The sequence below is a fragment of the Lentzea aerocolonigenes genome, from assembly GCF_000974445.1.
Classification (GTDB): Bacteria; Actinomycetota; Actinomycetes; order Mycobacteriales; family Pseudonocardiaceae; genus Lentzea; species Lentzea aerocolonigenes.
On sequence record NZ_BBOJ01000003.1, the window covers coordinates 170,321 to 227,991 of the forward strand.

The 57,671-nt window shown below is 69.3% G+C and carries 48 protein-coding genes and 3 pseudogenes (2 of these 51 running past the window's edge); 25 read left to right on the plus strand and 26 right to left on the minus strand.

Annotated elements, in window-relative coordinates; translation table 11 throughout:
- The 4 genes in view from AOM45_RS06880 to AOM45_RS06895 are tightly spaced (at most 22 nt apart) and all read right to left on the minus strand, a layout consistent with a single transcriptional unit that may run on beyond the window.
- Nucleotides 1–129: the 5' portion of a beta-xylosidase/alpha-l-arabinosidase gene (locus AOM45_RS06880; RefSeq protein WP_030466893.1), read on the minus strand. Its footprint begins 2,187 nt before the window's first position; 129 of the gene's 2,316 nt are visible here — the first part of the coding sequence; it begins with the start codon at nt 127–129; the stop codon falls past the left edge of the window.
- Between the two features lie 22 nt (nt 130–151).
- Nucleotides 152–979 (minus strand): carbohydrate ABC transporter permease, encoded by an 828-nt coding sequence (locus AOM45_RS06885; RefSeq protein WP_030466894.1) that lies wholly within the window; start codon nt 977–979, stop codon nt 152–154.
- On the minus strand, nt 976–1,860 hold the full coding sequence (locus AOM45_RS06890; protein WP_030466895.1) for a carbohydrate ABC transporter permease: 885 nt from the start codon (nt 1,858–1,860) through the stop codon (nt 976–978). The genes AOM45_RS06885 and AOM45_RS06890 overlap by 4 nt, the downstream gene beginning before the upstream one ends.
- Nucleotides 1,857–3,131 (minus strand): extracellular solute-binding protein, encoded by a 1,275-nt coding sequence (locus tag AOM45_RS06895; protein ID WP_439646818.1) that lies wholly within the window; start codon nt 3,129–3,131, stop codon nt 1,857–1,859. The genes AOM45_RS06890 and AOM45_RS06895 overlap by 4 nt, the downstream gene beginning before the upstream one ends.
- A gap of 165 nt (nt 3,132–3,296) precedes the next feature.
- Between AOM45_RS06895 and AOM45_RS06900 the strand changes: the two genes are divergently transcribed.
- Entirely contained in the window at nt 3,297–4,319 is a 1,023-nt protein-coding gene (locus AOM45_RS06900) for a LacI family DNA-binding transcriptional regulator (RefSeq protein WP_030466897.1), read from the plus strand.
- Here the strand turns inward: AOM45_RS06900 and AOM45_RS06905 are convergent, their stop codons facing one another.
- Both AOM45_RS06905 and AOM45_RS06910 read right to left on the minus strand, forming a co-directional pair.
- Nucleotides 4,320–4,976 (minus strand): response regulator transcription factor, encoded by a 657-nt coding sequence (locus AOM45_RS06905; protein WP_030466898.1) that lies wholly within the window; start codon nt 4,974–4,976, stop codon nt 4,320–4,322.
- Nucleotides 4,973–6,088: a sensor histidine kinase gene (locus tag AOM45_RS06910; RefSeq protein ID WP_030466899.1), complete on the minus strand. Its 1,116-nt coding sequence runs from the start codon at nt 6,086–6,088 to the stop codon at nt 4,973–4,975. The genes AOM45_RS06905 and AOM45_RS06910 overlap by 4 nt, the downstream gene beginning before the upstream one ends.
- An 86-nt stretch (nt 6,089–6,174) precedes the next feature.
- Here AOM45_RS06910 and AOM45_RS06915 point away from each other — a divergent pair, with 86 nt between their 5' ends.
- Genes AOM45_RS06915 through AOM45_RS06940 form a run of 6 tightly spaced genes read left to right on the plus strand, consistent with a single transcriptional unit; the run spans nt 6,175 to nt 12,694 of the window.
- Complete coding sequence (locus tag AOM45_RS06915; RefSeq protein WP_035909789.1) at nt 6,175–7,668, plus strand: DUF1349 domain-containing protein; 1,494 nt, start codon at nt 6,175–6,177, stop codon at nt 7,666–7,668.
- Nucleotides 7,669–7,714: 46 nt separating this feature from the next.
- The gene (locus tag AOM45_RS06920; protein WP_063757005.1) at nt 7,715–8,572 is read left to right on the plus strand and encodes a hypothetical protein; all 858 of its coding nucleotides are present in this window, start codon (nt 7,715–7,717) and stop codon (nt 8,570–8,572) included.
- Nucleotides 8,521–9,225, plus strand: coding sequence for a response regulator transcription factor (locus AOM45_RS06925; protein WP_030466902.1), 705 nt, complete (start codon nt 8,521–8,523; stop codon nt 9,223–9,225). The genes AOM45_RS06920 and AOM45_RS06925 overlap by 52 nt, the downstream gene beginning before the upstream one ends.
- On the plus strand, nt 9,215–10,939 hold the full coding sequence (locus AOM45_RS06930; RefSeq protein ID WP_030466903.1) for a sensor histidine kinase: 1,725 nt from the start codon (nt 9,215–9,217) through the stop codon (nt 10,937–10,939). The genes AOM45_RS06925 and AOM45_RS06930 overlap by 11 nt, the downstream gene beginning before the upstream one ends.
- Before the next feature lie 48 nt (nt 10,940–10,987).
- Nucleotides 10,988–11,674 carry a M23 family metallopeptidase gene (locus AOM45_RS06935; RefSeq protein WP_030466904.1) on the plus strand — a complete coding sequence of 229 codons (687 nt, stop codon included), beginning with the start codon at nt 10,988–10,990 and terminating at the stop codon, nt 11,672–11,674.
- The gene (locus AOM45_RS06940) at nt 11,675–12,694 is read left to right on the plus strand and encodes a C40 family peptidase (protein WP_236703191.1); all 1,020 of its coding nucleotides are present in this window, start codon (nt 11,675–11,677) and stop codon (nt 12,692–12,694) included. It begins immediately after the preceding gene.
- A 20-nt stretch (nt 12,695–12,714) separates the two neighbouring features.
- Here AOM45_RS06940 and AOM45_RS06945 read toward each other — a convergent pair whose 3' ends face one another.
- Entirely contained in the window at nt 12,715–13,380 is a 666-nt protein-coding gene (locus tag AOM45_RS06945) for a response regulator (RefSeq protein ID WP_030466906.1), read from the minus strand.
- Nucleotides 13,381–13,389: 9 nt separating this feature from the next.
- Nucleotides 13,390–14,649 carry a sensor histidine kinase gene (locus AOM45_RS06950; protein ID WP_156093744.1) on the minus strand — a complete coding sequence of 420 codons (1,260 nt, stop codon included), beginning with the start codon at nt 14,647–14,649 and terminating at the stop codon, nt 13,390–13,392.
- A 178-nt stretch (nt 14,650–14,827) separates the two neighbouring features.
- Here AOM45_RS06950 and AOM45_RS06955 point away from each other — a divergent pair, with 178 nt between their 5' ends.
- Nucleotides 14,828–15,256 (plus strand): hypothetical protein, encoded by a 429-nt coding sequence (locus tag AOM45_RS06955; RefSeq protein ID WP_156093745.1) that lies wholly within the window; start codon nt 14,828–14,830, stop codon nt 15,254–15,256.
- A 59-nt stretch (nt 15,257–15,315) separates the two neighbouring features.
- Here the strand turns inward: AOM45_RS06955 and AOM45_RS06960 are convergent, their stop codons facing one another.
- Nucleotides 15,316–16,215, minus strand: coding sequence for a DUF4082 domain-containing protein (locus AOM45_RS06960; RefSeq protein ID WP_030466909.1), 900 nt, complete (start codon nt 16,213–16,215; stop codon nt 15,316–15,318).
- A gap of 118 nt (nt 16,216–16,333) precedes the next feature.
- Nucleotides 16,334–16,768 carry a DUF6069 family protein gene (locus tag AOM45_RS06965; protein WP_051783057.1) on the minus strand — a complete coding sequence of 145 codons (435 nt, stop codon included), beginning with the start codon at nt 16,766–16,768 and terminating at the stop codon, nt 16,334–16,336.
- A gap of 108 nt (nt 16,769–16,876) precedes the next feature.
- Here AOM45_RS06965 and AOM45_RS06970 point away from each other — a divergent pair, with 108 nt between their 5' ends.
- From AOM45_RS06970 to AOM45_RS06985, 4 genes are all read left to right on the plus strand, one after another.
- Nucleotides 16,877–17,440, plus strand: a complete 564-nt coding sequence (locus AOM45_RS06970; protein ID WP_030466911.1) for a TetR/AcrR family transcriptional regulator — start codon at nt 16,877–16,879, stop codon at nt 17,438–17,440.
- A gap of 17 nt (nt 17,441–17,457) precedes the next feature.
- Nucleotides 17,458–17,874, plus strand: coding sequence for an MmcQ/YjbR family DNA-binding protein (locus AOM45_RS06975; protein ID WP_030466912.1), 417 nt, complete (start codon nt 17,458–17,460; stop codon nt 17,872–17,874).
- Nucleotides 17,875–17,959: 85 nt separating this feature from the next.
- Nucleotides 17,960–18,514, plus strand: a complete 555-nt coding sequence (locus AOM45_RS06980) for an RNA polymerase sigma factor (protein WP_030466913.1) — start codon at nt 17,960–17,962, stop codon at nt 18,512–18,514.
- An 11-nt stretch (nt 18,515–18,525) separates the two neighbouring features.
- A complete protein-coding gene (locus AOM45_RS06985) occupies nt 18,526–19,590 on the plus strand; it encodes a hypothetical protein (protein WP_236703192.1) in 1,065 nt (354 codons plus the stop codon).
- 48 nt (nt 19,591–19,638) lie between these two features.
- On the opposite strand, the gene AOM45_RS06990 is transcribed toward AOM45_RS06985, so the two are convergent.
- Entirely contained in the window at nt 19,639–22,374 is a 2,736-nt protein-coding gene (locus AOM45_RS06990) for a beta-L-arabinofuranosidase domain-containing protein (RefSeq protein ID WP_030466915.1), read from the minus strand.
- A 955-nt stretch (nt 22,375–23,329) separates the two neighbouring features.
- Between AOM45_RS06990 and AOM45_RS06995 the strand changes: the two genes are divergently transcribed.
- From AOM45_RS06995 to AOM45_RS07010, 4 genes are all read left to right on the plus strand, one after another.
- Entirely contained in the window at nt 23,330–24,724 is a 1,395-nt protein-coding gene (locus tag AOM45_RS06995; protein ID WP_051783058.1) for a family 43 glycosylhydrolase, read from the plus strand.
- A 20-nt stretch (nt 24,725–24,744) separates the two neighbouring features.
- Nucleotides 24,745–26,196: a glycoside hydrolase family 43 protein gene (locus tag AOM45_RS07000; RefSeq protein WP_030466917.1), complete on the plus strand. Its 1,452-nt coding sequence runs from the start codon at nt 24,745–24,747 to the stop codon at nt 26,194–26,196.
- A gap of 95 nt (nt 26,197–26,291) precedes the next feature.
- Nucleotides 26,292–27,716, plus strand: coding sequence for a glycoside hydrolase family 43 protein (locus AOM45_RS07005; RefSeq protein ID WP_030466918.1), 1,425 nt, complete (start codon nt 26,292–26,294; stop codon nt 27,714–27,716).
- 22 nt (nt 27,717–27,738) lie between these two features.
- A complete protein-coding gene (locus AOM45_RS07010) occupies nt 27,739–29,298 on the plus strand; it encodes an alpha-L-arabinofuranosidase B (protein WP_030466919.1) in 1,560 nt (519 codons plus the stop codon).
- 50 nt (nt 29,299–29,348) lie between these two features.
- On the opposite strand, the gene AOM45_RS07015 is transcribed toward AOM45_RS07010, so the two are convergent.
- Genes AOM45_RS07015 through AOM45_RS48805 form a run of 3 tightly spaced genes read right to left on the minus strand, consistent with a single transcriptional unit; the run spans nt 29,349 to nt 34,617 of the window.
- On the minus strand, nt 29,349–31,271 hold the full coding sequence (locus AOM45_RS07015) for an alpha-L-fucosidase (protein ID WP_030466920.1): 1,923 nt from the start codon (nt 31,269–31,271) through the stop codon (nt 29,349–29,351).
- A 22-nt stretch (nt 31,272–31,293) separates the two neighbouring features.
- Nucleotides 31,294–33,339: a family 43 glycosylhydrolase gene (locus AOM45_RS07020; protein WP_030466921.1), complete on the minus strand. Its 2,046-nt coding sequence runs from the start codon at nt 33,337–33,339 to the stop codon at nt 31,294–31,296.
- 9 nt (nt 33,340–33,348) lie between these two features.
- Nucleotides 33,349–34,617 carry a family 43 glycosylhydrolase gene (locus AOM45_RS48805; RefSeq protein ID WP_201779910.1) on the minus strand — a complete coding sequence of 423 codons (1,269 nt, stop codon included), beginning with the start codon at nt 34,615–34,617 and terminating at the stop codon, nt 33,349–33,351.
- 730 nt (nt 34,618–35,347) lie between these two features.
- Between AOM45_RS48805 and AOM45_RS53730 the strand changes: the two are divergent.
- Nucleotides 35,348–38,137, plus strand: a pseudogene (locus AOM45_RS53730) (right-handed parallel beta-helix repeat-containing protein); the annotation flags it as partial.
- Nucleotides 38,138–38,245: 108 nt separating this feature from the next.
- On the opposite strand, the pseudogene AOM45_RS52690 reads toward AOM45_RS53730, so the two are convergent.
- Nucleotides 38,246–38,473, minus strand: a pseudogene (locus AOM45_RS52690) (cellulose binding domain-containing protein); the annotation flags it as partial.
- A 576-nt stretch (nt 38,474–39,049) separates the two neighbouring features.
- Between AOM45_RS52690 and AOM45_RS07035 the strand changes: the two are divergent.
- From AOM45_RS07035 to AOM45_RS07045, 3 genes are all read left to right on the plus strand, one after another.
- Nucleotides 39,050–39,460, plus strand: coding sequence for a hypothetical protein (locus tag AOM45_RS07035; RefSeq protein WP_030466924.1), 411 nt, complete (start codon nt 39,050–39,052; stop codon nt 39,458–39,460).
- A 176-nt stretch (nt 39,461–39,636) separates the two neighbouring features.
- Nucleotides 39,637–39,987 carry a hypothetical protein gene (locus AOM45_RS07040; RefSeq protein WP_030466925.1) on the plus strand — a complete coding sequence of 117 codons (351 nt, stop codon included), beginning with the start codon at nt 39,637–39,639 and terminating at the stop codon, nt 39,985–39,987.
- Between the two features lie 47 nt (nt 39,988–40,034).
- A complete protein-coding gene (locus AOM45_RS07045) occupies nt 40,035–40,625 on the plus strand; it encodes a superoxide dismutase family protein (protein WP_030466926.1) in 591 nt (196 codons plus the stop codon).
- A 278-nt stretch (nt 40,626–40,903) separates the two neighbouring features.
- Here AOM45_RS07045 and AOM45_RS07050 read toward each other — a convergent pair whose 3' ends face one another.
- The 5 genes from AOM45_RS07050 to AOM45_RS07070 all read right to left on the minus strand — a co-directional run bounded on the left by AOM45_RS07050 (nt 40,904) and on the right by AOM45_RS07070 (nt 50,596).
- Entirely contained in the window at nt 40,904–41,779 is an 876-nt protein-coding gene (locus AOM45_RS07050; protein ID WP_162185637.1) for a PucR family transcriptional regulator, read from the minus strand.
- Between the two features lie 425 nt (nt 41,780–42,204).
- Nucleotides 42,205–45,003, minus strand: coding sequence for an ATP-binding protein (locus tag AOM45_RS07055; protein ID WP_156093746.1), 2,799 nt, complete (start codon nt 45,001–45,003; stop codon nt 42,205–42,207).
- The gene (locus AOM45_RS07060; RefSeq protein WP_030466929.1) at nt 45,000–47,414 is read right to left on the minus strand and encodes an ATP-binding protein; all 2,415 of its coding nucleotides are present in this window, start codon (nt 47,412–47,414) and stop codon (nt 45,000–45,002) included. Before AOM45_RS07060 ends, AOM45_RS07055 begins: the two co-directional genes overlap by 4 nt.
- 58 nt (nt 47,415–47,472) lie before the next feature.
- Nucleotides 47,473–50,130, minus strand: coding sequence for a helix-turn-helix transcriptional regulator (locus AOM45_RS07065; protein WP_030466930.1), 2,658 nt, complete (start codon nt 50,128–50,130; stop codon nt 47,473–47,475).
- Nucleotides 50,131–50,362: 232 nt separating this feature from the next.
- The gene (locus AOM45_RS07070) at nt 50,363–50,596 is read right to left on the minus strand and encodes an IclR family transcriptional regulator domain-containing protein (RefSeq protein WP_051783061.1); all 234 of its coding nucleotides are present in this window, start codon (nt 50,594–50,596) and stop codon (nt 50,363–50,365) included.
- A gap of 20 nt (nt 50,597–50,616) precedes the next feature.
- Between AOM45_RS07070 and AOM45_RS53430 the strand changes: the two genes are divergently transcribed.
- Nucleotides 50,617–50,769: a hypothetical protein gene (locus tag AOM45_RS53430; protein WP_253728178.1), complete on the plus strand. Its 153-nt coding sequence runs from the start codon at nt 50,617–50,619 to the stop codon at nt 50,767–50,769.
- Here the strand turns inward: AOM45_RS53430 and AOM45_RS54015 are convergent.
- Together AOM45_RS54015 and AOM45_RS07075 are read right to left on the minus strand one after the other, a co-directional pair.
- Nucleotides 50,697–51,065 (minus strand): annotated as a pseudogene (locus tag AOM45_RS54015) (IclR family transcriptional regulator domain-containing protein); the annotation flags it as partial. The gene AOM45_RS53430 and the pseudogene AOM45_RS54015 sit on opposite strands and share 73 nt — an antisense overlap.
- 99 nt (nt 51,066–51,164) lie before the next feature.
- Nucleotides 51,165–52,121 carry an SMP-30/gluconolactonase/LRE family protein gene (locus AOM45_RS07075; RefSeq protein ID WP_081902012.1) on the minus strand — a complete coding sequence of 319 codons (957 nt, stop codon included), beginning with the start codon at nt 52,119–52,121 and terminating at the stop codon, nt 51,165–51,167.
- Between the two features lie 135 nt (nt 52,122–52,256).
- Between AOM45_RS07075 and AOM45_RS50635 the strand changes: the two genes are divergently transcribed.
- Nucleotides 52,257–52,418 carry a hypothetical protein gene (locus AOM45_RS50635; protein WP_156093747.1) on the plus strand — a complete coding sequence of 54 codons (162 nt, stop codon included), beginning with the start codon at nt 52,257–52,259 and terminating at the stop codon, nt 52,416–52,418.
- 489 nt (nt 52,419–52,907) lie between these two features.
- Complete coding sequence (locus AOM45_RS07080; protein WP_156093748.1) at nt 52,908–53,222, plus strand: hypothetical protein; 315 nt, start codon at nt 52,908–52,910, stop codon at nt 53,220–53,222.
- 163 nt (nt 53,223–53,385) lie between these two features.
- Here the strand turns inward: AOM45_RS07080 and AOM45_RS07085 are convergent, their stop codons facing one another.
- Both AOM45_RS07085 and AOM45_RS07090 read right to left on the minus strand, forming a co-directional pair.
- Nucleotides 53,386–53,580 carry a hypothetical protein gene (locus tag AOM45_RS07085; RefSeq protein WP_156093749.1) on the minus strand — a complete coding sequence of 65 codons (195 nt, stop codon included), beginning with the start codon at nt 53,578–53,580 and terminating at the stop codon, nt 53,386–53,388.
- A 21-nt stretch (nt 53,581–53,601) separates the two neighbouring features.
- Nucleotides 53,602–53,952: a hypothetical protein gene (locus AOM45_RS07090; RefSeq protein ID WP_156093750.1), complete on the minus strand. Its 351-nt coding sequence runs from the start codon at nt 53,950–53,952 to the stop codon at nt 53,602–53,604.
- A gap of 246 nt (nt 53,953–54,198) precedes the next feature.
- Here AOM45_RS07090 and AOM45_RS07095 point away from each other — a divergent pair, with 246 nt between their 5' ends.
- Nucleotides 54,199–54,636: a nuclear transport factor 2 family protein gene (locus tag AOM45_RS07095; protein WP_030466935.1), complete on the plus strand. Its 438-nt coding sequence runs from the start codon at nt 54,199–54,201 to the stop codon at nt 54,634–54,636.
- Nucleotides 54,633–55,187: a TetR/AcrR family transcriptional regulator gene (locus AOM45_RS07100; RefSeq protein WP_081902013.1), complete on the plus strand. Its 555-nt coding sequence runs from the start codon at nt 54,633–54,635 to the stop codon at nt 55,185–55,187. Before AOM45_RS07095 ends, AOM45_RS07100 begins: the two co-directional genes overlap by 4 nt.
- 69 nt (nt 55,188–55,256) lie before the next feature.
- Here the strand turns inward: AOM45_RS07100 and AOM45_RS07105 are convergent, their stop codons facing one another.
- Nucleotides 55,257–56,597 (minus strand): glycoside hydrolase family 43 protein, encoded by a 1,341-nt coding sequence (locus tag AOM45_RS07105; protein ID WP_030466937.1) that lies wholly within the window; start codon nt 56,595–56,597, stop codon nt 55,257–55,259.
- Nucleotides 56,598–56,740: 143 nt separating this feature from the next.
- Nucleotides 56,741–57,671 carry the 3' portion of a hypothetical protein gene (locus tag AOM45_RS07110; RefSeq protein ID WP_030466938.1) on the minus strand. 266 nt of this gene lie beyond the right edge of the window, so only the last 931 of its 1,197 coding nucleotides appear in the window; the start codon falls outside the window, past its right edge; it ends in the stop codon at nt 56,741–56,743.

Consider the following 57,671-nt stretch of genomic DNA (forward strand, 5'->3'; position numbering starts at 1 on the left):
GTTCTCGACCGCGCCGTCCTCGTCGTCGGTGCCGTGCGAGGCGCCTGGCCAGACGCTGCCGAGCTGGGCGATCTTCTCTTCGAGGGTCATCTCACCGAGCAGTGCCTCGATGCGGTCGTTCGATGACATGGGTTTCCTTTGCGGTGATGGGCTACTTGCCGAATCCGGCCGTCATGCCGCTCGCGAGATGACGGCGGCCCAGGACGTAGAGCACGAGGACGGGAACGGTCGACAGCACGACGGCGGCGAGCACCGCGGGGATGTTCACGGTGAACTGGCCCTGGAAGGACCACAGCGCGAGCGGAAGCACCCGCTGCTCCGGGCTCTGGGTGAGGATCAACGGGAACAGGAACCCGTTCCAGACCGTGAGGCCGTCGTAGATCGCGACGGTGACGACCGCGGGCTTGGTCACCGGGAGCACCAGGCTCCACAGCGTGCGCCAGTCCCCCGCGCCGTCGACCCGCATCGCGTCGAAGAGCTCTTTCGGCACGTCCCGAAGGAAGTTGGCCAGGATGACCACGGTCAGCGGGATGGCGAACGCGATCGACGGCAGGATCAGCGCGAGCAACGTGTCGTACAGCCGCAGCCTCGTGATCATGTAGTAGATCGGGATGATCACGGCCTGGAGCGGGATGGCGAGGCCGAGCAGGAACAGCTTGTAGGTGATCGCGGCGGCACGGTCGGTGCGGCGGACCACGACGTACGCGGCCATCAGGGACACCGCGACGGTGACCACCACGGTCGCCAGGGTGACGACGACGCTGTTGGCGAAGTACGAGGCGAAGTCGTTGTCGAGAACGAGCTTGTAGTTGTCGAGCGTGGGGTTGGCCGGTGGCGCGAGCGGGTTTCCGTCGAAGAACCCCGCCTGGCTGCGCAGGCTGGTGACCACCACGTAGTAGACCGGTACGAGGATCACGATCAGCCAGAGGAAACCGCCGAGGCCGCCGACGATGTTCGGACGCGTGCGAGTCGTCGTCATCCCATTCCCTCCTGCTGGCTGCCGCGGTCGAACCGGGCGAGGCGGGACAGGCCGAGCGACAGCGCGACCCCGACGACCACGAGCAGGACGGCGATGGTGCTCGCCCTGCCCATGTCGTTGTTGGAGAACCCGGTCAGGTACATGTCCAGCGGCAGCAGACGTGTCGCGTTGCCGGGCCCTCCCCCGGTCAGCACGAACACGATGTCGAAGTAGGTCAACGACCCCACGAGCATCAGCGTCGACGACGTGATGATCGTGTAGCGCAGCTGGGGCAGCGTGATGCTGAAGAACTGACGCAGCGGACCGGCGCCGTCGATGGCCGCCGCCTCGTAGAGCACGGCGGGGATCTGCCGGGCCCCTGCTTGGTAGAGCAGCGTGTGGAACGGGATGAACTGCCACGCGATGACGAACACGACGACGAACAGGACGAGATCGGGATTGCCCAGCCAGTCCTGCGACAGCGCCGCGATGTGGAGTGCCTGGCTCATCCCGAAGTTCGGGTCGAGCAACGCCTTGAACGCGATGGCGATCGCCGCGGACGACAGCAGCAGCGGCAGGAAGTACAGCACCCCGAGCACCTCGCGGTACCGGCCCCGGCGCGCGGTCAGCAGCCCGAGCAGCAACGCGAACGGGGTCTGCACCACCCACGACAGGATCATGACCTTGACGCTGAGCCAGATCGCCTCGTGCGTGACGGGGTCGCCGAGCACCTCCGGCCAGTTCGCGAGTCCGGCCCACGAGGGCGTGCCGAGCCCGTCCCAGCGCATCAGGCTGAGCACGGCCACACCGGCGAGCGGTGCCAGGGCGAACACGGTGAAGAACACCAGTGCGGGCACCGCCATGAGCAACGTGGGCCCGCGCCGCTCGCTCACCGTGCTCATGGCTTGATCGTCTTGTTCATCGTGTCGGAGAACTGCTGCGGGGTGATCTGCTTGAGGAAAACCTGGCTCAGCCCGGTCAGCAGCGCGTCCGCCTGGCCGGGATCCAGCGCCTGGTCCCACGACAGCTGGAAGCTCGGTGCGTCGGCGGCGAGCTTGTAGATCTCCGACAGGTAGGCGCCGTCGGGTGATGCGCTGATCTTGCTCTCGAGCCCCTTGACCGGCGGCACCGCGCCGCCCGCGAGCAGGGTGTCGACGTACTGCGGGTTCATCACGCCGTCCTTGAGGTAGGACAACGCGGCCTGCTTCTGCGCGTCGGACGCGGTCGCGGAGATCGACCAGAAGTTCGCGGGGTTGCCGACGATGTTCGCGGGATCGCCCTTGCCGTTCGCGACGGCGGGGAACGTGGTGTGGCCGAGCTTGCCGTCGGAGATGAACCCGGCGTTGGCGGTCTTGAGCGTCGGGTACGCCCAGCTGCCCATCAGGTACATCGCGGCCTTGCCGGTGTAGAGCAGCGCGAGGTCGGCGTTGCTGTCCGTGGCGATCGAGGCGAACCCGTTGACGAACCCGCCGGCCTCGACGAGCTGCTGGATCATCGTGTTGGCCTGCAGCACCGCGGGGTGTGACCACGAGTCCGGCTTGTTCGCGGCGATGTCGGCGAACACCTGCGGGCCACCGATGCGGTCGACGAGGTACTCGAGCCACATCAGCATCGGCCACTTGCTCTGCCCGCCCAGGCTGAACGGGGCGATGCCGGCGCCCTTGAACTTGGCCACGAGCGCCATCAGGTCGTCCCACGTCTTCGGCGGCTCGGCACCGACGCGTGTGAAGAGTTCCTTGTTGTAGTAGAGAACGACCGGCTGCATCGCGTTGTTCGGCAGCGCGTAGGTCTTGTCGCCCACGGTGCCGGTCTTCACGACCGACGGCAGGAACCGGCCGGCCAGCTGCGGGTCCGCGGCCACCTCGTCGCTCAGGTCGAGCACCTTGCCCGCGTCCACCCAGGACTTGAGCGTGCCGCCACCCCAGCTGTACAGCAGCGTCGGCCCCTGGTCAGCGCCCAGGGCCGTGCGGATCTTCTGCTTGTACGCGTCGTTGGCGAAGAACGTCGGCGTGATCGCGGCGTCGGGGTGCGCTTTGTTCCACGAGTCGAACGAGGACCGGAAGGTCTGCTCGTCGCCACCGGTGAGCGACCAGGCCGTCGCCGCACCGCCGCTCGCGCTCGGTCCGCTGGTGCCGCACGCGGCGGCGACGAGGGTGACGGCAACGGCCGCCATCGCTGTGAGTTGCTTTCGGAACATCATTGTTGCCGTCCCTGTCGAAAAGTTTTCGAAACATTGATGCAACTTGTTCGAGTAAAGTAGGCAGCGCAGTTTTCGAGCGTCAACAGCTGAAGCGTCGCAAAGTTTTCGGCGAGGTTTCACCAGGTGAACGGGGAAGTCGTGACTGAGGAAGCCATCCGACGACGCGTCACGCTGGGCGCAGTCGCGCGCACCGTAGGTGTTTCGATCGCAACGGTTTCGAAGGTGATCAATGGACGCAGTGACGTCGCCCCCGCGACGCGCGCCCGGATCCAGGCCGCCCTGCTCGACCACGACTACGTCGCACGAGGCCTGGGCGGCGTGCCTCAGGGCGGCCGCACCCTGGAACTCGTCTTCGACGCCCTGGAGACCCCGAACAACCTGGAGATCGTCCGCGGCGTGACCGAAGCCGTCGCCGATTCGGGCATCGCGGTCGTCGTGGGCGTCGTGCCCGACGACCCGCTCGGCGCCGAGTGGGCGCGCCGGATCGCCGGCGCCCAGCGGGAAGGCGTCATCCTGGTCACCTCCACGCTCTCGCAGCAGCAACGCAACCACTTCACCGAGACCGGTGTCCCGCTCGTGCTCATCGACCCGGTGAACATCCCGGACAGCTCGATGCCGAGCATCGGAGCGACGAACTTCAGCGGCGGCATGGACGCCGCCAAACATCTCACCGAACTGGGCCACCGGCGCATCGGCATGGTCGAGGGACGGGCCGACGCGCTGTGCGGAGTCGCCCGCCTGCACGGCTACCACGCCGCGTTGGCCGCGGCGGGCATCACGCCGGATCCCGACCTCGTCCGGCCTGGCGACTTCACGTTCCAGAGCGGCTACCAGGCCGGGTTGGACCTGCTGGACCTGCCTGACCCGCCGACCGCGGTCTTCGCCGCCAACGACCCCGAGGCGCTCGGCGTCATGGCCGCGGCTCGTGTCCGCGGTCTGCGGATCCCGGAAGACCTGAGCGTCGTCGGGTTCGACGACATGTCGCCCAGCCGGTGGGCGTCGCCGCCGCTCACCACCGTGCGGCAGCCGTTCGCCGAGATGGGGCGCGCGGCTGCCGAGGCGCTGTTCCAGCTGGCGACCGGCGAGACTCTCAACAGCACGCGGGTGGAGCTGGCCACGACTCTCGTCGTGCGCGAGTCCACTGCCCCACCAAGCCGGTGATCAGGAGATGCGGTAACCGACTCCCGGCGTCGTCACGATGACCGCCGGACTCCCGAGCTTCCGCCGCAACCGCCCCACCGTGACCGTCACGGTGTTGGTGAAGGGATCGGCGTTCTCGTCCCAGACCTGTTCGAGCAGCGCCTCCGCGCTCAGGAACCCGGGGCTCGCCCGCAGCAGCGCCTCCAGCACCGCGAACTCCTTCACCGAGAGGTGGAGTTGGCGCCCGTCGCGAACAGCGGTGCGCCGCAACGGGTCCAGCTCGATCCCGGCCGCGTGCAGGGTGCGGGGGCGCGCGTGCGGTTTGCGGCGGGCGAGTGCCTGGATGCGCAGGATCAGTTCGGGGAAGTGGAAGGGCTTGGCGAGGTAGTCGTCGGCGCCCAGCGTCAGTCCGCTGACTCGGTCGCCGGGGGTGCTCGCGGCGGTCAGCATCAGCACCATCGGGCGCTGTGGGCGTTCGGTGATCATCTGGCACAGGGTGTCGCCGTGCAGGCCGGGGAGATCTCGGTCCAGGACGACCACGTCGTGGACGGTGAGGTCCAGTTTGGCGGCGGCGGTCAGTCCGTCGTGGGCCAGGTCGACGGCCATGCCCTGGTCGCGCAGACCCTCGGCGAGGACCTCGGCCAGGGCGTGGTCGTCCTCGACGACGAGGATCCTCATGACGCCTGGAGGTGGATGGTCACGCGCAGACCGCCTTCCGGCCGGGCGAGCAGGGTGACGTGGCCGTCGTGGGCGGTGGCCACGGAGGCCACAATGGACAGTCCGAATCCCGCGGTGCCGGTGCGGTCTTCGCCGAGGCGTTCGAAGGGCAGCAGGAGGCGGTCGACGTCCTGCTGGTCGAAGACTCGTCCGCCGGTGTCGACGACGAGCACCATCGAGTTCTCGTCTGCCGAGCCGGAGATCTTGATCCAGCCGTTGTCCTCGTTGTGCGTGACGGCGTTGTCGACGACGTTGCCGACCAGTCGTGCCAGCAGTGCGGGGCTGCCGACGGTCGTCATCGCCGGTGGCAGGTCCACGGTGACGGTCAGGCCCTTGCTCCGCGTGTCGGCGCTCCTTTCGCGCAACGCCGTGTCGACCAGGTCACCGAGGTCGACGGGGGCGGCGTCTGCCAGCGCGCCGTGTTGCGCGCGGGCCAGCACGAGGAAGCCGTCGAGGAGGTGGTCGACCCGGTCCAGCTGGGTGCGCAGGCGGTCCGCCAGCGCCACCGTCGACGTGGCGGGGTTGGGCTTCGCGACGGCGACGTCCAGCGAGGCGCGCATCGTCGCCAGTGGTGTGCGAAGTTCGTGGGAGGCGTTGGCGACGAAGCGGCGCTGCGCGGTGAACGACGCCTCCAGCCGTTCGAGCAGCTCGTCGATGGTGTCCGCGAGATCCTTGACCTCGTCGGCCGGGCCGGTGACGGCGAGCCGCTGGTCCAGGCTGTCCGCCGAGATGCGGCGCGTGGCACCGGTGATGAGCCGCAGCGGTCGCAGCACGCGCTGTGCCAGCCCACGGCCGAGCAGCAGCGAGACCACCACCATCACGATCAGCGCCAGCACCGAACCGGCCAGCAACTGGCGGGCCTGCTGCTCGTGCACCGTGCTCAACTGCTCCTCCAGCAGCCGGATCCGCAGCTCCGCGGAACTGCCCTGACCGCCGTTCGGGGCCACCTCGCTCGCGCTGCCACCAGAGAGCAGGTAGGTCAGCACGAGAAGTCCGATGCCGGACAACAGGAACACGACGGCGTACAGGATCGTGAACCGCCACCGCACGGTGCGTCTCCGCTGACCGATCATGCCTTCAGCATGCCTCGACCGACCTAACAACGGCATGACAGATGTGGTTCGGCCCGTGTTCCCGGCCGCTGCCTAGAACAGAACCCATGTCGACCAAGCTCCTCCGGCGGGAATGGACCGCCTTCCGCAGGCTCGGCCGCCTGGCCGCGCTGGCCACCGCGGCCCTCGCGATCATCGGGCTGGGCCTGCTCTACGCCGTGGGCAACCATTCCTCCTGCGACGGTCCCTGCCCGGCCGTTCCCACCGCCGCCGACGGCTCCGTGGTGAGCGACGGGTTCTGGTTCCGGCATCGCGACCTGGGCGAGCAGGGCAGCATCACGGTCCGGCTGACCTCGATGACCGGCACGATCACCTATCCCCCGCCCGACCACGACGAGATCGTGCCGGGCCTGGTGCCGTGGGCGAAGACCGGAATCATCATCAAGGACGGGGTGCGGCAGGGTTCGCAGTACGCCGCGCTGATGATGACCGGCAGCCACGGCGTGCGCTTCCAGCACAACTACCGGCACGACGTCGCCGGAACCGGCGGCGGCGTCACAGAACAGTCGCCGCGCTGGCTGCGCCTGACCCGTGCGGGCGGCACCATCACCGGCTCCGAGTCGGCCGACGGCGAACGCTGGCACACCGTGGCGACGGTGCAGCTCGACGGACTTCCCGCCACCGCCCAGGCCGGCCTCTTCGCCACCTCCCCCGGCGACCTCACCCTCCGCCCGACGGGCCTCGGCGGCGCGATCGAGGAGGTCCGGTTCACCCAGGCCGTCGGCGTCTTCGACAACGTCACTGTTGAGAGCGGCACCGCGGGCGCGTGGCAGAGCGAGCCGGTCGGCGACATGAACCACACCGACTGGGAGAAGCACCACAACGCGTCGGGGGCGGTGGAGAAGAACGGCGTCGTCACCATCAGCGGCACCGGCGACATCGGCCCGCTCGGCGACGGCGCGGCCCCCGGTGCCGCGAAGTCCCTGACCGGCCTGGTGATCGCGCTGATCATCGTGATCGTCGTCGCGGCCCGCCACGGCGCCCGCGCGGCTCACGAGTCCCGCCCGGTGATCGCCGCACGCGCCGCGATCACCGGGGCGGCCGCCTTCGTCACCGGACTGGTGGCCGTCGCCGTCGTCCTCCCCGTGAGCACGGCGATCCTGAAGAGCAACGGTGTCCCGGTGGCTCCGATGCCCGTGCTGACCACCGTGCGCCTGGTCGTCGGCATCGCGACCGTGCTGGCGCTCTGCGCCGTTCTCGTTCTCGCGCTCGGCGTGCGGGTGCGTCGCGGCTGGACAACTGTCCTGATCGGACTGTCGCTGATCGCGCTCCCCTATGCGGTGACTACGTTGCCGCTGCTGCCCGACCCGGTCGCCGAGTGGTTGTTGCGGCTCACGCCGGCCGCCGCCTTCGCCGTTCAGCAGACAACGGCCGAGTACCCACAGGTGATCGCGCACTACGCACCTTCGACCGGGTACTACCCGTTGCCGTGGTGGGCAGGTCTCCTCGTGCTCTGCGCCTACACAGTCATCGTTGTGCGCGTGGCGGTTCGCGGCGCACCGGCAGCGAACACCGTGCCGCAACCGGAACCTGCGCGGTGATCGCTTCGGCTCCCCGCCGCCGGTCCGTGTGGCACACTGCTGTTAAGTGGACCTTCTTCTGCTGAAACTGTTTCTGGCGCCCTCGCTGGTCGTGGTCTCCGCTCTGGCCGGCCGCAGGTGGGGACCGGCCGTCGCGGGAGTGCTCGTCGGGCTGCCGATCGTGGCCGGGCCGATCCTGTTCATCACCCACCAGCAGCACGGCGCCGCGTTCCTCGAGAGCGCAGCCGGTTCGTCACTGCTCGGACTCGTCTCGCTCGCCGTGTTCGCCGTGGTGTTCGCCCACGTCGGCCGGCGGGCGGGCTGGTTCGTCACCACGGCGACCACCTGGGCCGCTGTGCTCTGCGCCGACTTCGCGCTGTCGTTTCTCCGTGTTCCGGTGCTCGTCTCGTTCGTCTGCACCCTCACCGCGACCACGATCGCGGTGTTCGCGATGCCGAAACCCGAGCCGGACCACCCGCCCGACTCGACACCGTCACCGCCACCGAGGTGGGATCTGCTGGGCCGTGCCGCGGCCACCGGCGGCCTGGTGCTCGTCGTCACCACGGCCTCCACCGCGCTCGGCCCGGGCTGGACCGGTCTGCTGGCACCGTTCCCCATCGCGACCAGCGTGCTGGCGGGTTTCGTCCACGCCCAGCACGGGTCCGCGATCACGGCGCGAGCTCTGACAGGCGTGATCACGGGCCTGTTCGGTTTCGCGTCCTTCTGCTTCGTGCTCACCGTTCTCGCCGTCCCGCTCGGTACCGCCGCGTTCGCAGCCGCGGCCGGGGCGACGATCGTTGTCCAGGTTCTGGTGGTGCGCATCCGGAACGCGGCCCGCCGAGCCTTGATCACCCGGCTGGCATCATGGCCGCCATGTGCGCCTACGTCCTGGTGGCCGAAGACGAACCGAAACAGGCTGAGCTGATAGGGCGCTTTCTCGCTCGGGAGAACCACACGTTCCAGCTGGTCGGCGACGGACGCACGGCGCTCGACGCGATCCGCGGCCGCCGGCCCGACCTGCTGGTGCTGGACCTGATGCTGCCCGGCGTCGACGGGTGGGACGTCTGCCGGGCCGTTCGAGCCGAGGACGCCGACCTGCCCGTGCTGGTGATCAGCGCACGGGCCGACGCCGACGACAAGTTGCTCGGGTTCGACCTCGGTGCGGACGACTACCTCGCCAAGCCGTACGACCCCCGTGAGCTGATGGCGCGGGTGCGGGCGTTGTTGCGGCGGTCCGGGGCGAACAGCGCGGTGGCGCGGCGGGCGTTGCGGGTCGGCGACCTCGAACTGGATCCGATGCGGCACGAGGTGCGGATCGGTGGCCGGCCGGTCGCCTGCACGCCTGCCGAGTTCCGCATCCTGGCCGTGCTGGCCGCCGAGCCGGGGCGGGTGTTCAGCCGGGCGCAGCTGCTCGAGGACGGGTACGGGCTGGACGGGTTCATCACCGAGCGCACGATCGACGTGCACGTGCGCAACCTGCGGCGCAAGATCGAGGCCGACCCCGCGACCCCCGCGTACCTGCTGACGGTCTACGGGGTCGGGTACAAGATCACGGATCTGGGCGATCGTGACCGGTAAGCCTCGCCGCCTGCGGTTGCTGTTGCTGGCGGGCACCGTGCTGGTCTCGGCGTGTTCGATCGCGGCGACGGCGTGGCTGTCGGTGCAGAGCACGACGCAGACGTTGCAGGCCGAACAAGGTCGCAAGCAGGCGGGACTGGCCCGTGTCTACGACGCCGTGCTCGGGTACGGGGCCGTCCACCCCGACTGGTCGGGCATCACGCCGCTGATCGAGGACCTCAGCCGCCAGACCGGGTTGCACATCCAGCTCACCACGGCGGAGCGGACCCTCATCAGCGGCACGGCCGGCGCCGAGGACCTGCAGGCGGCCAACCAGCCGGCCGCGGTGGTCGATCCGCTCAACGTCGACCTCGACCTGCGACCGGACACCCCGCAGGACCGCATCGACCCCCGCGCTGTGGGCCCGTTCCTGCTCACCGCCGAGGAACAGCGGGCGTCACGAGTGGCAGCCGAGGCGGACGCCGCCTGCGCCCGCCGTGACGGGATCGCGGCGGAGGTCCGGACGAGTCCGTCCGGACACTCGTACGCCTGGCCCTACGCGGACAGGTGCAGGTCGCTGGTGCTGAACCAGCCGACGGAACAAAGCGCGCTCCAGCAGATCAACAAGCACGTGCACGACTGCCAGATCAGCAACAGGACGCCGTACAGTCCGGCGTACATCGGTGCCGACGGCGCACTGGAGATGCTGCCGTTCCCGGACTCGACACCTCTGAACGACAAGTGCCTGGCCAACGCCCGGCGCGCGGTGCTCGCGTCCCACGTGGCCCCGGCCGCGTTCCTGTTCGTCGGGCAACCGGCGGGCCGGCGCACCGTCGTGGGCCTGCCCGCCGCCGGGATCACGCAGATCGCACTCGCCGCGTCGCTCGTGCTCGTGCTCGCGATCGCCGTGAGCTTCCTGTTGGCGGGGCGGGTGTTGCGGCCGTTGACCGTGCTCACCGCGGCGGCCAGGCGAATGCGCGCGGGCGACCTGTCGGCGCGGGCGGAGGTCAAGTCGCGCTGGGAGGTCTCCGAGGTCGCGGCGGCGTTCAACGACATGTCCGCGCACCTCGCGCACGCGGAGACGTTGCGCAAGAACATGGTCAACGACCTGTCGCACGAGCTGCGGACGCCGCTGGGCACGATGCGCGGGTGGCTGGTCGCCGCGCAGGAGGGTGTCGCGGACCTGGACGCCGACCTGCTGGAACTGCTGCTGCAGGAGACGCTGGTGTTGCAGCAGCTCGTCGAGGACCTGCAGGAGCTGGCCGCCGCCGACGCGGGCGCGCTGAACCTGCGTCCGGAACCGGTGGACGCCGCCGAGCTCCTCGCCGGAGTCGCGGCCGCGCACCAGGTCGTCCTCGACGTGCCCGCCGGACTTCAGCTGCGGCTGACCGCGGATCCGGTGCGGCTGCGGCAGGTGGTGCGCAACCTCGTGGTCAACGCCATGCAGCACACCCCTGCGGACGGGCGGGTCGCGGTCGGCGGCCGCGTCGAGGGCGACGAGGTCGTGCTCACCGTCTCCGACACCGGGAACGGCATCGCGGCGGAGGACCTGCCGCACGTCTTCGACCGGTTCTGGCGGGCCGACCGCTCCCGCGCTCGCGTCACCGGCGGACGTGGTCTCGGCCTGGCGATCGCGAAGCACTACGTGTTGGCGCACAAGGGAACCATCAGCGTGGCGAGCGAGATGGGAGTGGGCACGACGTTCACGATCCAGCTGCCCCGCGAAGAAACCTGAACATCATCTTCTCGGGTTCTTAACAACTTTGCCCGAACCTCCGCGGACATGCGACACCGGCTCCCCCCGCCTCCGTCGGCGCTGCGCGGACGCGTCGTCGTCGCCGCCGTCGCGGCAGGCGCTTTCGCCGCGGCAGGCGCGGGCCAGACAGTGCACGCCGCAGCCACCGAGGTCCAATCCACGAATGGCGGGGCGACGTTCGGCGGAACGGGTGGCGACGCCCGCTCCGCCCCTCAGGTCCTCGCCGTCTCCCGTGCGACGCCGGAAGGTGCCGCCGAAGCCGCCAAGCTCCTGCGCAGCCAGCAGATCACGACGCGGCGGGAGGCGACGGAAGCGGAGAAGACCCGCCCGAAGTTCGCCCGCCCCGCCGTCGGCGACTTCACCTCCGGCTTCGGCAGCCGCTGGGGCAGGCTGCACCTCGGCATCGACATCGCGGGCCCCATCGGCACCCCGATCCTCGCCGCCGCCGACGGCGTGGTGAAGGACGCGGGCCCTGTTTCGGGCTTCGGCCAGTGGGTCCGCCTCGTGCACGCCGACGGCACCATCACCGTCTACGGCCACGTCGACACCTACAGCGTTCGCGCGGGCCAACGGGTCCAGGCGGGCCAGCAGATCGCTCGCATGGGCAACCGCGGCGAGTCCACCGGCCCCCACCTCCACTTCGAGGTGTGGAACCCCGCCGGCAACAAGATCAACCCACTCCCCTGGCTCAACGATCGAGGCATCACCGTCTGAGTGCGCCAGGCACACGAGAAGGAGGACCGCGACGTGACGTCGCACCCCTCGCGCCGCGCCGTGCGCGGAGCATTCGTCACCACGGCGGCAGTCGTCGCGGCCGTGCTCCCCACGACGCCGGGCAACGCACAGCCTTCCGCGGCTGACGCGCTCGCGAAGTTCAACGAGCTGTCCCAGAAGGCCACGCAGCTCAACCAGGACAAGCTGAAGGCGCAGGGCGACCTGACCGCCAAGCAGGGTGAGCTGGACAGAGCCAAGGCCACCCTGGCCACCGCCCAGGAGGCCGCGCGGCTCCAGCGGGGCCAGGTGGACCTCCTCACCGAGGTCAGCTACTCGGGCGCGCGCTTCAACCAGCTGTCCGCGTTGCTCGTGAGCGACTCGCAGCAGGACTTCCTCAACCGCATGTCGGCCCTCAACATCCTCGCCGCCGACAACGCCGAGGCGATGCGGAAGCTCACCAGCGCCATCGACGCCGCGGACGCCGCCACCAGAACCGCCGACGAGGCAACCGAGGCGTCGAAGAAGCTGCTCGCCGAGATCGACCAGAAGAGCGCAGACCTCCAGAAGCAGCTCAACGATGCCCGCACCCAGTACGACTCGCTCAGCGCCTCGACCAAGAGCTCGCTCAAGAACGGCGGCGACATGTCGGCGATCCAGGCCCCGCCGGGAACCGCGGGCAAGGCGCTGCAGTTCGCACTCGACCAGCGCGGCGACAGGTACGTCCACGGCGCCACCGGCCCGGACGCCTGGGACTGCTCCTCGCTGATCCAGGCCGCGTACCGCTTCGCCAACGTGTCCATCGGCCGCACCAGCTACGACCAGGCCAAGGCAGGCCGCGCGGTCAGCCGCGGCGAGGTGAAGCCCGGCGACATCATCGTCTACTACTCCGGCCAGTCCCACGTGGCGATGGCGGTGGACAGCGTGCGCGCCGTGCACGCGTCGACAGAGGGCGTACCGGTGCGGATCGCCGACATCGACTCCATCGGCCCGATCAGCGTCATCCGCCGCATCAGCGACTGAGAACACTCGTGCGCCACCGGTCACTTGCGGGGCGTGACCAGGCCCGTCTCGTAGGCGACCACGACGGCTTGGGCCCGGCTGGTCAGGTTGAGCTTGGTCATCACCCGGCTGAGGTGGGTCTTCACGGTGCCTTCGCTGATGGTGAGCTGGCTTCCGATCTCGTGGTTGGTGATGCCGGTGCCGACCAGGTGCAGCACTTCGCGTTCGCGGGTGGTGAGGGAACCGAGCTCAGGTCCCGGGTCGAGCCGGGACGTGCGGGTGTTGTCCTGCAGGAACGTTTCGATGAGCCGGCGGGTGACCGTGGGGGCGAAGAGCATGTCGCCGTCCGCGACGGTGCGGATCGCGGTGAGCAGCCGGTCGGGGTCGAGTTCTTTGAGGACGAACCCGCAGGCTCCGGCGCGCAGGGCCTCGTAGACGTACTGGTCGAGGTCGAAGGTGGTGAGCATGAGGATCCGCGGCGGGTCGGGCGTGCCGGCGAGGATGCGGCGGGTGGCGGTGATTCCGTCGGTGCCCGGCATGCGGATGTCCATCACGACCACGTCGGGTGTGGTGGCCGCGGCCAGGGCGACCGCCTGGTCACCGTCGCCGGCCTCGCCTGCGACGGTCAGTCCCGGCGCCGCGGTCAGCAGTCCGACCAGCCCGGCCCGGATCAGCGGTTGATCGTCGACCACCAGCACGCGGATCATCGGCGCACATCACTCCCCCTGGTGACGTTGCGACCGTCGCCGATCACCGCGAGGTGCCGGGTGCGACGGCCAAGGCACCACCAGTTCTACTGCGAATCCGCCTCCCGCTCGGGGCTGCGCGCGCAGAGTTGCGCCGTAAAGCCGGGCGCGTTCGTGCATTCCGAGCAGACCGTGTCCGCCACTGGAGTAATCACCTTCCGACCGCGGCGCGGTGATCGGGCCGTCGTTGGTGATGGTCGCGGTGACCTGTAGTGGCTCGCGGCGCAGCACGACGTCGGCGCGGCACGGGGCCGCGTGTTTGATGGCGTTGGTGAGCGCTTCCTGGACGACCCGGTACAGGGTGAGTTGCAGCCCAGGGGGCAGGTCGTCGACCACGCCGTGGATCTCCAGGCCGGCTTCGACTCCTGCGCCGCGGACTCGTTCGACCAACGCCCCGAGCTGCGCGAGGCCCGGCGCGGGATCGGTGAGCTCCGCGTCGGGCAGGGGGTTCGGGGTGTCGGAGGCACGCAGCAGGTTGAGCACCCGCCGCAGTTCTTCCAGGGTGTCGCGGCTGGTGTCACCGATGGTGTCCACGGCGGCTCTGGCGGTGGCGGGGTCGCTGTCGAACACGTAGCGGGCCAGCCCGGCCTGCAGGGAGATCACCGACAGGTGGTGGGCGACGACGTCGTGCAGTTCCCGCGCGACCTGCAACCGTTCCTGGGTGACGGCGTGCTCGACGCGGTGCTCCTGCTCCCGCCGCAGCTGCTCGGTGGCGTGCGCCAGCTGCTGGTTGCGCCGGCCCAGCTGCCGCGACAGCCCGCCCAGCAGCCACACCACCGCGGGCGTCACCACGCCCTGGGCGACGGCCACCACGGTCGGCACCTCAGGCGCCACCTCGCCGCTGTAGAACAGCAGCGCACCGAACAGCACGGCCGCCGCGGCCGTCACCCGCGGCGACTTGACCGTGGCGACGATGTAGAACGCCAGCATCGGCCCGTAGAGGTTGAAGCTCGGGAAATGTCCGAGCGCCAGATATGCCCCGTACGCCGACGACACCAGCACCAGAGCCGGCACCGGCGCCGTCCGGCAGACCGCCAGCGGAGCCCAGATCAGGCCCGTCAACAGGTACGCCCACACGTCGAACGGCTGCCACCCCGCGGGCCGGTACAGGGCACCGACCACGCACATGGTCGCGCACAGACCCAGAGCCAGCCCCACGTCCACCACTCGCGGGTTCAGGCGCCGGAGCCGCGACGTGAGCGCCCTCCACTTCACGGCCGGAATTACCACGCCGCAGATCGTATTCGGATTTGCCGTCCAATGGAATCTGTGACCGAGGGCCTACCCCTCAGGTTTACTCCTACGGTCAGGGTTTACCTCTGTATCTAATTCTTGCAGGATGTACCTTGCGGGCGCTCGCACTAATTTTCGCTTGTCCGCAACACAACCGTTGAAGAGGGGGATTTCGATGTCATTGTTCCGAAAGCTCGTGGCGAGCGCCGCAGCCTGTTCGGCGCTGGCCCTCGCGGGAATGCCGGCCCAGGCGGCAACTCCGGAGATGCCCGTCGACGCGCAGGGCTCGTGGCACCTGATCTGGGGCCCGGCGTCGCACAGCCCGACGAAGTACTGGGCAACCCCTGACTTCGTGCCGCAGAGTTCCAGGCTCGGAGGCAACTTCCGCTGCTGGGGTGGCGATGTCGACGGAACCGACATCCGGGCCACGATCGTCCGCACCCGCGACAAGCACCGCATGAACAACCCCACCTACCTCGACTGCGACGGCAGCTTCAAGAAGGTGGAGATCACGAACGCGCGTTCAGGAGAGGCCTACTACATGCGGCTGGAGCTCAAGGGGAAGGCGCACACGATCGAGGCGAAGGCGTACTACTTCCGGTAGAAGTCAGGCCGGCCGGTCTGCACGAAGCCACGTCGTGCAGACCGGCCCCGATGTTTTCGTCAGGACTGGAACTCCGGCGTGACCCAGTAATGGCTGTCGTTCCACGTCTGAGTCGGGAATCCGTCGTCATAACTGTAGACACCCGCGTGCGCCGGCAGGATGAACGGCGCCTGGATGACCGTCGCCGGGAACATGTTCTCGGTCGACCGGTAAAGCCCGCGCCACGAGGTGAACGACGCGACGTACTCCTCGCCCGGCACCACGCGCACAGGCGTGGCGAACGGCTCGGTGTAGGCGCTGTCGACGCGCTTGTCGGCCAGCAACGTCCCGTCGCCCCGCCACAACCGCACCCTGCTGGCCTCACCGGCGTTGTTCCACAGGAAGATCCTGGTCACGGAGCCCGGCCGATCGACCCGGAACCGCAGCCCGAGTTCCACCGGACGCCCTTCGGAGTCGTACGCGGCCGGGTTCTCCGAGTAGAAGCCGCACGAGTAACAGCCCCCGGTCACGGGTGCGGGGACGCCGACGTACAGCGTCCTGGGCGCGGAGACCTCGCCGTGCGCGGTGTCGGTGTTGACCCGGCTGACGACCGTGTAGACGCCGGGCTCGTCCGGAGTGAACACGTACGCCCACAACGCCTGCGTGATGCCGGTTTCGCCGCCCAGCCCGACGGTGGCGGTCCGGTGTCCGGACCTCCAGGTCGTTCCGCCGTCCACCGACACCTCGTACTCCCGCAGGTTGTCGGGCCCGGTCTGCTCGTAGCCACCGCCCGAGATCAGCACGGGTTCGCCGACCTCGATCCGCCCGCCGTTCGAGGGCGTGTAGATGTGGGACTGCGGGAGCGGGGCCACCGCGTGGGCTGCACCGGAGACCAACAACAGCGCTGCCGCGGCGGCCGTCAAAACCTTGGGCCACACCGATCTGACGCGGGACGGGTCGAAAAAGTCCTGCCAGGCCATGCTTTTCTCCTCGCGATCGCTTCGACACGGGAGGTCTCCCCCGAGGTTGATCGCGCGAAGTGACGACCTCGCTACACGGTGCGGCGACCGGCGCAGTGCTTGCCGCGCAGACGGACGGTCACCTGTCGCCGAGCGGCAGAACACGCGCCAGCACGGGCACCGCGGCAGCGGCGACGACGGTGTGCATCACCATGAGCGCCAACGAGTTCACCACGGTGGCGCCTCCCGCGAGAATGCCCAGATCCGGGATCCACGAGAGCGCGACCACGACGGGCACGAGAATGCGCAGCACCCGCCGCGGAGATCGCGCGAAGCGGCGCACGAGGTACCAGCCGAGCGTGCCGAGCAGGATGCCGATCACGGTGGCGGGCGCGTACTCCCCCAACGCCAGCCCCGTTCGTTCCACGCCGGCGGGGATGAAGTTCCCCGCGATCAGGGCGATCAGCGCGTTGACCGCGACCGAGACCACCGCGGCGCCCAGGAGGCCGACCACGACCTCTCCGGCACCGGGCGCGAGAACGGAGGAGCGAGCGGGAAAGCTGCTGTCGGCCATGGGCCTTGTCCTTAGGTAGGCTGTTTTGCAAGCGGTCACTTGCAAACAAGGTAGCCATGCGCTCCCACCAATGCAAGTGTCCACTTGCATGCTGATCGAGGAGGGTGAGTGGCCGGCAGAGTGCCCGACAAGGCGGTGTTCGACGCGGTCCTGGAGGTGATCGCCGAACAGGGGTACGAACGCGCGACCACGCGCGCGATCGCCGATGCCGCGGGGATCAACGAGGCGACGCTGTTCCGCCGGTTCACCTCGAAGGAGAACCTGCTGCGCCAGGCCGTGCGCGGCAGCTTCGCGGAGTTCGCGCTGGACCTCGGCGCACCGGGCGACGACGTGGCGGCCGACCTGCTCACGATCGTGCGCTACTACCTGCGGCTCTACGAGACCCGTGGCGGCGTGGTGCTCACCCTCATGCGGGAGGCGAAGTTCAGCCCGGAGGTGGCGGCGGTGCTCACCGAACCGGAGAAGCTGCTGGAGAGGGTGGACGAGGTCATCCTGCACCACCAGCGCCGGGGAGCCCTCGTCGCGGAACCGCCGCGGCACACGTTCTTCGCACTCGTCGGTCCGGTGATGATGCGGGCCATCGCCCGGAGGGTCGACCAGCGGGCCACCCAGGCGCCCGCCGACCCCGAGGCCGTCGTGCGGCGGTTCCTCGACGGGCACCGGCCGGAGTAGATCGAGGAGGGGGACACGTGGCTGACTATGCGGAAGTCTCGGACGAGGTCGTGGAGCGCATGCGGGCGGTGTGCGCGGCACTGCCGGAGGTGGTCGAGGAGCGGGCCTGGCGCGGCATCCGCTGGCGGGTCGGACAGCGGGCGTTCGCGCACGTGCTGGAGATCGAGGCCGGCCGGCCTCCGTCCTACGCGGAGGCCTCCGGCATGTCGGACGGCAGCGTGCTGACGTTCCGGTCGGAGGGTCCGGAGCTGAGCGCGTTGAGCAACGCGCCGCTGCCGTTCTTCAAGCCGCGGTGGGCGGCGAACGTCGTCGGGCTGGTGCTCGACGACGACACCGACTGGGGCGAGGTCGGGGAACTGCTCGTGGAGAGCTACCTGACGGCGGCTCCCCGGCGGCTCAAGGTTCTGGTGACAGGTCCGCAGAACCTCCGCTGAGCAGCAGGTTTCGCGCAACCTGAACACTTTTGCCGCGCGTTGGCAAAGACGGGGTGCAAGGGCGAAGCGAAACCCGAGGAGCTTCATGTCGTCAGACGCGGAACTGATCGGAAGATCGCTGCGCGGAGACACCGATGCGTTCGTGGAAGTGATCAGTCGTCACGAGACGGCGATCGGCAACTACCTCGCGCGCAGAGTGGGCCGTCAGGCCGCCGAGGACGTGCTCGGCGACGTGTGGGTGGCGGCCTACGAGTCCCGGGCCACCTACGACCGCTCGTATCCCGAGGCCAGGCCTTGGCTCTACGGAGTCGCGCTGAACAGGTTGCGGCGGTACTGGCGGTCCGAACCGGCCGAGGAGCCGGCACCGGACCTCGCCGGGGTGGCGAGCGACTGGGACCCCTGGCCTGCGGTGGACGCCCGCGTGGACACGCAGGCGTTGCTGCGCAGGGCTCTGGCCCGGCTCAAACCCGAGGAGCGGGAGGTTCTGGGCCTGGTGGCCTGGGAGGACCTGACCGTCGCGGAGGCCGGGCGGGTGCTCGACATTCCCGCCGGCACGGCTCGCCGTCTGTTGCACCAGGCGCGCAAGGCGTTGCGAGAGGCCCCGGAAGTGGCCGCGCTGCTGCAAGTCCCGACGACGTGAGAAGACGACTCATGGATGAAATGGACCTGATGAAGAAGCTGAGTGATGTACCGTCCCCGAGTCCTGAGGCCTACAACCGCGCCCGCACGGCGCTGCAGACGGCGATGGCGGAACCCGCGGAACCAGTGGGCACGGTCGTGCGGCCGAAGCGCTGGTTTTCGTGGCCCAGGGCAACTGTTGCCGCCGTGGGGGTGGCGGCCGTCGCCGCGGCCGTGGTGATGGCCACGACGGGCGGCAGCGTCCCGACCGGCCCCGCCACCCAAGCGGCTCCCCCGGTGGCCCCGCCGGTGGTCGAGTCACCGCTCGTGAAACTGGCGTCCGAGGTCAAGGCCGCCGCCACGGTGCAGGGTGACTCGTCGCTGGTCATCGGCACGAAGATGCCCGCGGACCTGCCGTCGTACACCTTCTACAGCGTCTACACCGACAAGGGCCAGATCTTCGGCGGAGACTCGACGAAGACCTTGGCGGCCTCGGCGAGCAAGAACGACGACCAGGCCACGCCGTACCACGCGAAGTTGATGGCGGCGGCCCGCGAAGCCGCGAACGGCGACCTCGAGAAGGCCAGGATCGCGATGATCACCGCGGCCCACAACGTCACGGGCCTCGGCCTGAGCCCCGCCGAGGCGGACAAGGCCTGGGCAGACGCGCAGGCGAAGATCGCGGAGGACTTCCGCAAGATCGGCAAGCCTGCTCCCCCGGCCAGGCCGCGTCCGGAGGGCAAGGAACTGGAGAACTTCCGCAACAACCACCTGTGGAGCAACGCCACTTCCGCGCTGTTCCTGGGTGCCGCCAACGCGGACATCCGCGCCGGTGTGCTGAAGCTGATCTCGACCATCCCGGACACGAAGGTCGGCACGACCGAGATCGACGGCCAGCGCGCGCTGACCATCTCGACGGGCCCCGACATCCAGGGCGGCGACGCCTCGGTGGTGCTCACCATCAACGCCGACAACGGCCTTCCCATCCTCCAGGAGATCTTCCCTGCGCCGAACTCACCCACGCCGTCGAAGCCCGCGAAGGTGACCTACAAGTCGTCCCGCGTGAACCTCGCCGACGTGGTGGCGGGCAAGATCTGAGCTCACACCACTGGGCCGGCCGGGCGACCGGCCGGCCCAGCCGCATGATCAGACGAAGCGCCAGAGGTGGTCGTTGGTGCCGTTGTCGTCCCAGATCACCGCCTGCGCGCCGCGGGAGGTGGAGGCACCGTTGATGCCGAGGACCCGGCCACCGTTGGCGCACTGGATGCGGAAGTACCCGCCCGAGCCGTAGCGCAGGCGCCACTTGTGGTCGGCCGCGCCGTTGTCAGCCCACTGCTGGACGCGGGCGCCGTTGCCGGTCGCCCCGTTCTCGACGCCGAGGACCTTGCCGCTGTTGCTGTTGCGCAGCCGGAAGTAGCCGTCGGGGTCGAGGAGGGCGGTCCACAGGTGGTCGGCGGTGCCGTTGTCGTCCCACTGGATCACCAGACCACCGTCCGAAGTGGACATGTTCAGCACGCCGAGGAGCAGGCCGCTGCCCAGGTTCTGGATGCGCCGGGCGCCGGTCGGCACGAACCGCCAGTTGTTGTCCGCGCTGCCGTTGTCCGGGTCCTGGACGGCCTGCGCGCCCTGCGCGGTGGAACCGTTGAGGATGCCCAGCACCTTGGAGCTGTTGGCGTTGCGGAGCTTGTGCGTGCCGTCGCCGTTGTCGACGATCGTCCAGAGGTGGTCGGCGGTACCGTTGTCGGCCCATTGCAGCACGGTGGCGTTGTCCGCTGTGGACATCTTGTCCACGCCCAGAACCTTGTTGCTGTTGAGGTTGCGCAGCCGGACCGAGGTGCCGTCGGGCACAAGCTGCCAGTTGTGGTCGGCGGTGCCGTTGTCACCCCACTGCAACGCCAGTCCGCCGTCCGCGGTGGACATGTTCTGGATGCCGAGCACCAGGCCGCTCGACGCGTTGAACAACCGGTAGCCCGCATTCGTGCTGCTCCCGGTGTTCCAGTAGACGGTGTAGTTGAACCCGTGAGCGTCGTAGAACGGGCCGAGGTTCACGTTCGCCCCGTCGGCGGAAGCGGTGAACGCCAGCGCCGACGAGCTCGTGCGGGTGATGGAGGCCGGGTTGAGGGACGGCAGCGTGCTGAAGACCGTGTCGCCGTAGTTGCCGGACAGCACCACCGGGCCGTAGGTGATCGCGGCGACGTCGGCGTTGTCGTTGGAGGGCTGCAGGACCACGCGCATCGGCAGCCGCACGGTCACGACGTCACCCGAGGTCCACGACCGGGTCAGGCTCGCATACGTGCCCGGCGTGGCCGTGATGTTCTGCACGACGCCGTTGACGCTGACGGTCGCGCCGCTGGTCCACGCGGGGATGCGCAACCTCATGGTCCACGACCCGCCCGCGTCGCCCGTCACCGTCAGCGTGGTGGTGTCGCTGACCGGGAAGCTCGTGGTCTGGGTGACGGTGATGTTCCGCGCGGACCACGTGAGCACGGACGGCGTGTAGAGGTTCACCGTCAGCGTGGTGCCGCTGTGGAAGTAGACGGCGTCGGCCAGCCGCGTGTTGACCTCCAGCGCGGTGCCCTGGCAGCACCAGAAGGTCCCGTAGTCGGTGCTGAAGTTGCCGCCACCCACAGCGGGACCGACCACGCCCCTGCGGCCGCCGGGGTTGAGCGCCGTGAAGTAGCAGACGTGACCGTGGGTGCTGCCGGGATCCTGTTGCCCCAGCAGGTGGTTGAGCAACGCCTTCTCGTAGAAGTCGAAGTACGACGCCTTGTCCGGGTCGAGCAGCCACAGTTCCTTGGTCAGCTTGAGCATTTTGTAGCTGTTGCACGCCTCGCACGCGTCGGCCCTGAGGTAGGAGGCGATGGCGTTCGGGGCGCGGAAGTGCTCGGCCTGGCTGTTGCCGCCGATCGCGTAGGTGTGCGCGCCGACCGTGATGTCCCACGCGTTGCGGGCGATGTCGCGGTACCGGGTGGTGCCGGTGGCCTTGTACTCGCGGGCCGCGCCGATCCACTTGGGCACCTGCGTGTTGGCGTGCAGGCCGTTCAACCGGTCCTGGTTGGCGGCCAACGGGTCGAACACGACGGCGTGGTCGAACCGTTGCGCCGTGGTCAGCCACCGCGAGTCGCCCGTCTGCTGGTACAGGTCGGCGAGAACGGCGTTCATGCCGCCGAACTCCGTCTGCAGCGCGGCCTGCATCTGGGCGGTGGTCAGCCTTGCGGTGCGCCAGTCCACCCAGCCCGCGAACCGCAGCAACACGTCACGAGCCTCGGTGTTGCCGATGTAGCGCCACACGTCCAGCAGGCCGGCCAGGGTCTTGTGCAGCGTGTAGTACGGCACCCCCTTGGGCCTGCCGGACTCCAGCAGGTCGAAGTCGGACTCCGGGAGCCCGGACAGGTAGCCGGTGTTGAAGCCCGCGGCGGCGTTGTTGGCCTGACACTTGGCCAACTCCGCCACCATCAGGTTGGCCTTGTCCCGGCACGTGGTGTCACCGAGCACGGCCCAGGCGTTCGCCCAGGCACTGAGGAAGTGCCCCTGGCTGTGGGTGCGGAAGTCGAAGTTCGGGGCCTCCCAGCCACCGCACGCCGTGGCGCCGTTGGTCGACAACCCGTGGTTGGCGCGGAAGCTGTAGAGCAACCGGTCGACGTCGATGAACTTCAGGTACGACAACGTCCGGTTCTGGTTGTCCATCCAGCGGCTCGACGTCAGGCGGACCTGGCCGAGGTCGAACGCGAACGCCGACGCGCCGATGTCGTCGCGGACCGGCGGCACCACCGCGGCCCCCGCGACCGGAGTCAGCGAAGGGACCAGGGCCGGCACGGCCGAGGCGAGAGCGGCAACACCCGCGGCCTGCAACAACCGGCGACGGTTCAGGGAGGATGACATGGTGCTCCTGGATCGACTGCCGCCGCTGCGGAAACAGCCGCGGGCACACCTCTGGGCTCGTCAACGTGAACTGATCGGCAACGGACAACCGTTCGATCAGGGTGCGGCAGGCCGGCGCCCGAACCCCGTTCCCGGGTCGAGGGCACGCGTCAGTCAGCGTCGGAGGACCGACGCCGACCCCTGGGGATGTCAGCGATGAGCAGCTGCTCTCACCCGGGCAGTGGCCTGGCGGCCGGTCTGGTGCGCAGCGCGGCAGGGCATCGCATTCTCGACAACCTCTCCGTCGGGGTCGCACCAGTTCTCGCCACCGGTCGACGGAATGTTATCGCTAACATTCCAACATCTGCGGCAGACCGATGCCCGATCCGGTGTGGCGTATAGGTAACCTCCGCGCTGACGCCGTGTCAACACTCCGGCGCCAAGAAATGTCTCCTGAAACGTGTTAATCCTGTTAGCGCTAACAGAAGCCAGTCGACGGACCTCTGCTGAAGGCCGCCGGCGAACAGCGGAGCACCTTGACGTTCTCCACCAACTTCGCCATCGCGACCATTCGGGCGAACGCCAATCGAGACGGCCGACAAGCCCGCACACGTCAGCACGACCATTGACGTGAAAGTTGCCGTCGTGCTTTCATCTAGCTCGGTTCGAGAATGTTAGCGCTCACATTGCTAACCGCCCTCGTGGGACCCGTCCGTGGCGGGGCCCGCCATCACCCGTGCCCCCGACACTCCACCGACCAAGGCTGCTGCTGCAAAGACGCAGGGAGTTAGCAGGTATGGCATCAGCGAGTGGCATCGCCACCGGACCTCAGCTCGTGAAGTCGACCGAGCCGGTCCGGCACGCCGAACCCTCACCGCGCAGACGTCACCCCTGCGTCGACCAGGGATGTTAGCGCTCACTTGTGGCGTCCCCGCACACCCTTCATCGCCCCGCTCAACGAAGATCGGAGCACATCATGAACCGACGAGCGCATCTGCTCGCGGTGTCCTTCCTCGTCGTCGCCTCGACGCTCGTCCTGCCCCAGCCCGCCTCCGCCGCGACGTTGCCCACGGGCGCGCGGTCGCTGGAGTCGGTGAACTACCCCGGCCGGTTCATCCGGCACGCCGACTACCTCGGCCGGCTCGATCCCGTGAGCTCCGGCAGCTCGGCGCAGACCAAGTCCGACGCCACCTTCACCGTCGTCAACGGCCTCGCATCGCCTTCGTGCTACTCGTTCCAGGCGGCCAACGGAATGTTCCTGCGCCACCGCGACCTGCGGGTGCGCCTGGAGGCCAACACCGGCACACCTGAGTTCCGCGGGGACGCGACGTTCTGCCCCGCCGACGGCTCGGTCACGGGCTCGGTGTCGTTGGTGTCGTTCAACTTCCCGGACCGACGGTTGCGGCACCGCAACTTCGAGCTGTGGGTGGAGACCTTCCAGGACACCGAGCGGTTCCGCGCGGACAGCTCCTTCCGGCTGACCGCTCCGTGGACTCCCAAGAGCACCAAGGGACCCGTCATCCCCGGCCTGTTCGCCGATCCGCACATCGCGTACTTCAACGGCCGGTACTACCTCTACCCGACGACGGACGGCTACGCGAGCTGGTCTTCCCCCTACTACAAGGCTTTCTCCTCGACCGACCTGGTCAACTGGACCGACCACGGCGTGATCCTGGACCACGGACCGGACGTGTCGTGGGCGGACAACTCGGCGTGGGCACCGGCCGTAGTCGCCAAGAACGGCCGCTACTACCTGTACTTCAGCGGCGGCGCTGCCTCCGGTGACACGGCCAAGCAGCTCGGCGTCGCCGTGTCCGACTCCCCCACCGGGCCGTTCCGCGACGCCCTGGGCAAGCCGCTGGTGCCGGCACGGGCGTATCCCGGTCAGGCCATCGACCCGATGGTGTTCACCGACGACAACGGACAGTCCTATTTGTACTGGGGCAACGGCGCCGCGCACGTCGTTCCGCTCAACGCCGACATGGTGTCGTTCGACCCGGCGGCGGTGCGCACGATCACCACGACGGGCTTCCGCGAGGGGTCGTTCGTGTTCAAGCGCAACGGCACGTACTACTTCATGTGGTCCGAGAACGACACCCGTGACGAGAACTACCAGGTGGCCTACGCGACCGGCTCATCACCGTTCGGGCCGTGGACCAAACGCGGTGTCGTGCTCCAGAAGCGTCTCGACCTCGGCATCAAGGGCACCGGCCACCACTCGGTGGTCCAGCTCCCCGGCACCGACACCTGGCACATCGCCTACCACCGCTTCGCCGTGCCAGGGGGCAACGGCACCAACCGCGAGGTCACCGTCGACCGCATGACGTTCAACGCCGACGGCACCATCGCCCCGATCGTCCCCACCCTCTGACCGCAGGAGGAAGAAAGACCGTGCAACGAACACTGTCACGCCTGGGTGCGACTCTGGTCGCGGCGTTGCTCTTGCTCACCGCCCAGGTTCTCGTCGCCGTGGACCGGGCTTCGGCCGCCGACCCGTTCACCGGTTATCTGATGGCGCACTTCACCGGCGAGACCGCGATCGGAGAGCAGATCTACTTCGCGCACAGCACCGACGGCCTGCACTGGACGGACCTCAACGACGGAGCACCGGCTCTGCTGTCCACCGTGGGCACCAAGGGTGTGCGCGACCCCGCGCTCGTCCGCTCCCCCGCTGGTGACCGCTACTGGGTCATCGCGACCGACCTGCGCATCGCGAGCGGGACGTCGTGGAGCGACGCGGCCAACCGCGGCAGCACCTCACTGGTCGTCTGGGAGTCCACGGACCTGGTGAACTGGTCCGCGCCACGGCTGCTGGACGTGGCCGGCGCAATCCCCGGCGCGGGCGACGCGTGGGCGCCCGAAGCGATCTTCGACCCCGCCAGCGGTGACTACGTCATCTACTGGGCCACCAACGCAAGTCTCAACGGCATCAAGAAGCACCGCGTCTACTACACCCGGACCCGCGACTTCCGCACGGTCACTGCTCCAGCCGTCTACATCGACCGGCCGGGTGGACAGAACATCATCGACACCCAGATCGTCGAGTCGCCCACCAGCGTCGGTGGCTTCCGCTACTACCGCGCCTCCGCCGACGGGCAGATCACCGTCGAGGGCAGCAACTCGATCCTCGGCTCGTGGACGCGGATCGGCGACCTGTCCCACATGGGCATCTCCAACGGCGCCACCGGCGGCAACGTCGTCGAAGGTCCTATGTGGATGAAGTTCAACGACCGCACCGAGTGGGCGTTGTGGCTGGACCAGTTCAAGACCGGCCGCGGGTACATGCCGATCACGTCGACCAACCTCGGCAGCACGACCAACTTCCAGACGGTGTCGGACTACTCGCTCGGCACCAACCGCAAGCGCCACGGCGGAATCATGAACCTGACCGCCGCCGAGGAGAGCCGCGTGCTGGGCAAGTACGGCGTCAGCAGGCCGGTCAACCGCCTGCAGTCGTTCAACTTCCAGGACCGCTTCGTCCGCCACGCCAACTTCGACGTGCGCATCGACGCGAACGTCAGCCCGCTGCAGGACTCCCAGTTCCGTCTCTCGCCCGGACTGGCCGACGCGACGGCCGTGTCGATCCAGTCCGTCAACTACCCCGGCTACTACCTGCGGCACATCAACTACGACTTCGTGCTCGCGCCCTACGACGGCACCGCGCAGTTCGCGGCCGACGCGACGTTCCGCCAAGTCGCGGGCCTGGCCTCGTCGTCGTGGAGCTCCTTCCAGTCCTACAACCACACCGACCGGTACATCCGGCACTACGCCTACCAGTTGAAGCTCGATCCCATCACCACCGCGACCGCCCGCAGCGACGCCACGTTCCGCGTGACCAGCTGACCGGACCGCACAGCTGTGGAGGGGTGGGCGCCCGCGCCCACCCCTGGCGGATCGAACGTGTTCCGCCCCCGTTTCCGATCCGACAGGACACGCACATGCCCGCGTTGCTTCTTCGGCTGGCAGCGGTGTTCGCCGCCGTCGCCCTGCTCTTCACCTCCCACTCCCTCGCCAGGCCCGAACGCGCCGCCGCCGCCGATCCCGGCTACCTGATGGTGCACTTCACCGGTGACTCCGCGACCGGCCAACGGTTGTACCTCGCGCACAGCACGGACGGCCTGCACTGGAACGACCTCAACGGTGGAGCGCCGGCCTTCCTCTCCACGATCGGCACGCGCGGGGTGCGCGACCCCGCGCTGGTCCGCTCTCCCGACGGGAGCCGGTACTGGATCATCGCGACGGACCTGTGCATCCGTTGCGGTTCCACGTACACCAACGGCAGCCCGAGCTTCGTGGTGTGGGAGTCGACGGACCTCGTCACCTGGTCGCCACCGCGCCTGATCAACGTCGCCGGCGCGATCCCCGGCGGCCGCAACGCGTGGGCTCCGGAGGCGATCTGGAACCCCGAGACAGGCGACTACGTCCTGTACTGGGCGACGAACGCCACGGTGAACGCCATCTTCAAGTACCGCATCTACTACGCCCGCACCAAGGACTTCCGCACCATCACCACCCCGCAGATCTGGATCGACCCGCCCGGCACCACGCCGGTCGTCGACACCCAGATGACCGAGGTGCCCGGCGGTGGCCAGTACCGCTACGTGCGCGTCTCCGGCGACGGCCAGAACACTGTCGAGGGCAGCAACTCGATCCTGGGAACGTGGACCTCCCTCGGCACCCTCTCCAGCATCGGTCTCACCGGCAACGTGGTCGAGGGCCCGGTGTGGATGAAGTTCCGGGACCGCGACGAATGGGCGCTCTACATCGACCACCTGGCCTCGAACGGCGTCCGCGAGTACCAGCCGATCCTGACGACCAACCCGTTCGACGTCGGCGCCTACCGGGTTCAGCCGTCGACCGGCTACGACATGGGCGGCACCCCGAAGCGCCACGGCGCGATCATGACCCTCACCGCGGCCGAGGAGAGCCGCGTGCTCGCCCGCTGGCCCAACACCCCCGCCCAACGGCTCCAGTCCTACAACTTCCAGGACCGGTACGTGCGGCAGACCAACTTCGACGTGCGCATCGACGCGAACGTCAGCCCGGCGGAGGACGCCCAGTTCCGGCTCCGGCCCGGCCTGGCGGGTTCCGGCACCGTCTCGTTCGAGTCGGTGAACTTCCCCGGCTACTTCCTGCGGCACGCCAACTACGACTTCCAGCTGGTCTACAACGACGGCACCGCCCAGTTCGCCGCCGACGCCACCTTCAAACAGGTCGCTGGGCTCGCCGACGCGAGCTGGTCGTCGTTCCAGTCCTACAACCACCCCGACCGGTACCTCCGCCACTACGCGTACCAGCTGCGGCTCGACCCGATCAGCACCGCGACCGGCCGCGCCGACGCCACCTTCCGCGTGACGAACTGACTCGACGGAGAAGGAGTTCCAGATGACCGAGCAACAGCGCACCCGCCGTGCGCTGCTGGCAGCGGGTGCCACCGCCGCACTCGCCGTCGGCGTGCTCACCGCCACGGCCGCCACTTCGCAGGCGGCCACCCAGGGTCCGTGCGACATCTACGCCGCGGGCAACACCCCTTGTGTGGCAGCGCACAGCACGACCCGCGCCCTGTACGGGGCCTACAACGGCCCGCTCTACCAAGTGCAACGCGCCTCCGACAACGCGACCAGGGACGTCGGCCCGCTGACCGCCGGAGGTGTCGCCGACGCCGCCGTGCAGGACTCCTTCTGCGCCGGCACGAGCTGTGTCATCACCGTCATCTACGACCAGTCCCCCAAGCACAACAACCTCACCCGGGCGCTCAGAGGCTACTGGCCGGGGCCTGCCGAGGGCGGCAACGACAACCTGGCCAACGCCTTCGAGGCACCCATCACCGTCGGCGGCCACAAGGCGTACGGCGTCTACGTGGCCCCCGGCACCGGCTACCGCAACAACAACACCAACGGCATCGCGACCGGTGACCAGCCGGAGGGCATGTACGCGATCTTCGACGGCACGCACTACAACGGTGGCTGCTGCTTCGACTACGGCAACGCCGAGACCACCGGCAACGACGACGGCAACGGCACCATGGAGGCCCTCTACTTCGGCAACAGCAAGGGCTGGGGCTGGGGCAGCGGCAACGGCCCGTGGGTCATGGCCGACCTGGAGAACGGCCTGTTCTCCGGAGTCAACCGCGGCTTCAACGCGAACGACCCGAGCGTCGGCCACCGGTTCCTGACCGCCACCCTCAAGGGCGGCCCGAACCACTGGGCCATCCGCGGCGGCAACGCCCAGTCCGGCGGCCTGTCCACGTTCTACGACGGCGTTCGACCCAACGCCCCCGGCTACAACCCGATGAAGAAGCAGGGCGCGATCATCCTCGGCATCGGCGGTGACAACAGCAACACCGGCCGCGGCACGTTCTACGAAGGCGTCATGACCTCGGGCTCCCCCTCGGACGCCACCGAGAACGCCGTGCAGGCCAACATCACCGCCGCCGGCTACAGCAGCGGCTCGACCAGCACCGGCTCGCTGACCCCCGGCTCCCGGATCTCCCTGCAGGCCACCACCGCACCGTGCTGCACCTCGCACTACCTGCGTCACAACGACGCCGACAACAAGGTGGTCATCTCCAGCGTCAACTCCGCGAGCTCGGCCACCGACAAGGCCAACGCCACCTGGATCGTCCGCGCCGGCCTCGCGAACACGTCCTGCCTGTCCTTCGAGTCGGCCGACAAGCCCGGACAGTTCCTGCGCCACTTCAGCTACCAACTCCAGCTGAGCGCTGACGACGGCGGCACGGCGTTCGCGAAGGACGCCACCTTCTGCCGCACCACGGGCAACAGCGGGACCGGCAACTCCTTCCAGTCCGTCAACTTCCCGACGAAGTACCTGCGCCACTACAACTTCACGGTCTACATCGCCGGCAACGGCGGCACCAACGCCTGGGACGCCACGAGGTCGTGGGCCCAGGACACCAGTTGGCTCACCGCACTTCCCTGGAGCTGACAAAAAGCCCGGTGTTCTCGTCGAGGACGGGAACACCGGGCCGATCTCTGTCAGGACCGGATCAGGCGCCACTGCTGGTGAGCGCCGCCGTTGTGCTCCCACTGGTCGAGCTGTGTTCCGTCCGCAGTGGACGCACCGGGGACCTCCAGCACCAGCTGGCTGAACCGGTTCGTGAGGAGGAAGCTGTCGCTGCCGACCGGCGTGACGGCCCAGTGCTGCTGGAAGACGTTCGCGTCACCCCAGATGTTCATCGTTCCGCCGTTGGCCCTGGACCGGCCACCGACCTCCAACAGCTTGCCGCTGTTCTGGTCGCGGATCTCGAAGTACCCGTCCCCGGTGGAGATGAACGTCCACTTCTGGCACGGGTTGTTCAGCCACGACCACTGCTGCACCGGGGTGTTGTTGGCCGTGCCGGCGTTGCGCACGTCGAGGACCTTGCCGCTGGACCGGGACTCGATGCGGTAGACCGTGTTCGCCACCGGGAAGCGCGACACCAGCTGGGGGCGGGCGCTGCGGCCGCCGACGTGCACACCGCCGACGTTGACGTAGTCACCGGTGGCGGCCGTGACGTGGATGCGCACGAAGCCGACGTCCCGGTTGGTCCACTCGGCGAGCTTGACCCGGCCGTTCGCGGCCCAGTTCACGGTGGCCACCGTGGTGAACGCGACGCCGTCGGTGCTGGTGGAGATGGTGGCCGCGGTGATGTCGCCGTCGGTGGAGTCGGTGCGGTTCCACTGCTTCGGCAGGTACTCGAGCGTGGAGACGTTGCTCCACACCCCGCCGAGGTCGATCGTGATCGTCTGCGGGAGCGTGCGACCTCCGCCCCAGGTCGACCAGCAGGTCTCGAGCTTGTTGTCGCTGCGGTTGTCGATCGCGTGGTACGCGACCTCGCCTGGGTTGTACGACGAAGCGTAGGCGGCCACCGCGTTCACCGGCCACTCCACCCGCAGCGGCTGGGCCGGCAACGGCGGGCGGGAGGGGTCCGGGCTCCAGGCCGCGCCGACCTCCGCCAGCCGGTTGACGATGTTGGTGTCGAGCCTGCCCTCGCGGTTGGGCGGGCAGTTCAACAGGTACGAGGTGTACTTGGGCTCCAAGTCCCTGAGGTCGGCAAGGATGGCGTCACGGCTGCGCGGTGCGGTCGTGGGCGTGTCCGGGTGCCAGAACCAGCCGTTGCTGATCGTCTCGCCCTGGATGCCCGCGAACGTGTTGCCCGCGGGCGACCGGACGCCCAGCGGGGCCTCGAAGTAGATCGCGTCGCCGAGCCAGGGTTGCGACAGGGCGCCGTGGTCGACCATCACGCAGTTCGGTTGCAGCGATTTCACCAGGTTGCGGACCTCCTGGTAGGAGACCTGCTGCTGGCCCATCTGCCAGGCGTAGCCGTCGGTGACGAACACGTCGATCGTGCCGTAGTTGGTCAGCAGCTCGCGGATCTGGCCGAGCACCACGGTCATGTCGCCCGGCTCGATGGCCTGGAGCGGATCCTTGCCGTGGTAGCCGCCGTACGCCTCGATGGTGTGCGTGCGGTCCCAGACCGAGTAGTACAGCCCGACTCGCAGGCCTCGGGCGCGGAACGCGTCGACGTACTGGCGCACGACGTCCTGCTTGTAGCCCGAGTACGCCACGTTCTGCTTGTCGAACGCCGTGGGCCACAAGGCGAAGCCGTCGTGGTGCTTGGTGGTGAGCACGCCGTAGCTCATCTTCGCTGCCGCGGCAGCTGCCGCCCACTGCGCGCAGTCCACGGAGGGCGGCGCGAACTTCGACGGGCTCTGGCCGCCCGCCGCCCACTCCTCGTTGGTGAAGGTGCCGAGGTTGAAGTGGTTGAACATGCCGAACCGCAGGTTCACCAGATCGGCCAGGGGATCCGCCGCGTGCGCCAGCGGTGCGAAACTGGTCAGCCCCGGTACCGCGGCCGAGGCCGCCGCGATCCCGGTGGCGGCCAGGAAACCCCGGCGGGACATGCCTGATGTCGTCATTGACACTCCAGTTCGGTCAGGATCAGTTCACCGGGTGGAAGGTCCACCGCTGGTTGGAGCCGCCGGTGTCGCGGTACTGGATCAGCACGGCGCCGTCGGCCGTGCTGCCTCCGCTGACGTCGAGCACCTTGCCGCTGTGGCGGTTGACCACGACGAACACGCCGTCGGACTGCCGGCGCAGCTGCCACTGCTGGCTCGCCCGGCCGTCGGCGGTCGCCTGCACGACCCGTGCGCCGTCCGCCGTCGAGGACCCGGTCACGTCGAGCACCTTGCCACTGACTGTGCAGGTGATGGTGTGGTAGCCGTCCACTGTGGACTGGAAAGCCCACCTCTGGTTGACCGCACCGGTGTCGGGCCACTGGATCACGGCGGCGCCGTCCGCCGTCGACGCGCGGGCGACGTCGGCGACCTTGCCGCTGCGGACGCTGACGCACTTGTACGCCCTGGCGGGTGTGATCGTGTAGTCCACCGAGTCCACGTCGACGTGGCCGGTGCCGTTGGGGTTGTAGGTGTAGAGGCCGACCCGGTCACCGCGGTAGCCGCCCCACGTGAGCTGGTAGGTGCCGCCGAACGAGGTGAACGAGCTCCCGTCGAGGCTGTAGGAGAACCGGCTGACTCCGTTGACGTCCCACGAGGTCCGCAGCCACAGGGCGTTCTGCGTGATCACCGGACCGCTGGTCAGGCTGCCGCCCGCGTTGTGCTCGATCGCGGTGGTGGTCCCGGAGCGCCGGACACCCAGCCCCGCGTAGGTCGCCGCGTAGTGGCACAACCCGGCGTGCTGACCGTCCGCGAGACCGGTCAGTTCCAGGCGGACGGTGACGGTCGCGCCGCCCGTCGTGCGCAGAACCCGTTGCGTGAGCGTGTTTCCGGCCTTGGTCAGGTTGTCGGCGACCAGCGGAGCGAACGCCTTCAGCCGCAGGAAGCCGGGACGTTCGGTCAACGACCACCGGTCCGCGCGCGGCTGGTAGTGCCACTCCCACTGCGGTTTGAGGCGGCTGTCGGTGAACAGGTCGCTCGTCACCACGGCGGGCAGCGCGTCGACCGGCAGACCGGGCGTGCCGCCGGTGGGCACCCGGCCCGTCCACACCATGCTGCCGATGCCGTCCGCGCCTACCTCGCCCAGGATCGGCCAGCCGTCCACCCAGGTCACCGGCAGCAGGGACAGCACCCGTCCCTCCCACCGGCCGCTGCCGTGGTGCGTCACCCAGTGCCAGGCGCCGTCCGGTGCCTGCACCAGCCCGCCCTGGTTGGGTTCGCGGTCCACCGACGGGGAGACGTGCTGCAACTGCCTGGTCTCGAACGGTCCGGTGATGCTGCTGCCGCGGTTCATCATGACCACGCGGCCTTCGGACTTCACCTCGCTGAAGAGGTGGTAGTAGGTGCCGTTGATCTTGTACAGCTTGTTGGCCTCGCTGCCCCGCGACTGGTGGATCACCGTCGACGGACCGACCAGCGACTTGCCGTCCTCCGACAGCTTGAACAGGTGCACCTTGTACGCGTCGGCGTAGTGAGTGGTGACCAGGTAGCCCTGGCCGTCGTCGTCCCAGAACGGGCACACGTCGTTCCAGCCGGACGTGCGCCACAGCGCGTGCAACGGCTCCCACGGTCCGGACGGCGACGGGGCCGACGTCATGAAGAAGCCTTCGTCCGGCGTGTTGAAGTAGATCCAGAACCGCCCCGCGTGGTGGCGAATGGACCCGGCCCACACACCGCGGCCGTAGCGGTTCATCCTGTCCCAGTTGAGCTCCGGCCCGATGCGCGTGACGTCGTCCACCGCACCGCCGAGCGTCCGCCAGTTGACCAGGTCCGTCGAGTGCAGGACGGCCATGCCCGGCGAGTACCCGAACGTGCTGGTGATGCCGTAGTAGTCGGCGCCGACGCGGATGCAGTCCCAGTCGCTGAGGTCGGCGGGGATGATCGGGTTGACGTAGGTGCCGTCGCCCTGGTCGCCCCAGGTTCCCGCCGGTGGTACGGCTGCCGTCGCACCCGGTGGCAGCAGGCCCGGCAGTACGAGCGCCCCGGTGCCGACAGCGGCGAGCCGGCCGAGTTGTCGTCTGGTGATGTCCACGATCTCTCCTCAGGCAGCCGTCTGGTGCCAGCGCTGGTTCGCGCTGCCGCTGCAGGTCCACTGGACGAGCTTGGTGCCGCTGGTCGTACTCGACGACGGGACGTCGAGGCACTTGCCGCTGGCACGGTTCACCAGCGACACGGTGGTCGCGTCGACGGTGCGCACGGTCCACTGCTGGTTGGCGCCTCCGTGGCACGGCCACTGCAGCACGCTCGCGCCGTCCGCGGCCGATCCGCCGGAGACGTCGAGGCAGGAACCGGTGGCGCGGTTGAGCACCTCGACGTACCCGCCCGGTTTCGCGCGGAGCTGCCAGTGCTGGGACTCCGCGTTCGACGCGGTCGCCTGCTGGACCGCCGAACCCGAGGTGTCCAGCCGCAAACCGCTGTGCTGCGCGGTGAAGCTCGCGAACGCACCCACACCACCAGCGGTCTGCACCACCGTGCGGATCGTGCCGTCGGGGTTGTGGAAGAGCCGGTCCATCACCACGGACCGCTTGTGGTTGCCGCCGCCCTCACGCGCGTTCTTGTGGTACGCGACGTACCACTGGCCCTGGTACTGGAAGAGCGAGTGGTGGTTGGTGTTGACGTTGACGTAGTCGAGGAGGACGCCGCGGTAGGTGAACGGGCCCAGCGGTGAGGAGCCGGTGGCGTAGTGGATCTGCCCCGGCCAGCCGGTCGAGTACGAGAAGTAGTAGGTGTCGCCGACCTTGTGCAGGTGCGGCGCCTCGCCGTACACGGTCGAGCCGGTCACGCGGACGTCGTTGATCGGCCCGGTCGTGGACACCATGTCCGCGCCCAGCTTGACCACCTTCGGCGTGCGCGTGCCGAAGTACATGTAGGACGATCCGTCGTCGTCGGTGAAAATCATCGGGTCGATGGGTTCCTCGCCCGTGTTGGCGTCCCTGGCCTTGTCCACCAACGCGCTGCCCCGCCCGTCGGTGAACGGGCCCGTCGGCGACGACGAGACCGCCACGCCGATCTTCGTCCGGTCGACGGGGAGGTAGAGGTAGTAGCGGCCGTTGCGTTCCGTCGCACCGGGCGCCCACGCGTACTGGCTCGCCCAGGAGAAACCCGCGATCGAGAAGATGTCGCCGTGGTCGGTCCAGTCCACCAGGTTCGACGACGAGTAGGACCGCCACGCCTTCGAGTCCCAGTAGGTGCCGCTGTTGGTCTGGTCGTCGGTGAGGTAGAGGTGCACCCGCCCGTTGAACACGTGCGCGGACGGGTCCGCGACGAAGCGGTCGGCGATGATCGGGTTCGCGGCGTTCGCAGGTGGCACGCCGATCACCGTTGAGCTCAGGAGCACACCGGCGGCCAAAGCGCCGCGCAGCAGGCGCCGGCTCCCGCCACGACGTTTCCTCAGGCCTGAAGTCTCGATGGTGACCACTCCCTATCTGCGATGTGCGGGGATTTCGTCCTTTGTGGACAGAAGACGGTCGCGGGCACGCCTCGGACCGACGGCGTCCACGCGTCCGCGAACCATCCGCGGTGACGTCGCGCCAGTACCGCCGGTCGCACCCAGAGCGGCGTTAACGCTAACAGCACACACCGGTAACCCCAATACCCCATTTCGGACTAGCTCGAATCGAGACCCAGCCCGCCCGTTGCCACCAGGAACGCCTCTGAGACACCAATTTCAGGAATCTGACGGTCGACTCTTCGCTACCGCTCGGCACGGAGCCTCTTCAGTCACGACCCCGATTCTCACCCCTGATTGTTAACGTTAACACTCGCGGTTCAGGCAGGTGGGACCACCACTCGCGCCTGCTTCTTGGCAATCACCGAGGCGTGCTACCACTTGTCCACCAGGAATTCCACGTCCCTCCACTGTGGACTGAAGAGGTGCGGTCAGCGGATTCCGACCCGTTGACGATCGACGTCATACGTCTTATGTTTCCGGGCTGAAGCTGTCCCTCGGCCGGTCGTCCGACCGGCGCGTCCGTCCACAGACGCGCCGGCGATGACGCACGCGCTTGCCCGATCAACGAAGATCGACGAGAGGAACCGGTGTGGCACCACTGCGCTCTGCAAGGCGAACGCTGTCCTGGTCGTCGGCCTTGACGTCGTTCGCACTGGTACTGGCCGGTTCCGCGATCCCGGCGGCGGCCGCCGTCCAGGCGACGTACTACGTCTCACCGTCCGGCAACGACACCAACGCCGGCACGATCGCCGCGCCGTTCCGGACGGTGCAACGCGCGAGGGACGTCGTCCGCACGGTCAACACCGCCATGACCGGCGACATCCAGGTGTACCTGCGCGGCGGGAACTACCCGGTGACGAGCACGATCGAGTTCGCGCCGGGCGACTCCGGAACGAACGGCCACCGGGTGTCCTACTCCGCCTACCCCGGCGAGACCCCAGTTCTCGAAGCCGGTGTCAGGGTCACCGGTTGGACGCAGCAGAGCGGGAACGTCTGGAAGGCGCCGCTCAGCCGTGCGAACAAGCTCCGTGCGCTCTACGTCAACGACAAACGGGCGCTCATGGCCTCGAAGACGATCAACTCGCTCGGGTGTCAGGGCACCTACACCGTCACCGCGGGGCAGGCACCGTGGGCGTGGGAGTCCGGCTCCGAGTGCGACGGGTCCCGCTACAGCCCGTCCGACCTGCCTGCCATCACGGCGAACCAGGGCGACATCGAGATCGAGACCGCCACGACGTGGGCAACGGCCATCGTGGGCGTACGGCAGGTCACCACGAGCTCTGACGGCACCAGCCGCATCGCCTTGTTCCAGCAGCCCGGCGCGGCCATCGCCCAGGGCGCGTACAACGCCGACTTCCAGGCCACCGGCAGCCAGAAGGTCATGAACGCCTACGAGTTCCTGGACACACCAGGCGAGTTCTTCTTCGACCGCACCAACCAGACGGTCTACTACTACAAGGCCGACAGCGAGAACATGGCCACCGCGTCGGTCTGGGCGCCGAACAACGTGCCCACGGTGCTCAGGATCGCCGGCACCTCCACCTCAAGCCACGTCCACGACCTGACCTTCAGCGGCATCACGATCCAGCACTCGGACTGGAACCTGTTCGACGTGGCCGGATCGTCGTTCAAACAGGCCCAGCAGGGCAACGGCGGCAACCAGCGGTATGCGCGGAAGAACTTCCACGCCTACTTCTACCGCAACATCGAACTGCCGCCCGGGATCGTCGAGCTCGCGAACGCGCACGGCATCGTGCTGGAGCGCAACGAGGTGCGGCACACCGGCGCCGACGGCATCACCCTCAACAACGACGTCCGCGACTCGAAGCTGATCGGCAACCACACCGACGACATCGGCGGCTCGGCGATCAACGTCGGGCATCCGCAGCACATCTACCTCGGCGACCACACCGCCACGAACAACGAGAAGTACCCCGCCGCGGTCGAGGGGATCTGCAAGAACATCGAGATCAGGAACAACTACTTGCACGACAGCGCGGTGCTGTTCAGCGGGAGCAGCCCCGTCTCCGCCTACTTCGTCGACACGCTGTCGGTGCAGCACAACCTGATCGAGAAGGCACCGTGGAACGGCATCACCCTCGGGTGGGGCTGGAAGGACTTCGACGGTACCGCAACCTCCATCGTGCCGAACGTGCCGACCACCACGGCCAGGAACAACACCATCAGCCACAACCACATCGTCGACACGATGCAGCGCCTGGGCGACTCGGCACCCATCTACACGCTGGGGAGCCAGCCCGGCACGACCATCAGCAACAACTACATCCAGGGCGTGCCGGCCGGGCACAAGTACGGGATGCACCCCGACGAGGGCTCGGCGTTCATCAACCACCACGACAACGTGCTCAACGTGTCGCCCGACGTCGCCTACACGATCAACTCGGGCACCTGGGGACGCCAGCACGACCTGACGATCACCAACACCTACGGCACGGTCAACAAGATGTCCAACAAGAACGTGCCGAACAGCACCATCGAGGACGTGCACGCCTACCCGGACAACGTCTGGCCGTCGGCGGCGTACCGCGTCACCGTGGACGCGGGTCTCGAACCCGCGTACCGGGACGTCGTGCCCGGCACCGCGGCCGCTCCCGACCGGGTGCTGCCCGCGGGCACCTTCAACGACACCGGTGCGTCGTCCATCCCGATCAGGAGCGCCGGCGACGCGACGAAGACGGTCTGGCTGGCCCCGGCGGGCACGACCAGCTTCTCCCCCGGCCCGACGACGAGCAGTGCGAGCGGCACCGCGACCACGATCACGCTCCCGGAGCGGGCCGGCGACTACAAGCTCTACGTCGTGGACGCCCGGGGCAACCGGTCCGCGGAGTCGGTGTCGGTCGTCCGGCAGCAGTGGCCCCTCGTCGACGACAAGGACGCCCGCGTGAAGTACACGGGCACGTGGAACAACTGGAACGACGCGAAGGACGTCCGCGGCTCGGAGAGCTACACCGCCCAGGCCGGCAACTCCGCCGAGCACACGTTCACGGGCACCGGTGTGCAGTACGTCGGCATGACACAGCCCAACATGGGCAAGGTGGACGTGTACCTCGACGGCACGCTCGCACAGTCCGACGTCGACGCCTACGCGCCGTCCGTGACGAAGCAGGTCGTGCTGTTCCGCAGGACGGACCTGTCCGCCGGGTCGCACACGATCAAGGTCGTGTGCAAGGGGACGAAGAACGCGGCTTCCTCCAACACCATCTGCGCCCTGGACGCGTTCTCCAGCACACCCTTCCCCGGGCAGGGCTACTACAAGATCGTGAACCGCAACAGCGGGCTGGCACTGGACGTGATGTCCGGGTCCACTTCGGACGGTGCGGCCCTCATCCAGTGGGGCTACAACGGAGCCGACAACCAGGCCTGGAGGTTCGAGTCCGTGAGCGGGAGCGCGTTCGAGATCTCCAGCAGGCGCAGCGCTCCAGCCGTGCTGCAAGGTCTGGTTGCCGGGATAGGTGTAGGTCAGCGTCCAGCCGTCGATCGCCGACGACCCGAGGTTCGAGATGGTCACCTCGACACCGAACCCGCTGCCCCAGTCGTTGGTCGTGTACTTGACCCGGCAGGCGAACGGGGCCGCCGCGCTCGTGTCACTCGCCCACGACCCGCCCGCCGCAGCGGTCAGGACGGTGCACGCGATGGACACGGCGGCACCCAGGGCGGCGAGCGCTGTGGTGCGTTTTCTGGTTCTTCCCGGCATCGGCACTCCTCTGTGCAGATCAGGTTCAGCCCGCCGTCGGCCTCCGGAGGCGTTCACCAGGTGGGCAGGGGCCTGCTGAACGGAGGACGAGCCACTCCGGGAGAGAAGCACGCCCACTCGTCTGGGAGCGCTCCCAGATTCACGGTAGCGAAGCTTGCGCGAAACGTGAAGAGCTTGGCCCTGACACGGTCAGGCACCGAAAAGGTTTCTGCGGAAGGCGTTCGCGTCCGGAATTCGCTGTGTCACGCTTTCGCTGTCCCACGGGATGGCCTGATGCGGCCCGAGATCGCCGACGCCCTCGTTGGTGGACCTGGGGCCGCCCGTCGAGCGCCGAATCGTCGGCTCAGTCCCTCGGCCAGTTGAGGTTCTTGACCTTCTCGAAGCCTCACCGGCAGGCGACGGATCTGTCCACTCTGGACAGTCTGGCTCTGCCCGGTTCCGGCGCCGGTCCACCTGCTTCTGCGGAAGTCGTTCCGAAGACTGATGAAGTCTGAGCGTGAGCCGCTTTCACACCGCTGAATTTCGGAATGCGCCGTGTCACGCTCTCGGTGCCGTCACGTTCCGAAAGGACCAGCAATGCCGAAGTTCGTCGTCAAGCGCTCGGCCCTCGCCGTCGCAGTGGTCGCCGCGGCGGCGCTCCTCGGGGCACCCGCCGCCCAGGCCGACTCTCCTGCGGGTCAGCACGTCGTCGCCTTCTCGAAGGTGCCGTCGGAGACCAAGAGCGTGCTCATCGACCGCTCGAACAACACGAGCGCGCCCAGCTCGTCCGTCTGCCTGAGGAACCTGCCGTCCGGGCAGACGTACAGCTCGAGCGTGCACGTCGACAACTACTCGACGCCGGACCTCACGTTCTACTCCTCCTCCGACTGCTCCCGCGGTGCGCAGAGCAGCGGGTTCATCGACGTCAACAAGGACAACCTGGCGAAGGTCTGGGTGTCGTGGCGGACCTACCACCCGTACTGGGGCAGGGTCGGCCTGGCCGGCTGAGCTCGTCCGAACGCGACGGTCCCCCGTCCTGGCCACCACGGCCGGGACGGGGGACCTTGTTCTTTCCGGAAATCTCCGCCGACCCACGAACTTCTTGCGCATCGTCCGGAAAGCCGCCCAAGACGGTCCATTGTGGAATTAGCTTTCACCTGCCGGCACACCACGAGAGGTGAGAGATGCTTCCCTTCACACGCAGGGCACTGGTGGTCGCAGCCGTCGCCGCCGCAGTTCTGGGGACGCCCGGCCTGGCCCAGGCGTCCTCTCCGTCGGTGCAGCTGGAGCTCTGCAACACCAGGCCGGAGTCGGGCGAGTTCGAGATCACCGGGCGCAACCAGCACGACACCAGGGTCTCCTCGCCGATCCTCATCATCTCCGGGGGTGGCTGCAGGCTCTTCGCGAACTGGTGGTGGAAGACGAGCCAGACGGTGAGCGTGGCCGCCCGCAGAGGCGGCAGCCTGAGCGGGGTGTCCTTCACCATCAGCTCCGCCGAGCGGAACGGCTCGACCGTCACGTACCCGGTCGGATAGCGCCCTTTCACGACTGTCCGTCCACTTCGAACGAACCAGGAGAATCGATGCGCACGACCGCGACCGCCTTCACGGGCACCGTCCTGCTGGCGGCCGGACTCGCCGCCTGTTCCTCCGGCGGCGCCACGAGTCCTGCCCCTGCCTCGACCGGGGTGACCCCGGTGACGGGAGTCGCGGTCAGCGAGCCCGCCGCGTCCGGGGAGCAGCCGAAGGGCATCACCTACGACACGAAGCGGGTTCCGGCCGGCGCGCAGATCGCGACGTCCGCGAAGGTCGACGGCGGGCGGACCACGGTGACGCTGACGGTCACGGGCCTGCTGCCGGACACCAAGTACGGCTCGCACGTGCACACCAAGCCGTGCGGCGCGAAACCGGCCGACTCCGGCCCGCACTACCAGGACCAGAAGGACCCGGTCACGCCGAGCGTCGACTCGAAGTACGCCAACGCGGAGAACGAGATCTGGCTGGACTTCACCACCGACGCCAAGGGCGGGGCGACCTCCTCGGCGACGGTCGGCTGGGAGTTCCGCAAGGGCGAGGCCAACTCCGTCGTCGTCCACGCCGCGCACACCAGCACGGAGCACGGCAAGGCGGGCACGGCGGGCGACCGGCTGGCGTGCGTCACCAACGCCTTCTGAACCGCCTGAGCAAAGCCGACCCAGCAGCTGTTGCCAGCCGGCACGCGGGGCCCTTTCGTACTCTCACAAAGTACGAAAGCTCCCCGCGTGCCTGAAAATGGGGCTGGTGGGGGCCGTGTGAGTGAACGGACAGCACTTCGATTCAGGCTCTTCGCCCGCTCCACCCTCGCGCACACCAACACCCCGAATCGTCTGCTCAGCCCCTCCCGCACTGGCACGGAGCAGACGCAGAGCCGTCCGCCGGAATCCGGCGGACGGCTCTCGTTCCCGTGTCAGGTTCAGCGCACCGAGTCGGCGATCAGCGCGGCGGTCAGCAGTTGCACGCCGCGGCCGCTCGTCGGGTCGCAGCCGGTGACGCCGGCGATCCGCTGCAGCCGGTAGTCGAGCGTGCTGCGGTGGATGAAGAGGTTCTTCGCCGCCTTGTTGCGGTTGTAGTCGGCGTCGATCAGGGCCGTGAGCGTCTCCCACAGCACCGCGTGGGCCCGCAGCGGCTTGATCACCGCGACCAGGTTCTCGGTGACCTCCTCGTGGCGGATCACCGCGTACTCGACGAGGACGTCGTTGATGCTGTACATGCCGCTGGCGCGCCTGCCCGCCGCGACGAGGCGCAGGACGTCGCTCGCCTCGCGGAAGCCGTCCGCGAGCTGGGCCCGTCCCCGCTTCGCGACGGCGAGCCAGCCGCTGCCGTTCAGCCACTGGGTGAGGTGCCCGGTGATGCGCTTCGTGCGGCAGTCGTCGAGGTCCGGGATCAGCAGCACGAGGTCGCCGTCGTGGCGCGTGCTGAGGACGCCGGGGCCCGCGAGCTCGGCCGAGACCGCCTTGCCGCGACCGGGAGCGCCGCTGCGGACGACCGCGACGAGGTAGCGCGTGGCCAGGCTGTCCAGCACGGCCTGCGGCACCGCGCGGCCCGCGATCAGGTCGGCGGCCAGGTCCCGCGGCACGCTCGGGGCCTGGCCCGCGTTGCGCCGGAAGCCTGCCAGGAACTCCTCGAGGATCGACCCGCTGCTGCGCACGAGGTTCGCGAGCTCGGGGTTGTCACCGGCCGCCTGCAGCAGGACGTCCACGAGCTCGCCGTGGCGGTCGCCGCTCCACTTCTCACCGACAGCCCGCACTCTGGCCAGGAAGTCCACCGGCTCCGGCGAGGAGTCGCTCACCGGTCGCAAACCCGAAAACGGGGCCCTGACATCCACCGAGGGCTCCCATCCGACCGCGGTTTCCGTCATTGTCGATCCACCTTCCCGAAGGACACGGTCGTGTCGACGAAACACGATGCCTCAACTGTTCGATCGCATGTCCGCAATCACTCGCCCCAACGAGGACGCGCTTTGTCCGAACTCTCGACCGAATGAAGTCGAGGTCGTTGAAGTTTCCACCGATCTGGGAAAAATGTTAGGGAGTCTCGGGAGTCCGGGTCAACGTCGCGTACCAAATACTGTGGTGCCGTACCACCTATGGTTCGGTAGGGGGTGCACGGAGCGTGACGGTTCGGTCAGACGTATGACGTGTACCCAGTTGAAGGTGCGCTGTTCAGGGGATTGCATTAGCCGTTCTGCATCTATCCGACTACTCCGAACTGGTGTCAGTGCGTCATAAGACCGGGTGACGCCGACCCCACGCTCCGGAGCGCCGCGGCCAGCTCCGCGCGCCCCCGCACCCCGAGCTTGCGATAGGTGTTCGTGAGGTGTTTCTCAACGGCTCGCGAGGTGACGTCGAGCATCTCGGCGATTTCCTGGTTCGACCGGCCGCTCACCGCGAGCATCGCGACTTTCTGCTCCGATCGCGTCAGTTTCCTGCTGGTGGTCGAAGGGGCGCTGAATCCGAGTGCGACGCGAGCACGATCGGCGATTCGCTGCGCACCGGTTTCCTCGGCGAGTTCGAGACAGGAACGCCACGAATCCGGGCATTCCGTGAACTCGGCACGTTGTCTCAGCGCGTGCAGGAGTTCCAGCCGGTGCGCCGAGGTCCGCAGCACCTCGATCGCGCGGCCGGTGAGCTCCCGGCCGCGCTCGCCACCGACGATTCTCCCGAGCACCCGCAACGTTCTGCCGATGCCCGACGCCGCACCCCACTCCTCGGCGATCAGCCGCTCCTCCTCGGCGAGCGCGACCGCGTCGCAGGTTGCGCCGAGCTTGTGCTTGACCAGAGCGAGCGCCGACCGCCACGGGAACAGCACGGGGTTGCGCCAGCCGGACCGGTCCAGGTGTGCGCCGCAGTCGGTCAGTGTCAGCGCGGCGGCGGCGTGCGCACCGCGCGCGACGGCCGCGTGCCCGCGCAGCAGCCCGGTCACCGTGACCAGGCACGGGTTCCCGCGGTCCGCCTCGACCGAGGCGAGCACCTGGTCCACGAGGATCGGATCACCGAGCTGCAACGCGACGGCGCCGGACACGACAGCCGCCGACGTGCCGACCGAACCCGAGTCCCACGCACCGAGCTCGAGGGCGTCGGACGCGGCGCGCGTCGCCTCGGCGACACGGCCGCTCACGAGGTGGACCAACGACTGCTCAGTGCGGATCATCGCCTGTTCGACGACGTCACCTCGTTGCCGCGCGGCACCGAGCGCCCGCTCGAGCCAGTCCGCCACCACGCCGGGCGAGTCCGCCGCGGCCAGCGCCGTCACCAGCAGCGGTGCCGCGCTGGCGGAGTGCGCCGACGACGCGGGCTGACGCGCCAGCAGCTGCTCGGCCAGCACCGCCACCCGGCGCGCGGGCACGTTCGCGGTCAACGCCGCCGCGTTCACCAGCACCGACAGCAGCTCGCGGGCCGCCCCGCCGTCGGTCCACCCGGCCTCCTGCAGCTCGTCCAGCCGCGCGGAGGTGCCGGCGAATCCCCACTGCTCGGTCCGCCAGGTGAAGCGGAGTCTGGCCTCGAGCCGCAGGGAGAGGTCGCGGTCGACCCCGCTGAGGCGCTCCGCCGGGCCGAACTCGTCGACGACGCCGCGCAGGATCGAGACGACGGCGTCCGGCGCGTCCCCCATCACCGCGGGCGTGAGCCTGATCAACGCGGCCGCCCGTTCGCGAGGACCGGGCAGCAGCGCGATCGCGTACGAGAGCGTGCGCACCGCCGCGTTCACGTCCAGCAGGCGTTCCGCGCTCGCCAGCTCGACGAGGACGGTCGCCCGGTCCTGCCCGTCGACGGACGTGTCCAGCAGTGCGCGCCGCAGGTAGGCGACAGCGGTCTCCGGGGCACCGCGCCGCAGTGCGACGTGTGCGGCGTCCCGCAGAGCCTCCACCGCCCACACGCCCTGAGGTGTCGTGGTGGCGAGCAGCTGCCCCGCCACCGCTTCCACGGGTTTGCCCAGGTCGTACAGCAACCGCACAGCGCGGAGGTGGAGCTGTTCGCGTTCACCGGCGGTCATCAGGTCGTCGACCGCCTCCCGCGCACCCGGATGCGCGAAACCGGTGCCGTGGAACAACCCGAGCCGCTCCAGTCCGCGCACGATCTCCGCGGTCGACGGTTCGTCGAGACCTGCGAGCGCGCTCACCGCGTCCAGCTCGGCGGACTCCCCCAGCACCGCCGCCGCCTTCAGCAGCCGCCGCACGGGCTCCGGCTGCACCCGCATGCAGGCGACCACCCGCTCGCGGACCTGCGCCGGCCGCACGCCGCGCACCAGTTCCGCGTTCGCCTCCGTCGGCGGCTCGTCCCCCACCGCCCACGCCAGCGCGAGTCCGGTGAGCAGCAACGGATTGCCGCCGGTCGCCTCGTGGCAGGCCAGCCCGAACGCCTCGTCGCACTCGCGTCCCAGCTTGGCGCGCAGGAGCTTGGCGGCTCCTGCCGGGCTCAACGGCCGAGGGCGCAGCCGCCGGGTGGCAGCCGCGAGAACCGCCGCCGCCGCGGGCCGTTCGGCGAGCGGATCTCCCTCCCGCACGGTCACCACCATCACCACCCGCAGGTGCCGGACGCGGCCGGCCAGCAGTTCGAGCACCGCGAGCGAAGGCTCGTCGGACCACTGCAGGTCGTCGACGAGCACGAAGAGCGGCTTGGCCGTGCTGAGGTTGCGGACGAGGGCGAGCAGTCCGATGTGGACGGACTGGGTCGCGTCGCCGCCATCTCCCCTGCCGAACACCGGACCTGCCTGCGCCGCGGGCCCTTCCCACACCTGCGCCGGCGCGGCGGCCAGCACCGGGTCGAGCAACTGCCGCACCACCCCGTAGGCGTGATCACGTTCCGTCGAGGTCGCGGAGGCGTGCAACACCGAGAACGACGCGGCCGCGGGATGCCGGGACAGCGCGCGGAGGAGCGCGGTCTTGCCGTTCCCCAGCGGGCCGGACAGCACCACGACGCTGCCGCTGCCGTCCCGGGCCTGCTCGAGAGCCCGGGCCACCTGGCTCGTCTCGTCATCGCGTTCGAGCAGCACTCCGGTCGCGCATCCTCTCGTCATGCCGTGGGAACCCAGCCGAGCCCGCGGGCCCGGTGGATCAGCGGGGTCGACCGGCACAGCACGGCGATCTCCGCCGCCTCACCGATCATCGGCGCCGCGGCCGCGGGGTCCACGACCTGGGCGAGCTCGAGCAGTGCGGTCGCGCGCAGCAGCCGGAACGGCGAACCCGTGAGCAGGCGGACGGCCTCCCGCAGGTGATCCTCTCCGCCGACGACGGCCGCGCAGCTCAGGTGGGCGCGGGCCGTGGCGCTGGGCGCGCCCCAGCGCTGGGCGAGTTCCAGGTCGCGCGCACACGTGCGGGCCGCGCGTTCGTGATCGCCGGTCGCGGCCAGGGCCGCCGCCGCGATCGACCGCCACGGCAGTGCGGCGGGGTTCACCCACTGCCGGGACAGCATCCAGCGGCCGCACTCGTCCGCGCGCGCCACGGCCTCGGCGGGGTCGCCGGTCACGAGAGCGAGCACGGCGCGGGCGAAGCTGAAGAACGTCCGCGCGTACCCGAAGCCGATCCGCTCGTCCGGCTGGCTCGCGGCCAGCTCGATCGCGCGGTCCAGGTCGCCGCGTTCGAGGTGCACCAGCACGTCCGCGGCGACCATGATCGGGCGCGCGTCCGGGTGCAGGTTCTCCAGCGGGTACACCGACCGCGCCTGCTCCATGTCGGCGGCGGCGTGGTCGAGGTCGCCCGCCATGGCGCGCACCTTCGCCCGCATCATCAGCGCCTGCGGCACCACCGTGGTCAGGCGCCTCCGCCGGGCCTCCGCGATCACCAGGTCCAGGCCGGCGACGGCCCCGGCGACGTCGTCGAGCGCGCCCAGCGTGAGGCACCCGAACAGGCGCGACGTGAGCAGCTTGGCGGGTGCGTCGAGGGCGGTCCTCGCCGCCACCCCGGCACGTTCGGCGTCGACGCCCTCACACGCGTGCATCCACGCGGCGACCCCCGCGCGATCGGGGTTGCCGCACGAGCCGGGCAGTTCGGCCGTCTCGAGAATGCCCAGTTCCGGGGTCTCGACCGGTGCGTCGTCGGCGATCCAGTACAACGACGTGACGGCTTCGCGATCGCCCCCGGACGACCGCACCGCGGCGAGCGTGCGCCGCAGCAGGGCGGCGTCACCGCGTCCCCACAGCTGGTCCGCCGCCGCGAGCCGCACGTCCGCGCACTCCGGTGGCTGGGGTTCCAGCAACATCCTGGCGAGCCTGCGGTCCGCGGCGACGGGTTCGGCCAGGCACTCCGCGATGGCGAGCTCCAGCACGAGCTCGGCGCGCACGAGCGGTGTGACGTGTTCGGTCAACGCCCGGCGCAGGTACGCGGTGGCCTCGGCCGGACGGTCGCCGTTCGCCTCTTCTCGTGCAGCGGCCCGCAGCAGCGGCACCACCCACGCCTCACCGAGCGGCGGGGCCCCGACCAGCAACCGCGCCACCTCGGACGGGTGGACGGCGCACTGGTGTCCCAGCCGGGCCGCCCGCGCGTGCAGGTCTTCACGTGCCTGCGCCGGCATGTCCTCCAGCACCCGCGCGACCCGGATGCCCGCGGACAGCTCCGGTTTGCCCGGCTCCGTCACCAGGCCCGCGCCCACGAGCAGCTCCAGCGCCCGGCCCAGCGTGATCGTCCGCAGCCCGGCCAGCACCCCCAGCAGGTCGGCCGGGAACGACGGACCGCAGACCGCGATCACCCGCAGCAGGTCGACGGCTTCCGCGGGCAGCGAGCGGACGGCGCGCGTGGTGAAGTCCGCGAGCACGTCGGCCGCGATCCCCGCGACCGCGCCGGTGCTGGCGCCGACGGGTTCCAGGCCGTCCTCCGCGCACCGGTCGAGCAACGGCCGCAGCGTCGCCGGACGGCCACCGGTGTGGTCGTGCAGGGCCGTGGCGAACTCGTCGTCGCCCGGCCTGCCGAACCTGCCGGTCACCAGCCCCGAGACGCCGTCGTGCCCGAGCGGCCGCAACGGCACCGTCGTGGCGCCGGGCAGCACCGGGAGGCAGGCGTCCGTGACGACCGCGACCACCATCGGCACCCCGACGGCCCGTCCGGCCAGACTCGCGAGCCAGGCGAGCGACTCGGCGTCGAGCAGGTCCGCGTCGTCGACCGCGACGAGCACCGGCCGGTCACGAGCCAGCTCCACCAGCGCGCCGACGGCCGCCGGGCCGCGGTCGTCGCGGTGCAGCTGGGACATCAGCTCGGCCACCGCACCGCCGGGTCCGCCCACCGCCGGGCACCCGCCCGCGGCCGTCAGCACCGTGACGTCCGCGCGCCGGGCGAGGTGGACGAGGTGGTCGAGCACCGCGGTCCTGCCGGTGCCGCGGTGGCCGCAGATCTCCAGCAGCGACGACCGGCCCGCTGCCAGCATCCGCATCGACCGTTCCAGCACGGCGAGCGCGGCGTCCCGTTCGACCAGCGTGAGCACTCCCAGGGGGTTCATCGCAGTTCCACCGCCCGCTCAGCCTCTCGTTCCACCATCGCGACAACTCCCCCGCCGCTCATCGCAGCTGCAGCGCCAGCTCGGCGCGGGTCTGGGCGCCCAGCTTCCGGTAGGCGTTCGAGAGGTGGCTCTCCACGGTCCGCACCGTCACGTACAGCTTCTCGGCGATCTCCCGGTTGGTCAGCCCGTCGGCGGCGAGCTCCGCGACCCTGAGCTCACCGCTGGTGAGCGCGTCCCTGGGTGAGGCGTGCACCGCGCTCACCCGGCCGCCCGCGGCGGTCAGCAGCTCGTGTGCCCGGTCCGCGGCCATGCTCGCGCCGCAGCGCACCGCTATGTCCATCGCCGCCCGCAGGTGCTTGCGGGCCGTCTTCTCGTCCTGCTCGCGCATCAGCGCGTTGCCCAGCGCCCGCAACGCCTGCGCTTCGCACAGCCTCGATCCCGCCTCGCCCAGTTCGGCGACGGCCTGCTCCAGCGTCAGGACGTCTCCCGTGCTCATCCCCTCGGCGAGCAGGGCGTAGCCGCGCGCGGCCGGCGTGTTCCAGGCGAGCGCGGCGTCGGCACCGCGTTCGGCGATCTCTGCCGCCTCGGCGAGCCTGCCCAGCCGCATGGTCACCGCGACGGCGTCGATCCACCACGGCACGAGCACCGGGTTGTGCACGCCCATCGCGTCGAACTCGCGGCCGCACCGCCGGAGCATGTCCAGTGCCGAGTCGTGGTCGCCGCGGTTCCACAGCCAGTGCGCCCTGACGTCCAGCGACCAGCCGTACTCGACCGGGTGGCGCGGTGTGTGCATGCGGTGCAGGAGCTGCTCGGTCCGGTCGGTGTCGCCACGGCGCACCAGCACCGACGCCAGCACCGTCAACGCGCCGAAGTCCTCGGGACCGGGCATCTCCAGCGCGGTGCGGGCGTCCCGCTCCGCCTGCAGCAGGTCACCCGAGTCGTACGCGAGACCTGCGCGCGCCGCCAGGGCGACCTTGCGGGTCTCCGCGTCACCGGCCGCGGCCTCGACGATCTCGTCCACCAGCGTCACGGCGGCGGCCGGCTCGCCGCAGAAGTGCAGCGACACGACCGTGAAGACGTCCCAGAACCCGCGGGCACCACCAGGTGCGGGCAACGCGGACCGGAGGTGGCCCAGTGCCGCGGGAAGTGACTCGCCGCGCAGCACCTCGGCCCTCGCGAGCTGCTGTGCGAGCCGGCGACCGCCCTCCGCCCGGCCCTCGCACGGTGTGATCACCCGCGCCAGGTCCATCGCCTGGCGGACGGTCGCCGAACCGCCGAACCCGTTGGCGAGGGCCATGGCCTCGGTCTGGGCCCGCAGCTCGGGGTCGACCGCGGCGAGCCTGCCCGTGCGCTCCTCTTCGGACAGGTAACAGGAGAGCAACCGGAACCCGTCGGGCCCGCGGCCCGCCCGCAGCGCCACCGCGCCGCAGCTGATCGCCACCGACACGCGCACCGCGGGATCGGTGACGTCGGCGAGCAGCTCCGCGAAGACGTCCATCGCCGCCGACGGGTCGATCTCGGACAACCGGGTCGCCAGTTCGTGGCGCGTGTCGACGTGGCCGGGCACCGCGTCCAGCACCCTCCGCAGGTAGCTCACCGCCAGCTCCGGGGCGAGCGTGTTCTCCCGTGCCGCACCACGCAACGCGCAGAACATCCACACCTCGTTCAGCTCGGGCAGCAGCACGACCAGCCGGGCGATCTCCTCCTGCGGGCGGCCCTCGTCGGTGAGCAGCCGTGCCGCCCTCGTCCGGACCTCCGCCAGGTTGTCCGCGCCGTCGAGCACCCGTTCGCGCAGCACGGCCGAACGGAAACACCCGGCCGGGGTGAGCACACCGACGGCCACCAGTTCCGCGCGCTTCGCCTCGGCCACCGCCGGTGAGATCTCGGCGAGCGTCGCGGCGCTCGCGGCCTCGGTGCCGCCGAGCACCGCCACCGCGGTGACGTACCGGCGCGTCGGCTCCGGCTGGTCCTCGAGCCACGCGAGCTGCCACGCGACGAGCTCGGTCTCGACGTCGGGCGCGGCGTCGCGGGAGCAGGCCTTCGCCGCCCAGGCGAGTGCGACCTCCGGGATGCCTGCCGTGGCCTCCAGCGCGGTGAGGACGGTGTCGCGCTCGGGGATGAACCCGCACTCGCGGGCGATCAGCTCCGTCACGTCGGCCTCGTCGAACGGGCCGAGGTCGATCGTGGTCGTGTCCACGGCGCCGCTGAGATCGGCGAACATCTCCTCGGCGGCGATCCGCTCCGCACACGGGTAGACCAGCACGACGCAGACGCGCGGCTGCGGGATGCGGCGCGCGAGCACCGCGAGCCAGCGGGCGGTCGCGCGGTCGCAGCGGTGGGCGTCGTCGAGCACGAGCACCAGCGGCCGGTCCGCCGTGCGCGGGACGACCAGGTCGTTCAGCGCGTACGACCGGGCGTGCTCGTCGCGTCCGGCGGGCAGCGCGTCGACCACGTCCGCGCCGAGCAGGCTCCTCGCGGCGGCGAGGTCCTCGCTGCCGGCGCAGGTGGTCACGAGGACGTCCGCCTCGTCGCCGGCCTCGTCGCGCAGCAGCTCGACCAGCGCCGACTTCCCGATGGCACGCGGCCCGCGCAGGTGCAGGACGCCGAAGCGGCCCGCGACGACCTCCCGCATCTCGGCGGCCACCCGGCGCAGCTCTCGGCGGCGCCCGGCCGGTCGCCCGGTGGTCAGCCGCTCACCCACTTCGGACAGCGCCATTCCCCGACTCCCTTGTCCGCACCAGGGTCGTACCGAACGAGTCAGCCCGCCATCGCGTTCAGCATTTGGTACAACTTTCAATCGCGAAACAGGTTACTCACATTCGTCCTAACGCTTCGACAACTTGAGCACCACTTGAGGTTTCACGAAGGTGTTGACGCTGGCCCGCGCAGTTTCGAGCTGATTCACGAATTGAGACGCCCGGCGCGACGGGTCGTGACGGGAATTCCCACTATCGGGTGACGGATCGGGCCAGTCCCCCGGCGAGCGCGGTCAGATCCCGCACGAGACCGGTGCGCAGCTGGTCGGTCATCCGGGCCGCCAGCAGAGTCGCGCTCACGGCGGTGGGGATCTCGGTGCCGGGCAGGGCCACGCTGACGCAGACGACGCCCTCGGTGTTCTGCTCGTCGTCGACCGCGTACCCGCGCTGCCGCGTCGCGTCGAGGTCGGCGCGGAGCTCGTCCACGCCGCGGTGAGACCTGGGGCGTGAGCACGGGGAGCCTGCCGACGCCGGAGAGCCGTTCCTCCAGTTCGTCGCCGGGTAGAGACGCGAGCATCGCCTTCCCCAGCGCCGTCACCACGGCGGGCATGCGGCGGCCGATGTCGCTCGCCAGGCGGACCGGCTGGCTGCCGTCGTGACGGGCGAGGTAGACCACCTCGAGACCGTCGAGCACGGCGAGCAGCACCGTCTCCTGCCCACCGACCGGCAGCCCGCTCGCGGCCCGCCGGAACTCCTGGACGAGGTCCGTGCCCGCGAGGAACGCCTGACCGACCAATCCCAGGTCATTCTTCACGCGAAATAGCAGGGCACGAACGTGCTCGGGAATGTCCCGCCACGGCTGGGCGACGAGGCGCCCTTCCAGGCTCGCGGCCGCCAGGTCGAACCGCGCGCGGCGGCCCGTCCTGGAGAACAGCCGCGTGAGGTAGTTCTTCACCGCCTTCGTTCACACCATTCGACCACGCGTCCACATCGTGAACAATGCGCTTCGCCTGGACCATTTCCGGATTTCGCGCACATGATTTCCGCACAACGATCAGCGCGCCGCCGACGCACCCCTGGTTCTGGTGCGGACGCGGTAGAGGCTCGTGGAGGCGGCGATGAACAGCTCGTCACCACCGGGTCCGCCGAAGCACACGTTGCCGACCTTCTCCGGCACCGGGATCTTGCCGAGCCGCGTGCCGTCCGGCGCGTAGACCTGCACCGAGTCACCGCTGGAGGTCCAGACGTTGCCGTGCTCGTCGACGCGGAAGCCGTCCGCCACACCGGGTTCGACCTCCGCGAACACCCTGCCGCCGCGGCACTCCCAGTCGCTGCTGACGTCGTAGACGCGGATGCAGTGCTGCCCGCCGCCGTCGGTGCGCAACGCGGCCGAGGTGTCCGAGACGTAGAGCCGCCGTTCGTCCGGCGAGAAGGCCAGCCCGTTCGGTTCCTCCACGTCGACGACCACCGCGGTCAGCTCACCGGTGCCCGGAACGAACCGGAACACGTGGTGGGCGCCGTACTCCCGCTCACCGGGATGACCCTCTTGAGGCAGGATGATCCCGTACGGCGGATCGGTGAACCAGATCGCGTCGTCGGACGCGACCACGACGTCGTTGGGAGAGTTGAACCTCGCGGACCCGAAGCGGTGGACCAGGACCGTCGTCGTGCCGTCCGGTTCGGTGCGCTCGACCGCGCGCCTGCCGTGCGAGCACGCCACGACGCGTCCCTGACGGTCGAGTGTCCGGCCGTTGGTGAACTCGACGTCCGTGCGGTCCACCGTGACCTCTCCGGTCGCGGCCGACCAGCGCAGGATCCGGTTTCCGGGGATGTCGGACCAGATGACGGCGTCCTCGCCCGGCAGCCACAGCGGCCCTTCGCTCCACGTCGCCCCGCCGCCGAGCCGCTCGAGCCCGTACCGCGAGTCGATCAGCTCGGTGAACCCGGGATCCTCGACGAGGACCTCCAGCGCCTCGCGCACGGGCACATCACCACCTCTCGTTCGGTCCATGGAACCCCGTCCAGCATTTCGCACGCAACACGTGGATTTCGCACTTCGTCCGGTGTTCCGCCCAGCGATTCCGACGCTTTCGGAAATCCTTCACGACCGGGGGTTCACCCGCACCTCCCGTGCCTGGCCGGCCGGATGGTCACCCCAGCGACGCGGCTGATCGACGAACAGACGCACGTGCTGCGCGAGGCGTTGACGACGGCCCTCCGTTCGATCAGCACCGACCTGCCTCACCTCGCGGCGAAGGTCACGACGCAGGCGAGCTGGGCTCGGCGGACGAACCCCGGGCGGCGCTGAGGTCCGTTCTGGACTCGACGCTCGCCCTGCCGATGCCCGGCAGCCGCGAGCCCATCGGCGTGTGAGCGACCCTTTCCGAACTACGCGGAACATGCTCCGCCCACCTTCCGATCAAAGCGGTCCACAAAGGAGGGTTGCTCACATTCGCCGGGTACTCACCGGAGATGACTGTGGCACCGAGTTCCCTTCGCAGAGCGCCGCGATCGAAGAGACGCGACCCGCCGCCGACCGGAAGTGCTTGCAGACCTACAGGTTCCGGGCACGCGGAACCGAGCCCGGCATGCTGTACGGCCTGCAACAGCCGGACGGCTCCAACAGGTGGGTCCAGCCGTGGCGCTGCTACAGCAACTGATTCCTCCCTGCGGAAACGCTTCCGAGGATCTCGGAAAGATTCCGCAGAACTCGGAACACCTCGCCTGAGCGTTGTCGGAACGACCACCGCCAGGCTTGGGTGACCGCACGTGCAAGATCTACTCATGGGAGGTTGCTGTGTTCACGAAGTTCGGCAGGACGGTGCGGACGACCGCGGTCGCGCTCGTCCTCGCCGCGGGCGCCGGAGTCGTGCTCGGTACCGCGCCCGCCAGCGCCGACTCCGCGACGATCGACTTCGAGCTCGCGTCGCGATCGCCGCAGAAGCCCGCCTGGGACCCCTCGGTGAGGGCGACGGAGGGTGCGGCCAGCCGGCGCTGCTTCGGGGTGTACGGGTTCAGGACTCGCGACTACAAGCCGGAGAGCATCGACGGCTTCCCCCGCGGCGACGGGAGCTGGGCCTGGTTCATCAAGTGGCGGTGCTACAGCAACTAGCAGGCGAACCTCGAAAGCCCTGGACATCCGTCCGGGGCTTTCTCATTTCCACGGGTTCCGCGGTGAAGTAGCGGACAAAGCGAAAACCATTCGGAACACCTGGACGGTTCAGGGTGCGCGACGAACGATTGCAGCACATTCACTCACCGGAGGTGTGCTGACCCTACGGACCGGTCAGGCACCGGCCGTTCACGCGGATGCTCTTGACGTGCGAGACCTGGTACGTAACGGCCACGCACGAGGAGAACGGCTGCGCCCGGCAGGTCGCCGCGACGGCCGAACCGGGGACCAGCACGGTGCTCGCCGACACGGCGGCCGCTGCGGCCACGCCCGCCAGCCACACCTTCTTGCGATTCATCATCTGCACCTTTTCCTTCACCTATCGGGAGATCGTCACCCAGCGGAAGTCGCGGTCGTCCTCGGTGAGCGCCCAGCGGACGGTCGCGGAGTTGTGCGTGTTGCTCTCGCACCTCCCGCCGCCGTAGGTCTGGACGTCCGGGAACACGTCGGCCACGTCGTCGACGTGGACGCTCGAGTACGTGCCGGGCGGGCCGATCAGGCACCGCCCGGGTTCACCGCGACGAACGGTGCCGTCAATCCCGCTCCGGGCGCCTTCTCCCTCAACGGCCGCTCCTGCGCCACCGGCTGACCGGAGATCGTCTCGGACGGTCCGCACGAGCGAGAGCGCGTCGGCGTGGAGGTGGCCGTTGCCGCTCGCCGCCCGGATCATCACGGTGTCCGGCCGCCAGCGGGATGTTCGCGAGCTCGTGCCGGGTCCGGCCGCGTCGGTGACCTGTACGGCGCGAACGTGAAGGCCGGCGCTCCGCCACGATCCCCGCGGGTGGCACGCAGTGGTTGCGGTTCAACGCCAAGCAGGGACCCCAGAGCTCGGCCCCGCGGTCCTCCACGTTGAACGACGTGACGTCAGAACCGCGTGACCCTGGCGCAACTTCTTACTTACTTGTAAGTTAGAAGTATGACGATCCTGGCTGAGGTGGCCGCCACCGACATCGACGCGGTCGAAGAGTTCTGCGGGCTGTGGGAGAAGGCGTGGAACGGGCACGACGCGGACGCCGTCGCGGCCCTGTGCGCGGACGACCTCGTCTACGACGAACCGGCGCTGCGTTCGACGGAGTACGGCCCGGACGCCCTCCGCGCTTTCGTCACGCACATGAGCAGGACTTTCCCGGACTACTCGTTCACGCGCATCGGCTACTACGCCGACGTGACGCGGCGTGCGCTCGTGGTGGCGTGGCACTTCACCGGCACCCACGCCGGCAACGGCAGGCGGGTCGAGTTCCACGGTGACGACCGGCTGGAACTGGGCGAGGACGGGCTGGTCCACGCCTACCGCTGCCTCTACGACAACAAGTTCGTGGAGCGCCAGGTCCGCGGCGAAGCCGTCAAGGGGTGAGCGGGACCGCGCCCGTCCGGATGCCCGCCGCGGCGCGCCGGGCGGTGATCCTCGAAGCGGCCGGCGCCGAGTTCGCCCGCAACGGCCTGGCGGGCGGGCGCCTGGAGGTCATCGCCGAGCAGGCCGGCGTCTCGCACCCGCGGATCGTGCAGCTCTTCGGCTCCAAGAAGAAGTTGTTCCTGGAGGTCGTCGACGTCACCTTCGACAAGATCGAGGCCGTGTTCGAGCGTGCGGAACCGACGTTGACCGCGCTGGGCGACGCCTACGTGAAGCTCCTGCGCCGTGAGCCGGGTGCCGGTCTCGTGATGCTGCAGGGTTTCGCGGCGGCGGCCGACCCCGAGGTGCAGGTGGCGGTGCGGCGACGTCATCTGGACCTGATGAAGGCGATCGCCCGGTTGACGGGCGCGGATGCCTTGCAGGTGCGGACGTTCTTCGCGACGGGGCTGATCCAGACCGTCTCGACCGCGCTCGAACTGTCCGAGCGGCGCGCCGACACCGCCTGGAGCGCCTGGATTCTCCAGCTCGTCGCTCCGGCCGGGCAGGAGGACTGAGAAGTCCACTGTGGACGCCGCCGTCTGGTGGGAACCCCACGCAGACGGCGGCGAGTCCACCGAACTGGTTCAGCCGAGCGGCGCGGTGACCGTGAAGGACGCGTCGTTCGCGAAGCCCGAGCCGGACGCGAACTGGTCGACCCTCACCTCGAAGGCGTAGTGCCGCAGGTACCGGCCGGGATGGCTGTAGGACTCCAGCGACAGACCGCCCGCGAGCCCTGCGCGGCCGCAGAACGTGGCGTCACTGGCGAACGCCGCGTCGCCACTGTTGACGTCCAGCCGCACGCGGAAGTTGTAGTGCCGCAGGTAGCGGTCCGGGAAGTTCACCGAGCGCAACGACACGCAGGCCGCGTTCGCCAGGCCGGGCACGACGGTGAAGGTCGCATCCTGCCGGTCGGTGGCCGTGCTGATCTGCTCGACGTAGGCGAGGTTGTCGCGGTGCCGCACGTAGCGGTCCGGGTAGTTCACCGAACGCAGCGAACGGTTTCCGGTCGGCACGGCCGTTCCGTCGCCCGAGTCTTCCCGCAGCACGGTGAAGTGGCGCGCCGTGCCGGACAGGCCCGGCAGCTCGGTCTTCGCACCGAACGAGGAGAGGTCGGCGCTGTCCGCGTAGAAGTACCGTTTTTGGCCGTACTGGTCGAAGTAGAGGCGCCAGCGGCCGTCCGGGAGCTGCACCAGGGCCGGCCCCTCCAGGCCGGAGCCCCAGCCCGCCCAGTTGCCGGTCCCCTGGAACGTCCAGGGCCCGTTCAGCGAGGTCGCGGTCGCGTGCTCGATGTACTTCGTCGTCTCGTTCTTGAGGAAGTTGTGGTACGTGCCGCCGGTCTTCACCACGAAGCTGTCGATGTAGTTCGCCGCGATGCCCAGGGCGACCGGTGACGTCCAAGTGGACAGGTCGCCGTTGGTCGCCGTGACCCGGTAGGGCCGGAACTGTCCAGCCGTGCCGGTGGTGGAGGCGGAGAAGATGACGTGCACGCTGCCGTCGGTGTCCTTGAACCACTCCGGGGCCCACGTGCTGCCGGTCGCGCCGTTGAGCCCGACCTTGACGTTGCGCAGGAACGTCCACGTCGTGTGGTCGGCGCTGCGGGCGAAGCCGATGGTGTCGCCGGTCCAGCCGGTCGTGTAGACGACGTAGTAGTAGCCGTCGGTGTGCCGCATGACGCTGGGGTCGCGGATGAGCCCGGACGGCGGCGTGTAGGCGTTCGCCCGCAGCAGCGAGAAGTTCGTCGCGTTCGCCGAGTCGTAGACGTACATGTTCGACTCGCTGCTGTTGGTGAACGCCGTCATGAGGTAGTGCGGAACCGGCCCTGCCGCCTGGGCGGCCGGTGCGGTGACGGCGAGGCCGGTGACCGCACCGGCGAAGGTGGCGAACGCGGCGAGCAACGGACGCCATCGGTGGGTGCGCAGGCGCATGTACCCGGCTCCTGTCATCGTCGTTGATGAATCCGGTAGTGAGCGCTAACACTATGACCGGCTACATGTTCGATGACAATGTCCAGGTTCAGCTATTTCTTGAACAAACTGCGGTGGAGCGTCTTGTTAGCGTGCACAAGTGCTCACAGCGCGCCGCCCGGCCTGCGGCCACCGGTCAGCGCCTCGACCTGCTCGGCGGTGAACGGCGGCCCGAGCAGGTCCCCGCGCAGGGCGTGGCAGCGGAACATGTCGGCGATGTAGTGCATGCGGTCCGGCAGGTCGGCCCAGTCGCGGGCGGCGGTGCCGCGCGTGCTGTCAGGTGTCGGGTCGACGGTCTTCAGCAGTGCGAGCAGGTCCGGATCGGACAGCTCCGCGAGCTCCGGCGGGAACGTCGCGGGCAGGTCCCTGCTCAGGTCGAGCAGTTCACCACCGGGCAGCGCCAGGGTCATCAGGTGTTCGGTGACCGCCCGCCGCACGAGCGCTCGCACCTGGTCGGACAGCTGCTCGCCGGCGATGCGGACGGCGGTCCGCCTGCCCAGCACGGTCAGCAGGGCGACGCGGAACCACCTGACCACCCGGTTGCCCGGCAGCAGCACCTCGAGCAGGCGGCGTTCGAGCTCGCGGGGGTCGACGACGGGTGCCTGCATCGCGGCGGCGATCTCCGGTTGCAAGCGGGTCTGCTCGTGCAGGCCCACCTCGATGTTCGCCAGGAGCAGGAGTTCGGCCCGCTGCTTCGGGTCGCTGGTGGTCATCGCGCGGTGGTACCGGGTGAAGGCCTGCCGCAGGTAGCGCTGCCCCTCGGGTGGTTCGCCCGGCCGGAGCCCGGCGCAGAACTCCTCGATCCGCTCGTCGCCGGGCCCCTGGCCGAACTCGGCGAGGAACCGCGCGAACTCACGCGCGATCTCCTCGAAGACCTTGAGGTTGCCCTGTGCCGACGCGGCGCTGACGTCGTCGAGCCGTGCGGTCGTCACGATCGTCCGGCGCACGACCTCGTGCACGCGGTCCAGGCCCTGTTGCGGAACGGCCCGGCGCAGGCTGCGCGCCATCAGGTCGATTCCGGCGGCCACCTCGGGT

Coding starts and splice junctions, on each gene's coding strand:
- AOM45_RS06910 (WP_030466899.1), bottom strand. CDS start 6,088: ATGATCGGTCAGCGGAGACGCACCGTGCGGTGGCGGTTCACGATCCTG.
- AOM45_RS06945 (WP_030466906.1), bottom strand. CDS start 13,380: ATGATCCGCGTGCTGGTGGTCGACGATCAACCGCTGATCCGGGCCGGG.
- AOM45_RS07010 (WP_030466919.1), top strand. CDS start 27,739: ATGACCGAGCAACAGCGCACCCGCCGTGCGCTGCTGGCAGCGGGTGCC.
- AOM45_RS07060 (WP_030466929.1), bottom strand. CDS start 47,414: ATGAACCCCCTGGGAGTGCTCACGCTGGTCGAACGGGACGCCGCGCTC.
- AOM45_RS07005 (WP_030466918.1), top strand. CDS start 26,292: ATGCCCGCGTTGCTTCTTCGGCTGGCAGCGGTGTTCGCCGCCGTCGCC.
- AOM45_RS06960 (WP_030466909.1), bottom strand. CDS start 16,215: ATGGCCTGGCAGGACTTTTTCGACCCGTCCCGCGTCAGATCGGTGTGG.
- AOM45_RS07085 (WP_156093749.1), bottom strand. CDS start 53,580: ATGAATCGCAAGAAGGTGTGGCTGGCGGGCGTGGCCGCAGCGGCCGCC.
- AOM45_RS07090 (WP_156093750.1), bottom strand. CDS start 53,952: ATGATCCGGGCGGCGAGCGGCAACGGCCACCTCCACGCCGACGCGCTC.
- AOM45_RS07105 (WP_030466937.1), bottom strand. CDS start 56,597: ATGCGCCTGCGCACCCACCGATGGCGTCCGTTGCTCGCCGCGTTCGCC.
- AOM45_RS06890 (WP_030466895.1), bottom strand. CDS start 1,860: ATGAGCACGGTGAGCGAGCGGCGCGGGCCCACGTTGCTCATGGCGGTG.
- AOM45_RS06980 (WP_030466913.1), top strand. CDS start 17,960: ATGTCGTCAGACGCGGAACTGATCGGAAGATCGCTGCGCGGAGACACC.
- AOM45_RS06905 (WP_030466898.1), bottom strand. CDS start 4,976: ATGAGGATCCTCGTCGTCGAGGACGACCACGCCCTGGCCGAGGTCCTC.
- AOM45_RS07055 (WP_156093746.1), bottom strand. CDS start 45,003: ATGACGAGAGGATGCGCGACCGGAGTGCTGCTCGAACGCGATGACGAG.
- AOM45_RS07040 (WP_030466925.1), top strand. CDS start 39,637: ATGCTTCCCTTCACACGCAGGGCACTGGTGGTCGCAGCCGTCGCCGCC.
- AOM45_RS06895 (WP_439646818.1), bottom strand. CDS start 3,131: ATGGCGGCCGTTGCCGTCACCCTCGTCGCCGCCGCGTGCGGCACCAGC.
- AOM45_RS06990 (WP_030466915.1), bottom strand. CDS start 22,374: ATGTCATCCTCCCTGAACCGTCGCCGGTTGTTGCAGGCCGCGGGTGTT.
- AOM45_RS06915 (WP_035909789.1), top strand. CDS start 6,175: ATGTCGACCAAGCTCCTCCGGCGGGAATGGACCGCCTTCCGCAGGCTC.
- AOM45_RS06965 (WP_051783057.1), bottom strand. CDS start 16,768: ATGGCCGACAGCAGCTTTCCCGCTCGCTCCTCCGTTCTCGCGCCCGGT.
- AOM45_RS07095 (WP_030466935.1), top strand. CDS start 54,199: ATGACGATCCTGGCTGAGGTGGCCGCCACCGACATCGACGCGGTCGAA.
- AOM45_RS06925 (WP_030466902.1), top strand. CDS start 8,521: ATGTGCGCCTACGTCCTGGTGGCCGAAGACGAACCGAAACAGGCTGAG.
- AOM45_RS07065 (WP_030466930.1), bottom strand. CDS start 50,130: ATGGCGCTGTCCGAAGTGGGTGAGCGGCTGACCACCGGGCGACCGGCC.
- AOM45_RS07045 (WP_030466926.1), top strand. CDS start 40,035: ATGCGCACGACCGCGACCGCCTTCACGGGCACCGTCCTGCTGGCGGCC.
- AOM45_RS06935 (WP_030466904.1), top strand. CDS start 10,988: ATGCGACACCGGCTCCCCCCGCCTCCGTCGGCGCTGCGCGGACGCGTC.
- AOM45_RS07035 (WP_030466924.1), top strand. CDS start 39,050: ATGCCGAAGTTCGTCGTCAAGCGCTCGGCCCTCGCCGTCGCAGTGGTC.
- AOM45_RS50635 (WP_156093747.1), top strand. CDS start 52,257: ATGGTCACCCCAGCGACGCGGCTGATCGACGAACAGACGCACGTGCTG.
- AOM45_RS07075 (WP_081902012.1), bottom strand. CDS start 52,121: ATGGACCGAACGAGAGGTGGTGATGTGCCCGTGCGCGAGGCGCTGGAG.
- AOM45_RS07015 (WP_030466920.1), bottom strand. CDS start 31,271: ATGACGACATCAGGCATGTCCCGCCGGGGTTTCCTGGCCGCCACCGGG.
- AOM45_RS06955 (WP_156093745.1), top strand. CDS start 14,828: ATGTCATTGTTCCGAAAGCTCGTGGCGAGCGCCGCAGCCTGTTCGGCG.
- AOM45_RS06995 (WP_051783058.1), top strand. CDS start 23,330: ATGAACCGACGAGCGCATCTGCTCGCGGTGTCCTTCCTCGTCGTCGCC.
- AOM45_RS06985 (WP_236703192.1), top strand. CDS start 18,526: ATGGATGAAATGGACCTGATGAAGAAGCTGAGTGATGTACCGTCCCCG.
- AOM45_RS06885 (WP_030466894.1), bottom strand. CDS start 979: ATGACGACGACTCGCACGCGTCCGAACATCGTCGGCGGCCTCGGCGGT.